The organism is Jatrophihabitans lederbergiae (assembly GCF_031845305.1).
GTDB classification, from domain to species: Bacteria; Actinomycetota; Actinomycetes; order Mycobacteriales; family Jatrophihabitantaceae; genus Jatrophihabitans_A; species Jatrophihabitans_A lederbergiae.
Window position 1 is genome coordinate 171,067 of record NZ_JAVREH010000005.1, and the last position, 56,515, is coordinate 227,581.

The 56,515-nt window shown below is 69.6% G+C and carries 54 protein-coding genes and 3 pseudogenes (2 of these 57 running past the window's edge); 17 read left to right on the plus strand and 40 right to left on the minus strand.

The genetic code is table 11. From position 1 onward, the window contains the following. The 6 genes from RM423_RS06065 to RM423_RS06090 form a co-directional block, all read right to left on the minus strand. A protein-coding gene (locus RM423_RS06065; protein WP_311422112.1) for a bifunctional uroporphyrinogen-III C-methyltransferase/uroporphyrinogen-III synthase crosses the window boundary here: on the minus strand, positions 1-841 show its 5' portion. 716 nt of this gene lie to the left of the window's left edge; only the first 841 of its 1,557 coding nucleotides appear in the window; the start codon lies at positions 839-841; its stop codon lies beyond the left edge, outside the window. Further along, complete coding sequence (hemC, locus tag RM423_RS06070) at positions 841-1,782, minus strand: hydroxymethylbilane synthase (RefSeq protein WP_311422113.1); 942 nt, start codon at positions 1,780-1,782, stop codon at positions 841-843. Before hemC ends, RM423_RS06065 begins: the two co-directional genes overlap by 1 nt. After that, positions 1,779-3,110 carry a glutamyl-tRNA reductase gene (locus RM423_RS06075; RefSeq protein ID WP_311422114.1) on the minus strand — a complete coding sequence of 444 codons (1,332 nt, stop codon included), beginning with the start codon at positions 3,108-3,110 and terminating at the stop codon, positions 1,779-1,781. The genes hemC and RM423_RS06075 overlap by 4 nt, the downstream gene beginning before the upstream one ends. Next, entirely contained in the window at positions 3,107-3,859 is a 753-nt protein-coding gene (locus tag RM423_RS06080; RefSeq protein ID WP_311422115.1) for a redox-sensing transcriptional repressor Rex, read from the minus strand. Before RM423_RS06080 ends, RM423_RS06075 begins: the two co-directional genes overlap by 4 nt. Positions 3,860-4,065: 206 nt before the next feature. Continuing rightward, positions 4,066-4,341 carry a glutaredoxin family protein gene (locus tag RM423_RS06085; protein ID WP_311422116.1) on the minus strand — a complete coding sequence of 92 codons (276 nt, stop codon included), beginning with the start codon at positions 4,339-4,341 and terminating at the stop codon, positions 4,066-4,068. Next, positions 4,328-5,929, minus strand: coding sequence for a class I adenylate-forming enzyme family protein (locus RM423_RS06090; RefSeq protein WP_311422117.1), 1,602 nt, complete (start codon positions 5,927-5,929; stop codon positions 4,328-4,330). The genes RM423_RS06085 and RM423_RS06090 overlap by 14 nt, the downstream gene beginning before the upstream one ends. Positions 5,930-6,351: 422 nt before the next feature. On the opposite strand from RM423_RS06090, the pseudogene RM423_RS06095 reads away from it, so the two are divergent. The 3 genes and pseudogenes from RM423_RS06095 to RM423_RS06105 form a co-directional block, all read left to right on the plus strand. Then, positions 6,352-6,879 (plus strand): annotated as a pseudogene (locus tag RM423_RS06095) (sigma-70 family RNA polymerase sigma factor); the annotation flags it as partial. A gap of 136 nt (positions 6,880-7,015) precedes the next feature. Then, complete coding sequence (locus tag RM423_RS06100) at positions 7,016-8,617, plus strand: DUF5667 domain-containing protein (protein WP_311422119.1); 1,602 nt, start codon at positions 7,016-7,018, stop codon at positions 8,615-8,617. 30 nt (positions 8,618-8,647) lie between these two features. Next, on the plus strand, positions 8,648-9,544 hold the full coding sequence (locus RM423_RS06105; RefSeq protein WP_396327618.1) for an HAD family hydrolase: 897 nt from the start codon (positions 8,648-8,650) through the stop codon (positions 9,542-9,544). Here the strand turns inward: RM423_RS06105 and RM423_RS06110 are convergent. The 5 genes from RM423_RS06110 to RM423_RS06130 all read right to left on the minus strand — a co-directional run bounded on the left by RM423_RS06110 (position 9,541) and on the right by RM423_RS06130 (position 12,957). Continuing rightward, the gene (locus RM423_RS06110) at positions 9,541-10,452 is read right to left on the minus strand and encodes a lysophospholipid acyltransferase family protein (protein ID WP_311422121.1); all 912 of its coding nucleotides are present in this window, start codon (positions 10,450-10,452) and stop codon (positions 9,541-9,543) included. The genes RM423_RS06105 and RM423_RS06110 overlap by 4 nt on opposite strands. Then, the gene (locus tag RM423_RS06115) at positions 10,445-11,542 is read right to left on the minus strand and encodes an NAD-dependent epimerase/dehydratase family protein (RefSeq protein WP_311422122.1); all 1,098 of its coding nucleotides are present in this window, start codon (positions 11,540-11,542) and stop codon (positions 10,445-10,447) included. The genes RM423_RS06110 and RM423_RS06115 overlap by 8 nt, the downstream gene beginning before the upstream one ends. A gap of 195 nt (positions 11,543-11,737) precedes the next feature. After that, positions 11,738-11,836 carry a 30S ribosomal protein bS22 gene (locus RM423_RS06120; RefSeq protein ID WP_012854759.1) on the minus strand — a complete coding sequence of 33 codons (99 nt, stop codon included), beginning with the start codon at positions 11,834-11,836 and terminating at the stop codon, positions 11,738-11,740. Between the two features lie 226 nt (positions 11,837-12,062). Next, positions 12,063-12,266, minus strand: coding sequence for a helix-turn-helix domain-containing protein (locus tag RM423_RS06125; RefSeq protein WP_311422123.1), 204 nt, complete (start codon positions 12,264-12,266; stop codon positions 12,063-12,065). A 112-nt stretch (positions 12,267-12,378) separates the two neighbouring features. Then, positions 12,379-12,957, minus strand: a complete 579-nt coding sequence (locus tag RM423_RS06130; RefSeq protein ID WP_311422124.1) for a TetR/AcrR family transcriptional regulator — start codon at positions 12,955-12,957, stop codon at positions 12,379-12,381. Between the two features lie 118 nt (positions 12,958-13,075). On the opposite strand from RM423_RS06130, the gene RM423_RS06135 reads away from it, so the two are divergent. Next, positions 13,076-14,041: an SDR family oxidoreductase gene (locus RM423_RS06135; protein WP_311422125.1), complete on the plus strand. Its 966-nt coding sequence runs from the start codon at positions 13,076-13,078 to the stop codon at positions 14,039-14,041. Positions 14,042-14,313: 272 nt separating this feature from the next. Here RM423_RS06135 and proC read toward each other — a convergent pair whose 3' ends face one another. Then, positions 14,314-15,135: a pyrroline-5-carboxylate reductase gene (proC, locus tag RM423_RS06140; protein ID WP_311422126.1), complete on the minus strand. Its 822-nt coding sequence runs from the start codon at positions 15,133-15,135 to the stop codon at positions 14,314-14,316. A gap of 76 nt (positions 15,136-15,211) precedes the next feature. Next, positions 15,212-16,138 (minus strand): Ppx/GppA phosphatase family protein, encoded by a 927-nt coding sequence (locus tag RM423_RS06145; RefSeq protein WP_311422127.1) that lies wholly within the window; start codon positions 16,136-16,138, stop codon positions 15,212-15,214. 24 nt (positions 16,139-16,162) lie between these two features. Here RM423_RS06145 and RM423_RS06150 point away from each other — a divergent pair. Next, a pseudogene (locus RM423_RS06150) lies at positions 16,163-16,975 on the plus strand (hypothetical protein); the annotation flags it as partial. Positions 16,976-17,082: 107 nt separating this feature from the next. Here RM423_RS06150 and RM423_RS06155 read toward each other — a convergent pair. The 3 genes from RM423_RS06155 to RM423_RS06165 all read right to left on the minus strand — a co-directional run bounded on the left by RM423_RS06155 (position 17,083) and on the right by RM423_RS06165 (position 19,871). Next, entirely contained in the window at positions 17,083-17,856 is a 774-nt protein-coding gene (locus RM423_RS06155; protein ID WP_311422129.1) for an ANTAR domain-containing protein, read from the minus strand. 70 nt (positions 17,857-17,926) lie between these two features. Continuing rightward, positions 17,927-18,607 (minus strand): response regulator transcription factor, encoded by a 681-nt coding sequence (locus RM423_RS06160; RefSeq protein WP_311422130.1) that lies wholly within the window; start codon positions 18,605-18,607, stop codon positions 17,927-17,929. A gap of 34 nt (positions 18,608-18,641) precedes the next feature. After that, complete coding sequence (locus tag RM423_RS06165) at positions 18,642-19,871, minus strand: sensor histidine kinase (protein WP_311422131.1); 1,230 nt, start codon at positions 19,869-19,871, stop codon at positions 18,642-18,644. A gap of 143 nt (positions 19,872-20,014) precedes the next feature. On the opposite strand from RM423_RS06165, the gene phoU reads away from it, so the two are divergent. Next, a complete protein-coding gene (gene phoU, locus RM423_RS06170; RefSeq protein WP_311422132.1) occupies positions 20,015-20,689 on the plus strand; it encodes a phosphate signaling complex protein PhoU in 675 nt (224 codons plus the stop codon). A gap of 19 nt (positions 20,690-20,708) precedes the next feature. Here the strand turns inward: phoU and RM423_RS06175 are convergent, their stop codons facing one another. From RM423_RS06175 to mshA, 3 genes are all read right to left on the minus strand, one after another. Further along, entirely contained in the window at positions 20,709-21,449 is a 741-nt protein-coding gene (locus RM423_RS06175) for a phosphoglyceromutase (protein WP_311422133.1), read from the minus strand. 212 nt (positions 21,450-21,661) lie between these two features. Next, positions 21,662-22,177: a type III secretion system chaperone family protein gene (locus tag RM423_RS06180; protein ID WP_311422134.1), complete on the minus strand. Its 516-nt coding sequence runs from the start codon at positions 22,175-22,177 to the stop codon at positions 21,662-21,664. Continuing rightward, positions 22,174-23,478, minus strand: a complete 1,305-nt coding sequence (gene mshA, locus RM423_RS06185; protein ID WP_311422135.1) for a D-inositol-3-phosphate glycosyltransferase — start codon at positions 23,476-23,478, stop codon at positions 22,174-22,176. The genes RM423_RS06180 and mshA overlap by 4 nt, the downstream gene beginning before the upstream one ends. 102 nt (positions 23,479-23,580) lie before the next feature. Between mshA and RM423_RS06190 the strand changes: the two genes are divergently transcribed. Next, positions 23,581-24,342, plus strand: coding sequence for an SDR family NAD(P)-dependent oxidoreductase (locus RM423_RS06190; RefSeq protein ID WP_311422136.1), 762 nt, complete (start codon positions 23,581-23,583; stop codon positions 24,340-24,342). A gap of 24 nt (positions 24,343-24,366) precedes the next feature. On the opposite strand, the gene RM423_RS06195 is transcribed toward RM423_RS06190, so the two are convergent. From RM423_RS06195 to RM423_RS06210, 4 genes are all read right to left on the minus strand, one after another. Beyond that, on the minus strand, positions 24,367-25,647 hold the full coding sequence (locus RM423_RS06195; RefSeq protein WP_311422137.1) for a GGDEF domain-containing protein: 1,281 nt from the start codon (positions 25,645-25,647) through the stop codon (positions 24,367-24,369). A gap of 647 nt (positions 25,648-26,294) precedes the next feature. Then, a complete protein-coding gene (locus RM423_RS06200; RefSeq protein ID WP_311422138.1) occupies positions 26,295-27,557 on the minus strand; it encodes an MFS transporter in 1,263 nt (420 codons plus the stop codon). Positions 27,558-27,724: 167 nt separating this feature from the next. Continuing rightward, complete coding sequence (locus RM423_RS06205; protein ID WP_311422139.1) at positions 27,725-28,918, minus strand: GGDEF domain-containing protein; 1,194 nt, start codon at positions 28,916-28,918, stop codon at positions 27,725-27,727. 386 nt (positions 28,919-29,304) lie between these two features. Next, the gene (locus RM423_RS06210; protein ID WP_311422140.1) at positions 29,305-30,570 is read right to left on the minus strand and encodes an MFS transporter; all 1,266 of its coding nucleotides are present in this window, start codon (positions 30,568-30,570) and stop codon (positions 29,305-29,307) included. A 103-nt stretch (positions 30,571-30,673) separates the two neighbouring features. Between RM423_RS06210 and RM423_RS06215 the strand changes: the two genes are divergently transcribed. Next, positions 30,674-31,480, plus strand: coding sequence for a class I SAM-dependent methyltransferase (locus RM423_RS06215; RefSeq protein ID WP_311422141.1), 807 nt, complete (start codon positions 30,674-30,676; stop codon positions 31,478-31,480). On the opposite strand, the gene tenA is transcribed toward RM423_RS06215, so the two are convergent. Then, entirely contained in the window at positions 31,477-32,154 is a 678-nt protein-coding gene (gene tenA / locus RM423_RS06220; protein ID WP_311422142.1) for a thiaminase II, read from the minus strand. The genes RM423_RS06215 and tenA overlap by 4 nt on opposite strands. 103 nt (positions 32,155-32,257) lie before the next feature. On the opposite strand from tenA, the pseudogene RM423_RS25435 reads away from it, so the two are divergent. Then, positions 32,258-32,923, plus strand: a pseudogene (locus RM423_RS25435) (NAD(P)-binding protein); the annotation flags it as partial. A 19-nt stretch (positions 32,924-32,942) separates the two neighbouring features. Here RM423_RS25435 and RM423_RS06230 read toward each other — a convergent pair. Genes RM423_RS06230 through RM423_RS06260 form a run of 7 tightly spaced genes read right to left on the minus strand, consistent with a single transcriptional unit; the run spans position 32,943 to position 39,720 of the window. Further along, positions 32,943-34,271 (minus strand): formimidoylglutamate deiminase, encoded by a 1,329-nt coding sequence (locus RM423_RS06230; protein WP_311422143.1) that lies wholly within the window; start codon positions 34,269-34,271, stop codon positions 32,943-32,945. Then, on the minus strand, positions 34,268-35,524 hold the full coding sequence (locus RM423_RS06235; protein WP_311422144.1) for an allantoate amidohydrolase: 1,257 nt from the start codon (positions 35,522-35,524) through the stop codon (positions 34,268-34,270). The genes RM423_RS06230 and RM423_RS06235 overlap by 4 nt, the downstream gene beginning before the upstream one ends. Continuing rightward, entirely contained in the window at positions 35,497-36,432 is a 936-nt protein-coding gene (locus RM423_RS06240; protein ID WP_311422145.1) for an ABC transporter substrate-binding protein, read from the minus strand. The genes RM423_RS06235 and RM423_RS06240 overlap by 28 nt, the downstream gene beginning before the upstream one ends. A gap of 57 nt (positions 36,433-36,489) precedes the next feature. Beyond that, positions 36,490-37,242 (minus strand): ABC transporter permease, encoded by a 753-nt coding sequence (locus RM423_RS06245; protein WP_311422146.1) that lies wholly within the window; start codon positions 37,240-37,242, stop codon positions 36,490-36,492. Continuing rightward, complete coding sequence (locus tag RM423_RS06250; RefSeq protein ID WP_311422147.1) at positions 37,239-37,886, minus strand: ABC transporter permease; 648 nt, start codon at positions 37,884-37,886, stop codon at positions 37,239-37,241. Before RM423_RS06250 ends, RM423_RS06245 begins: the two co-directional genes overlap by 4 nt. Continuing rightward, positions 37,883-39,010 (minus strand): ABC transporter ATP-binding protein, encoded by a 1,128-nt coding sequence (locus RM423_RS06255; protein WP_311422148.1) that lies wholly within the window; start codon positions 39,008-39,010, stop codon positions 37,883-37,885. Before RM423_RS06255 ends, RM423_RS06250 begins: the two co-directional genes overlap by 4 nt. Beyond that, positions 39,007-39,720 (minus strand): IclR family transcriptional regulator, encoded by a 714-nt coding sequence (locus RM423_RS06260; protein WP_311422149.1) that lies wholly within the window; start codon positions 39,718-39,720, stop codon positions 39,007-39,009. The genes RM423_RS06255 and RM423_RS06260 overlap by 4 nt, the downstream gene beginning before the upstream one ends. Before the next feature lie 177 nt (positions 39,721-39,897). On the opposite strand from RM423_RS06260, the gene RM423_RS06265 reads away from it, so the two are divergent. Beyond that, on the plus strand, positions 39,898-41,322 hold the full coding sequence (locus RM423_RS06265; RefSeq protein WP_311422150.1) for an aromatic amino acid ammonia-lyase: 1,425 nt from the start codon (positions 39,898-39,900) through the stop codon (positions 41,320-41,322). Here RM423_RS06265 and RM423_RS06270 read toward each other — a convergent pair. The 3 genes from RM423_RS06270 to RM423_RS06280 all read right to left on the minus strand — a co-directional run bounded on the left by RM423_RS06270 (position 41,275) and on the right by RM423_RS06280 (position 42,455). After that, positions 41,275-41,418 carry a hypothetical protein gene (locus tag RM423_RS06270; RefSeq protein WP_311422151.1) on the minus strand — a complete coding sequence of 48 codons (144 nt, stop codon included), beginning with the start codon at positions 41,416-41,418 and terminating at the stop codon, positions 41,275-41,277. The genes RM423_RS06265 and RM423_RS06270 overlap by 48 nt on opposite strands. An 11-nt stretch (positions 41,419-41,429) precedes the next feature. Beyond that, on the minus strand, positions 41,430-41,552 hold the full coding sequence (locus RM423_RS06275) for a hypothetical protein (protein ID WP_311422152.1): 123 nt from the start codon (positions 41,550-41,552) through the stop codon (positions 41,430-41,432). Between the two features lie 150 nt (positions 41,553-41,702). After that, positions 41,703-42,455 (minus strand): IclR family transcriptional regulator, encoded by a 753-nt coding sequence (locus RM423_RS06280; protein ID WP_311422153.1) that lies wholly within the window; start codon positions 42,453-42,455, stop codon positions 41,703-41,705. Positions 42,456-42,536: 81 nt separating this feature from the next. Between RM423_RS06280 and hutU the strand changes: the two genes are divergently transcribed. Next, positions 42,537-44,195 carry a urocanate hydratase gene (gene hutU / locus RM423_RS06285; RefSeq protein ID WP_311422154.1) on the plus strand — a complete coding sequence of 553 codons (1,659 nt, stop codon included), beginning with the start codon at positions 42,537-42,539 and terminating at the stop codon, positions 44,193-44,195. Between the two features lie 18 nt (positions 44,196-44,213). On the opposite strand, the gene RM423_RS06290 is transcribed toward hutU, so the two are convergent. Then, complete coding sequence (locus RM423_RS06290; protein WP_311422155.1) at positions 44,214-44,942, minus strand: alpha/beta hydrolase; 729 nt, start codon at positions 44,940-44,942, stop codon at positions 44,214-44,216. A 195-nt stretch (positions 44,943-45,137) separates the two neighbouring features. Between RM423_RS06290 and hutI the strand changes: the two genes are divergently transcribed. Then, positions 45,138-46,298, plus strand: a complete 1,161-nt coding sequence (hutI, locus tag RM423_RS06295; protein ID WP_311422156.1) for an imidazolonepropionase — start codon at positions 45,138-45,140, stop codon at positions 46,296-46,298. Between the two features lie 103 nt (positions 46,299-46,401). Here the strand turns inward: hutI and RM423_RS06300 are convergent, their stop codons facing one another. Then, complete coding sequence (locus tag RM423_RS06300) at positions 46,402-47,364, minus strand: LLM class F420-dependent oxidoreductase (protein ID WP_311422157.1); 963 nt, start codon at positions 47,362-47,364, stop codon at positions 46,402-46,404. A gap of 13 nt (positions 47,365-47,377) precedes the next feature. Beyond that, positions 47,378-47,866, minus strand: a complete 489-nt coding sequence (locus RM423_RS06305; RefSeq protein ID WP_311422158.1) for a metallophosphoesterase family protein — start codon at positions 47,864-47,866, stop codon at positions 47,378-47,380. A 174-nt stretch (positions 47,867-48,040) separates the two neighbouring features. Here RM423_RS06305 and RM423_RS06310 point away from each other — a divergent pair, with 174 nt between their 5' ends. The 4 genes from RM423_RS06310 (at position 48,041) to RM423_RS06325 (ending at position 53,622) form a co-directional block, all read left to right on the plus strand. Next, positions 48,041-48,871 (plus strand): alpha/beta hydrolase family protein, encoded by an 831-nt coding sequence (locus tag RM423_RS06310; RefSeq protein WP_311422159.1) that lies wholly within the window; start codon positions 48,041-48,043, stop codon positions 48,869-48,871. Positions 48,872-49,008: 137 nt separating this feature from the next. Beyond that, positions 49,009-50,223: an acetyl-CoA C-acetyltransferase gene (locus RM423_RS06315; protein ID WP_311422160.1), complete on the plus strand. Its 1,215-nt coding sequence runs from the start codon at positions 49,009-49,011 to the stop codon at positions 50,221-50,223. 67 nt (positions 50,224-50,290) lie between these two features. Continuing rightward, the gene (locus tag RM423_RS06320; RefSeq protein WP_311422161.1) at positions 50,291-52,456 is read left to right on the plus strand and encodes a 3-hydroxyacyl-CoA dehydrogenase NAD-binding domain-containing protein; all 2,166 of its coding nucleotides are present in this window, start codon (positions 50,291-50,293) and stop codon (positions 52,454-52,456) included. Next, positions 52,453-53,622 (plus strand): CaiB/BaiF CoA transferase family protein, encoded by a 1,170-nt coding sequence (locus RM423_RS06325; protein ID WP_311422162.1) that lies wholly within the window; start codon positions 52,453-52,455, stop codon positions 53,620-53,622. The genes RM423_RS06320 and RM423_RS06325 overlap by 4 nt, the downstream gene beginning before the upstream one ends. Before the next feature lie 247 nt (positions 53,623-53,869). Here RM423_RS06325 and RM423_RS06330 read toward each other — a convergent pair whose 3' ends face one another. Continuing rightward, on the minus strand, positions 53,870-54,082 hold the full coding sequence (locus tag RM423_RS06330) for a BldC family transcriptional regulator (RefSeq protein WP_311422163.1): 213 nt from the start codon (positions 54,080-54,082) through the stop codon (positions 53,870-53,872). 378 nt (positions 54,083-54,460) lie between these two features. On the opposite strand from RM423_RS06330, the gene RM423_RS06335 reads away from it, so the two are divergent. Beyond that, entirely contained in the window at positions 54,461-54,664 is a 204-nt protein-coding gene (locus RM423_RS06335; RefSeq protein WP_311422164.1) for a DUF3073 domain-containing protein, read from the plus strand. 105 nt (positions 54,665-54,769) lie between these two features. Here RM423_RS06335 and purM read toward each other — a convergent pair whose 3' ends face one another. After that, complete coding sequence (purM, locus tag RM423_RS06340) at positions 54,770-55,903, minus strand: phosphoribosylformylglycinamidine cyclo-ligase (protein ID WP_396327619.1); 1,134 nt, start codon at positions 55,901-55,903, stop codon at positions 54,770-54,772. Beyond that, positions 55,900-56,515: the final stretch of an amidophosphoribosyltransferase gene (gene purF / locus RM423_RS06345; protein WP_311422166.1), read on the minus strand. Its footprint extends 920 nt past the window's final position; the window shows 616 of its 1,536 coding nt (coding positions 921-1,536); the start codon falls outside the window, past its right edge; its stop codon occupies positions 55,900-55,902. The genes purM and purF overlap by 4 nt, the downstream gene beginning before the upstream one ends.

Consider the following 56,515-nt stretch of genomic DNA (forward strand, 5'->3'; position numbering starts at 1 on the left):
TCTGGGTCGGGGTGCGCGGCGGCTCGACCGCGATCGTCGGAACCTCGACCGGGACCGCCCCGTAGTCGCGCAGTCGCTCACTCATCGCGCCGGCCTGCTCCTTGGTTCGCGGCACCAGAATCTTCCAGCCGAACAGCGCCCGCGATTCCCACCAGGCCAGTTTCTCCCGAGACCCGGCCGCCTTGCCGATCGTGACGACGACCGGTCCGTACATCCCGGCAGCGGCCAGGTCGGCGTCGCCCAACGTGCCCGACACGGTGACCTGGCCGGTCGTCGTGCCGGCGCAGGTGACCGTCAGGCCGCTGTCGGGCTTGCGGCCAGAGGCGACCAACTGCTCGGAGACCGAGCCCACCTCGGCCGCGTCCAGCGTCAGGACCAGCGTGCCCGGCGCGGCGGCGAGCGACTCGAAGTCGATCGCCGCACCGGAACGCAGGTCGACGTCGGTGTGCACCGAGCCCACCGGCACGCCCGCGTACGTCGCGGTCGCCGATGCCTCGGACAACGCCGGGACGACCTCATACGGAAGCCCGGTCTTGGCGACGGCCAGCGCCTCACGGGTGACGGCGTCCGAACTGAACGGGTCCCCCGACACCACTCGGGCCACCAGCACACCGTTTCGGGCATCGGCAATGACTGCCTTGGCCGCGTCGGCCGGCACCGGATCGGCCAGGCGTATCTCGCCACGGATCAGCGCCTTGGTCGCGTCCGTCACGGTGGCGTCGAGGTAGGCGACCTCCGCCGAAGAGAGCACCTCGGTGGCACGGACGGTCAGCAATCCAGCGTCGCCGGTGCCGGTACCGACGAAGGACACGCGGCCAACGGACTTGCGCGCTCGGGTCATTACGAGCTCCCCATCATGGTGTTCGCGCCGAGATCGATCAGCTCAGCGGCTAGGCGCCGCCCGATCTCCTCGGCAGTGTTGAGCGGGCCGGACGCCGACAACCGGACGGCGTCGCTGCCGTCGATTGCGGTGACCGAACCGCGAAGGAAAATTTCGAGCAAGCCGTCGTCACCCTCGGTGACTTCAGCGAGCGCCCCCACCGGGGCAGTGCAGCCGGCCTCGAGGGCGGCGAGCAGCGACCGTTCCGCGGCGACAGCCGCCCGGGTCGAGTGGTCATCCAGCGGTGCCAGCAGCGACCGCGCGTCCTCGTCGGACTCCCGGCACTCGATCGCGAGAGCACCCTGCGCGGCGGCAGGCAGCACCTGGATCGGATCGAGCAGCTCGGTCACCACATGCGCCCTGCGCAGCCGCTGCAATCCGGCCACCGCAAGCACCACGGCGTCGAGATCCTTATCCAGCCGGGCCAGCCGGGTGTCGACGTTGCCGCGGATCGCGACGATGTCCAGCCCCAGGTCCAGCGCCCGCAACTGGGCCGTCCGCCGGGGCGAGCCGGTGCCGACCTTCGCGCCGCGGGGCAGTTCCAGCAGCGTCCGGCCGTCTCGGGCGCACAGCGCGTCCCGGGGGTCCTCTCGACGCGGCACCGCGGCGAGGGCGATGCCGGGCATCGCAGTGGTGGGCAGATCCTTGAACGAGTGCACGGCAACGTCGATGGTCCCGGCGAGCAGCGCGTCCCGCAACGCCGAGACGAACACCCCGGTGCCGCCGATCTGCGCCAGCGGTGCCGGCGACCGGTCGCCCGCGGTCGAGACCAGCACCGTCTCGACCGGCACTCCGGGGTTCACGCCGGTGAACGCGTCGATGACCAGCTGGGTCTGGGTCTGGGCCAGCAGGCTGGCTCGGGTGCCGACCCGGATGGTGCGGGTGGTGGTCCGGGTGGTCACTTCTCTGGCACCTCCGAAACCGGTTCTGGGCTGTCGGCACGCACCGCGGTCACCGATCCGGGCCGGGCCGGGTCGAGGTCGAACAGCGCGCGCAGCGCCGAGGCATAGGAGTTGCCCTCGGGCGTCGCCGCCAGTTCCTTCACCCGCACCGTCGGGGCGTGCAGCACCTTGTCGACGGCGCGGCGAACAGCGGTCGCGACCTCTTCGCGGACGGCGTTGTCCAGGCCGGGCAGCCGGCTGTCCAGCCGCAGCAGCTCGCCGTCGACGACCTGGGCGGCGCGGGCGCGCAGCGCGGTCACCGTCGGCGCGACGGCCAGGGCCTGCTGGTTGGTCAGGTAGCCCCGCAGCTCCGCGGCCACGATCGCGGTCGCGGCAGCCACCTCGGCATCGCTCACCATGGCGCCGGAGTCGCGCAGCACCTCGAGGTCGACGTAGTGCACGTCGGCGGTCAGGGACACCGCCGGGTCGACGTCGCGGGGCAGCGCCAGGTCGAGCACCACCAGCGGCCGGCCCGCGCGGGGACGGACATCGGGAACCTCGACGACCAGGCCGGTGGCGCCGGTGGACGAGATCAGGACGTCCGCGTCCGCCAGCTCGTCGGCAAGCGAGTCGAGCTCTGCCGCCCGTCCGCCCAGGTTCTCGGCGAGCCGCCGCGCGCGGGTGAGGCTGCGGTTGATCACCACGACATCGAGTTCAGCTCCGCCGGCCAGTCGCTGCAGCGTGGCCCCCGCCAGCGCGCCCATCGAACCGGCGCCGAGGATCACGATGCGCTTGCCGAGCAACTGGTCCTGGCCGCCGAAGACGGTGGACGCGTGCTGCAGCGCCACCGAGACGATCGAGGCGCCGGCGCGGTCGATGCCGGTCTCGCTGTGCACCCGCTTGCCGACCCGCAACGCGGTCTGGCTGGCCTCGTGCAGCACCTTGCCGACCGTGGCCGTTTCGGTGCCGATGGCGTACGCATTGCGCAGCTGCCCCAGGATCTGGGACTCGCCGACGACCATGGAGTCCAGCCCGGCCGCGACCCGCAGCATGTGGTCCGCCGCCGCCTCGTCGAAGTGCACGTAGAGGTTGTCGCCCAGCTCGGTGACGCCCATGCCGGCGTTGCGGGCCAGCACCGTGGACACGTCCACCACAGCGGGGTGGAAGCGGGCGACGTCGGCGTACACCTCGATGCGGTTGCACGTCGAGAGCACCATCACCTCGGAGATCGCCTCGCCGCGGTGCAGTTCGTCCAGCACCTTGGTCACGTCATCGGAGGAAATGCTGGCGCGCTCCAGCACCGGCACGGGCGCGGAGTGGTGGGACAGCCCGACAACCAGAAGCGTCACGGGCCTACCGCCATGGTGCTCGAACCGGACCGAGCCGGCTCGCAGTCGGCGCGGGCGGACTTGCGGTTGTCGTGGAACGACAGGATCTGCAGCTCCGCCGCGAGGTCCACCTTGCGGACGTCCACGTGCGCCGGAACGGCCAGCACGGTAGGCGCGAAGTTCAGGATGGAGGTCACACCGGCCACCACCAGCCGGTCGCACACCTCTTGCGCGACGCCCGCGGGAACCGTGAGCACGGCGATGGCGATGTTCTCTGTACGCACGATGGCGTCGAGGTCGTCGACGTGCTGGACGGGCAGCCCCCGCACCCGCGTGCCGACGATGGCCGGATCGGCGTCGACGATCGCCGAGATCCGGAAGCCACGGGAGGCGAAACCCGCATAGCCGGCCAGCGCTCGTCCGAGGTGGCCGAGGCCGATCAAGGCGACCGCGCGGTTTTGGTGCAGACCGAGGGTCTTGTGAATCTGGTCCGTGAGCAGGGACACGTCGTAACCGACCCCACGGATGCCGTACGACCCGAGGTAGGAGAGGTCCTTGCGGAGCTTGGCGGAGTTGACGCCGGCGGCGGTGGCCAGTGACCCGGACGACACCGTGGCGACGCCGACCTTGCCCATGCCGACGAGCGCGCGAAGATAAATAGCAAGTCGGGCAACGGTGGCTTCAGGAATGGACCGCTGGTCGGTGCCAGCGACCGAACGCTCATCAGCGTGGCCGCCGACCGCGTTCAGCTGATCTCGCTGGGCGATCATGCGCTCCTCGAAACGAACCGGTCGAGGCGGTGGTTGTGGCCCCTTGGACTGGGCAACGGACCGGTGTGGTAATGGGGGTTGACAACGATCAACGTACGCCCTTGTGAAGGTATTCACAAAATCGCGAACCGGTGTGATAAAGGGAGCTGGCCACACGCGAATCCCATCCTCAGAGCCCCGAGTTCAGGCAGCCGCAGGGGTCCGGATCAGCGGTTCAGAGCCGCCCGGAACCGGTCCTCTTCCAGGTACCAGTAGCCGTGCTCGGCACCGTCGATCAGGATCACCGGCACCCGGTCGGAGTACTCGTTCGCGCGTGCCCGGTCGGCGTCCACATCGAGCAGTTCGAGGGCGAACCCGAGCTCGTTCGCGAGTTCGGCGAGCCGGCCTTCCGCATTGGCGCAGAGGTGACAGCCGGCGCGGGTGATCAGCGTGACGCGGTGCTGACGGTCCGGAGGGTGCTCGCGGTGCTCAGCGGGGGGCACCGGTTCCACCTCCGGACAGACCCGCCGCGCGCAGCCGCCACTTCATGACCTTGCCGGTGGCCGTATGCGGCAGCTCCGGTACCACCGCAATCCGCTTCGGCAGCTTGAACCGGGCGAGCGAGTTACCGGCCTCGGCGATCAGCAGCCCCGGGTCGAGCGACGCGCCCACTTCGGGCACGACGTAGGCCACGATGACCTCGCCGGCCGCGACAACTCCGGTGTCAGGCTCGCCCAGCACCGCGACCTCCCGGACGCCGGCGAGCTTGCTGAACACCGCCTCGACCTCGGCCGGGTAGACGTTGAAGCCGTTGACGAGCACCAGGTCGCTGCGCCGGCCGACCAGGTAGTAGTCGCCGTCGTCGTCCGCGACGGCCAGGTCGCCGGTGGAGAACCAGCCGGCCGGGTCGGGGCCGTCCGCGCCGTCCGGCCAGTAGCCGGTGAACAGGTTGTCGCCGCGCACCTGCAGCAGGCCCAGGTCCCCGGCCTCCACCACCTCGTGGTCCTGGTCGAGCAGCCGCACCTCCACTCCGGGCAGCGGCCGCCCGACGGAGCCCGCCTTGGGCTCGACCCGGGCCGGTGCGGTGTCCGCTCCGGGAACCCGCTCCGGAACCGCACCGGGCACCAGGTTCAGCGTGATCACCGGAGCCGCCTCGGTCAGCCCGTACCCCTCGTACAGCGGGATGCCCGCCTCGGCGTAGCGCCCGACCAGCTCGGCCGGCAGCGGCGCCGAACCGGACAGCGCGAACCGGACGTGGGCGAAGCCGTCCGCGAAGGCTGGCTGACCGGCCCACAGCGCGAACTCCAGCGGCGCGCCGATGACCACGGTCACCGCCTCGTCCCGCATGGTCTGCAAGCCGGCGGCCGCGTCGAAGCGGGACGAGAGCACCATGGTCGCCCCGAAGTACAGGCCCAGCCCCAGCCCGGCGTTGAGCCCGAACACGTGGAACAGCGGTAGCGGCAGGAACAAGGTGTCAGCGGCGGTCACCGGCGCGGGCCGGAGCTCTCCGAGCTGAGCGAGGTTGGCCAGCAACGCGCGCACCGGCAGCATCGCGCCCTTGGGCCGTCCTGACGTCCCGGACGTATAGAGCAGCACTGCCAGGTCCTCACCCGTCCGGTCCCGGCTGACGCGCTCCGCGTTGCGTCCCGTGGCACGCAGCTCCATCACCGTCGGCAGCCCGTCGGCTCCGGAGCGGGCAGCGACGACGATGTGCTCCAGGGCCGGATGGTGCGCCCGCAGGCGCTCGGCGTCGGCCACCACGGCGACGGAGGAGGTGACCAGCATCCGCGCGCCCGAGTCGTCCAGGATGTGGCCGAGTTCGGCGACCGGGTACGAAGGATTGACCGGAACCACCACCAGGCCGGCCTGTAACGAGGCCAGGTAGCAGGCGAGGAACTCGGCCGACGTCGGTGCCTGGATCGCGATGCGATCGTCGGGACGCAGACCGCGACCGGCCAGGGCTGCCGCGAGGTCGGTGACGATCCCGTCGAGCTCGGCCCAGGTCCAGCGGAGTGCGGCATCCACCACGGCCACCGAGGCGCCCCGGGACGCGGCCGCCCGACGGACCAGCTCACCGAATGATGTGACCATCGAACCTCCTTCGGATGCGGACGCGGGCGCGGCAACAGCCGGGCTTTGACAGGTTATGGCACGCTACTGCCGAGTAATTCCAGCATGTTACCGATGGAGCTCGATTCCTCGGGTCATGATCCGTAATCTGGACGAGTCCGTCGGATGGGGGAAGCGGGCACCTTCCAGCACGCTGCATCGCAGAGTACGTTCCGTGCTGCGGAGTGCTGGCCAACCGGCGTCGACCATCAGGAAGCGGGCGAGGTGAGATGAGCGCCTCCGCCATGGGTCCGCTGGCAGCCGGGCCGTCGAATCCGGCCGTCCGGCGCGAACCCAGCGCCAACGCACAGCAAGACCCAGCCGCCGCCGACGATCCGGCCGTGCAGCAGGACGCCGGCAGCGAGACCGCGACGATGGAGGCGGAGCACGCCCCGAGCTGGACGCTGGTGCAGGCGGCGCAGCAGGGCGACGGCGAGGCGTTCGCGACGCTGTACGACCGCTACGTCGACTCGGTCTTCCGGTTCATCTACTACCGGGTCAACGATCGGGCACTCGCCGAGGACTTCACCTCCGAGACCTTCCTCAGGGCACTGCGGCGGATCTCGACGATCACCTACCAGGGACGCGACATCGGGGCCTGGTTCATGACCATCGCCAGGAACATCGTGTTCGACCACGTCAAGTCGGCCCGGTTCCGGCTGGAGCTGACGACCGGTGACGTGCTGGTGGGGAACGAGAGCGAGACGAGCCCCGAGGCGACCGTCCTGGCCCACCTCGGCAACGCCCGCTTGCTGCAGGCCGTGAACGACCTCGGGGACGAGCAGAAGGAATGCATCGTCCTGCGGTTCCTCAGCGGGCTCTCGGTGGCGGAGACCGCGTCGGCGATGGGCAAGAACGACGGCGCGATCAAAGCCCTGCAGCACCGGGCGGTGAAACGGCTGGCGGGCATCCTGGGCGATGAGCTCCAATGAGCGCGCAAGCTGCCGATGGATACCTCGTAACCCTGGCCGCGCGGGCGTCGTTGAACGCAGCGAACCACGTCCGGGGCGCCAGTTCCTGCCGGTCGCCCAGCCCGGACTGCACTTCTGATGGCGGACGGAGGGTCTGATGAGCGCCGGTAAGTTCGCTCCCAAACCCCTCGGCCGGCGCAGTGTCCGGGGTCCGTCCGGCGGTGACCCGGCCCGCGACTCCGTCGGGGTCGAGCACGACCTGACCTCGCGGCTCCGCCGACTTCCGGCAGCTGCCGCACCCGACCCCGAGTTCAAGGCCGACCTGCGCTCCCAGCTCGCGTCCATCACCGCCCGGGTCGTCGCGGAATCGGCCGCCGAGCCACCGTCCGGACGCGTGGAAACGCCTGCCGCCAGGCGGCGCCTGAGGGCGTTCGGGTTCCTCCGCCGGCCGATCCTGACCTTCGCCGTCGCATCGCTGGTGCTGGTGGTGCTGCTGGGGCTGACGGTGTGGATGTCGGGCGGGTCGCTGCCCGGGCAGTCGCTCTACCGGGTGAAGCGGGCCAGCGAGAACGTCCAGCTCTCGATGGTCAGCGGCGACGCGGCGAGGGGCCGGACGTATTTGTCCCTGGCCACGAAACGGATTCACGAGGCCACCGAACTGCTGGGCAAGCCTGACGCCCTGGCGTTCCCCGAACCCGGCCGGCACGGTCGCTCGCCCTCCGGGGGACGGGCGACGGGCATTCTCGCGGCGGGCGGCGGGGTAAGCGCGCATACGGCCGCTCTGGTGGACGACACCCTCACCAACGCCGACAGCGACACCCGAAGCGGCATGCAACTGCTGGGGCGCGCGGCGGTGTCGCAAGTGTCCGCCGATCCGCTGGCCGGGCTGGTGGCATGGTCGCCGGCGCAGCGGGCAGGACTCGATGCGTTGTGGACCCGCGCCCCGGCCGGCGGCCTGCGGAACCGGGTGCAGACCTCCATGGACGTGCTGCAGCGGATCGATGTCCGGACGGCTGAGCTGACGGCGAAGCTGGGATGCCTCTGCCTGTCGCTGGCCGTCGCCGATGAACTGGGGCCGCTGCCGTGCGGTCCGTGCAGCCAGGTGAAGGTGCCTGACTCGACCGGTACGCCGACCGCCCCTAACCTCTCCGGGCTGCTGTCCGCGATTCCGCCAGGCAGCACCGCGGTTCCCGGTACGGGGTTACCCGCGCCGGCCTCCTCCGGCCAGGGTGGCAGCTCGGCGGACTCCACCGGTGCGAACGGCTCCGGTACGAACAGCTCCGGTACGAACGGCTCCGGCGGAACACCGAGCTCGGGCGGCGGCGGTGGAACACCGAGCTCGGGCGGCGGCGCAAGCAGCTCGGGGCACCCAGGCGGCGCCGGCACCTCGGGTGGTAGCGGCAACTCAGGCGGCACCGGGAACTCGAGCGGCACCGGTGGCTCAGGGACTGGCGGCTCAGGGACTGGCGGCTCAGGGACTGGCGGCTCAGGGACTGGCGGCTCAGGGACTGGCGGCTCAGGCACCGGCGCCCCTGGCGGCATCGGCACCGTCAGCGCGCCGGTGTCCCTGCCGCCACTGCCGACAGCACCGCCGACAGCACTGCCGCCCGGCCCGCCGCTCCCCTCGGTCAGCCTCGGAACCGGCGGCGCGGGCGGCTCGGCCCCCGGCGTGAGCACCGGCATCGGTCCCAGTGGAGTCTCTGCCTCGGTGTCACCGCTGCCCGGAATCACAGTGCCGGGCGGCAAGGAACCGAACTGACGCATCGGCTGACTACGCTCGGGCCGGCCGATCCGGTTTCCACGCCGAGCGCCGAAGGAGGCCCGAGTGCCCAGCCGTTCCGCGGGCGCAGCCGCGCGCGAGGTCGAGGACGCCCTGCGGGTTCCCGCCCGAGCCGAGGCCGCCGCCTTCTTCGACGTGGACAACACCATGGTCGTCGGGGCGTCGATCTTCCACTTCGCCAAGGGGCTGGCCGCCCGCAAGCACTTCTCGACCAAGGACCTGCGCAGGTTCGTGTGGCAGCAGGTCAAGTTCCGGGCCGGTGGCGAGGGCGCCGAGGACATCGCCCGCGCCCGGGAGTCGGCACTCGCGTTCGTGGCGGGCAAGCCGGTGGCCGAGATCGTCGCCATGTCGGAGGAGATCTACGACGAGGTCATCGCGGCCAAGGTCTATTCGGGCACCAGGGCACTCGCCCAGCTCCACCTCGACGCCGGTGAGCGGGTCTGGCTGGTGACGGCCACGCCGGAGGACCTGGCCAAGATCATCGCGACCCGGCTGGGCGTGACCGGAGCCATCGGTACCCGGGCGGAGGAACGGGACGGCCTGTTCACCGGGCGGCTGATCGGGGAGCTGCTGCACGGCGAGGCGAAGGCCGCCGCGGTGCGCGACCTGGCCGTTCGGGAGTGCCTGGACCTGGCCCAGTGCGCGGCGTACTCCGACTCGATCAACGACCTTCCGATGCTGTCCCTGGTCGGGCGGCCGGTCGCGGTCAACCCGGACTCGGCGCTGCAGAACGAGGCGCGGCGGCGGGGATGGGAGATCCGCGACTTCCGAACCGGACGCAAGGCCGCCCGGATCGGCATTCCCACCGCGCTTGCGGTCAGCACGGCGGGTGGTGCGGTCGCCTCCGGCATCGCGATCCGCCGGCGGCAGGAACGGGCACGTCAGGCCGGACACCGCCGCCGCTAGTGCCAGACCGAGCGACGCTGCATGAGCAGCCGGTAGAGGCTGCTCTGGATCTGCTCCCGTACCCGGTCGGTCAGTTCGAACACCAGCATCGGGTCCTCGGCGGATTCCGGGCCGTACCCTGCCGTCTCGATCGGCTCCCCGAACTCGATGTGCCACTTGCTGGGCAGCGGGATGAGGCCGAGCGGGCCGAGCCATGGAAACGTCGGGGTGAGCGGGAAGTACGGCAGCCCGAGCACCCGGGCGATCGTCTTGGCGTTGCCCAGCATCGGGTGGATCTCTTCGGAGCCGACGATCGCGGTGGGAATGATCGGCGCCCCGGTACGCAGCGCCGCCGAGACGAACCCGCCGCGGCCGAAGCGCTGCAACTTGTACCGGTCCACGAACGGCTTGCCGATGCCCTTGAATCCCTCCGGCCACACCCCGACGAGCTCACCGGATCTCAGCAGCCGCTCGGCGTCCGGATTGCAGGCCAGCGTGCTGCCGGTCTTGCGAGCGAGCTGCCCGAGCACCGGGGTGGTGAACACCAGGTCAGCACCGAGCATCCGGAGGAAGCGGTGGTCGGGAGTCTCCTCGTGCACGGCCGTCGCCGTCATCACGCCGTCCAGCGCCCACAGGCCGCCGGCATGGTTGGCGACGATGAGCGCACCGGAGTCCGCCGGGAGGTGCTGGACTCCGGTCACCTCGGTGCGAAACCAGTTGCGGTAAAGCTGCCTGGCCGCCGGCAGCACTGTCGACTCGGTCAGCTCGGGATCGAAGCCGAACTCGTCCACGTCGTAGTCGCCGGTGATCCGCCGCCGCAGGAAGGCCAGGCCCGCGGCTGCCCGGCGTTCCCACTCAGACTCAACGCGGGCCGGCGGCTCGGCCGGCTGCTGATCCGGGTGTAGTGGGATGATCCGTGCCTCAGCCATGCCGCGCCACCTGGCCCCGCGGAGCACGCAGCGGGCTCGATGGTATCGGTTCCAGCTCCGGTTCGGTTCCGAGCAGCCGCGCGACCCGTGCCTCGCCGGCCCGGACGAGCTGGGGTGCCAGCACCGGCTCCACCGGACGTCCGGTGAGGAACGACTCGAACGCCGAAGCCGTGGTGTAGGCAGGGGTGTAACCGAAGTCGGATTTCAGCTTGGTGTTGTCGACGACGCGGCCGAAGTTCAGAAATTGCATCTGCTCGGGTGAGAAGTCCACCATCCCGCTGCGGCGGACCGCCCGTCCGACGAAGGCGACCGCAGGTGCGGGCACCGGCAGCGCGATCCGGCCGGCCCGGCGGATGGCCTGGCTGAGCATGAGAACGCCGTCCCCGGCCACGTTGAACGTGCCGGGACGGCTGGATGTGCTGGCGAGCCGCAGGATCTCGATGGCGTCGCTCTCGTGCAGCAGCTGCAGCCGCGGGTCGAAGCCGAACGCGGTGGGCACGACGGGCAGCTGGAAGTACCGGGTCAGCGGGGTGTCGATGAACGGCCCGACGAAGTTGGCGAACCGGAGCAGGGTGACGTCGATGTCGGGTCGGCGCCGCAGAAATCCTCGCACGTACCCCTCGACCTCGACGGCGTCCTTGGCGTAGCCGCTCCGTGGCAGTGACTTGGCCGCCATGTCCTCGCTGAAGATGGCCGGATCGCGCGGTGACGTGCCGTACACCGACGTGGTCGACTTCACCACCAGCCGCTGGACCGTCTCGGACTTCTGGCACGCCGCCAGCAGCTGCATCGTGCCGATGACGTTGAGCTCTTTCATCGGCGTCCGACCGCCGGCGCCGTGCGGGGTGGCCGTCACCGAGGCGTGCACCACGGTGTCGACGCGCGCTTGGCTGATGACCTTGGCGATCAACGGATTACGAATGTCGGCACGGACGAACTCGGTGCGGCCCAGCAGGTCCAGGTCGGCGCGGGACGGCGGTACCGTGTCGACCCCGATGATGCGGTCGATGGTCGGATCGGCGCCCAACCGCCCGGAAAGCCGGCTTCCGAGGTAACGGCTCACACCGGTGACAAGAACGACTCGGGTCACGCCAGCACCTCACCCCGCGTGGAACAGCACAACCACGACGTAAGCGGTCGCGCCTGCTTGAAATGCCGATAGTAGTTGTCGCGCGGTGGGTCCCGCGACGAACCGCAACCCCTCGATGGTCTTGAGCAGAAACAGAGGCAGAAACAGAGCTGGCCCCCCACGACGTGGGAGGCCAGCTCAAAAGAACGGGTGGTGTTACTTCTTGTTGCGGCGCTGCACGCGCGTCTTCTTCAGCAGCTTGCGGTGCTTCTTCTTCGCCATCCGCTTGCGGCGCTTCTTGATGACAGAACCCATTGCACTACCTCACTAGCATGATCGACTCGCGTCACTGGACCTGCGAAGTCGCGTGACCTTGGCTGACTGGAAGAGCTGGCTTGCTTTGCAGAACCTGCGAAACGTGGCTGGCACCGCTGAACTCCGTGCCACTGGGAGGCAGCTTACCGTGCGGTGTCGGCCGCGGATGACACCACTGCTGAGCACCGCGAGCGCACCGGCCGCCCTGGGCAGCTGAGCGGCTTGATCAGCCGGCCTCGAAGAAGGCGCCCTTCAGATAATCCTGGACGGCCTGCTCGGGCACCCGGAACGACCGACCGACCCGAACAGCAGGCAACTCGCCCGCGTGCACCATGCGGTACACCGTCATCTTGGACACGCGCATTACCGCGGCGACCTCGGCCACCGTCAGAAAACGCACCTCGCGCAGCCCCTCGGAGGAGATGCTCATGCTTCACCGGACCTTCGGCACGTGACAGTGAGCCGGCTTCCCGCCGGCAAGCTGACACGCACGTGCTCGCACGAGACTAGCGGTACCGCTGTGGCGGATGTGGCCGATGCGCTCACGAATCGGTGTCACAGCCGCAAAGCGCTACGCGCAACTGTTCGATTGCATCGTCCATGAGGGTGGGAAAGTCCTCCTGCTCCGACTGCCCGGCCCACCTGTCGAATGCGGTGGTGAACGCTGCGATGCCCGCGCGGGCGGTGAGGGTGGCGCTCACATCGTCGACGCCCCTGGTGCGCAGGGCGTCAGCGACCGCTGTCGTGAGTGCATCCATCTTGATGAGTTCGCGCTCGCGAAGTTCCAGAGAGGATGCGATGAGCTGTTGTCGCTGGCGGACAGGCTCACCCCACTTGACCAAGGCGGCGCCGCCGATGGCGAGCGCCGTCGTCACAGCCTCGACAGGCCGCGCTGATTCCGGAGCGCGACGCACCTCGTCAACGACTGCGCGCTGAAAATCGACCGACCCGGTGAACAACACCTCGCGTTTGTCGGTGTAGTGGCGGAAGAACGACCGTTTCTTCAAGCCGGCGCGCTCGGCGATCTCGGCCACCGTGACGTCGTCGTACCCGCGTTCGCTGAACAGCTCCATGGCGGCTGCTCGCAGCCTGCCCTGCGCGTCCGGATCCCAACGTGACATGACCCCATCCTAGACGCGTAGCGACACTGAGTGTCATCACGTGCTAGCTTCAATGAAGACACCTGGTGTCATCGCTGGTGCACCGCACCGGGGCCCAGGTCCGACAGAGGTAGGGATCATGCGTGTTTTCGTCACCGGTGCGACCGGTTTCATCGGTTCAGCAATCGTGAAAGAGCTCGTCGAACACGGCCACGACGTGATCGGTCTCGCCCGTTCCGATGCGTCCGCCAAGTCGCTCGTCGCGGCGGGGGCGACGCCCCACCTCGGTTCGGTGCAGGACCTCGACAGCCTTCGCGCCGGCGCGGCGAAGGCGGATGGCGCGATCCACACCGCGTTCTTCCACGAGTTCTCCCACGCCAGCCTCGGCACACGGATGCGCGTGATCCTCGGCGGCAACCCCCGCAACATCGTGCCCAGGTTCCTGGCCGCGACCTTGGCCGCCGACCGCAGCGCCATCGAAGCGATCGGCACCTCGCTGAAGGGTTCCGACCGCCCTCTCGTGGCGACGTTCGCCACCATGGCGCTGACACCGGGGCGCGTCGGAACAGAGGACGACGCAGTCGACTCCAACGCCGTCGGCGGCCCTCGGGGAGCCACCGAACGCACCATGCTCGAGCTGGCCTCGCGAGGTGTGCGGACCTCCGTCGTGCGCTTGCCGCCGGTCGTGCACGGCGACGGCGACCGCGGCGGGTTCATCCCCCAGATGATCAGCACCGCGCGCAAGAGCAACGTGTCCAACTACGGCGCCGACGGACGCAACCGGTGGGCCGCCGTGCATCGCCTCGACGCGGCACACCTGTTCGTGCAGGCGTTGGAGAACGGCGAGGCAGGCTCGGTATACCACGGGGTCGCGGAAGAGGGCATCCCGGTGATCGACATCGCGACCGCGATCGGCCGGCGCCTGGACCTGCCCGTGACCGCCGCAACACCGAAGGAGATCAAGGACCGGTTCAGCTTTATCGCGCCCTTCATCGAAGTCGACAACCCCGTGACCAGCGCGTCGACCAGGACCCGACTGACCTGGGAACCCACCCACCGCCCACTGCTCGACGACCTCGCGCGCGGCACCTACTTCACGAACTAGACCCATGACCGCCGCCGAATCACGTCCGCAGGTGCGGGTCTCCGACGACCTTGAATGGAACCTCCCATGCCGAGCATGCCCTGGACACCGCTCGCCGACGTAGCACCAGACCGGAAGTACGTCGTGATGGCGACGCGGTTTCTTCTCTCTCGCCACCGCCACATACCTGCACTCGTTCGGTCTACCGAACGCTTCCGCGCCGCTACCAGCGCGTGTCGCCCGCGAGAAGGCGTGGCGAAGGCGCCGGCGGACGCCGTCCTGCATGAGATGGCCTAGCCGCCGGAGGCCCGTCCGAGCTCGGCGGAACGGTTGCTCGCGGCCTCGATGGCGGCCAGGAACGCCGCCCGCACCCCGTGGTTCTCCAGCTCACGGATCGCCGAGATGGTGGTGCCGCCCGGGCTGGTCACCGCCTCGCGCAGCCGGACCGGGTGCTCGCCGGAATCCCGCAGCATCACGGCCGAGCCGAACAGGGTCTGCACGATCAGCTCCGCCGCCAGCGCGCGCGGCAGGCCCAGCAGGATGCCGGCGTCGATCATCGCCTCGACCAGGAAGAAGAAGTACGCCGGACCGCTGCCGGACAGCGCCGTGACGGCGTCCAGCTGTGACTCAGGCACCCGGACCACCCGCCCGACGGCGGACAGCAGCGTGTCGGCGAGGCCCAGGTGCTCGTCGGTGGCCAACGAGCCGGCCGAGATGGCGGTCATCGCCTCGTCGACCACCGCCGGGGTGTTGGACATACAGCGCACCACCGGCACCCCGGCGGGCAGCGCGGCCTCGATATGCGACGTCGGGATGCCGGCCGCGATCGAGACGATCAGGTGCTCGGTGGTCACCGATCCGGCCAGCTCGTCGAGCAGCGGATCGATGTCCTGCGGCTTGACCGCGATCAGGACGGTGCGCGAGGACCGGACCGCCTCGTCGACGTCCACCACCCGCACGCCGTACCGCGTGGTCAGATAGGTGACGCGCTCCGGGTACTTCTCGACCACCACGATGTCCTGGGGCTTGGCGTGCCCACGCAACAGCCCGGACAGCAGGGCCTCGCCGATCTTGCCGCCGCCGATGATCGCGAGCCCACCCTGGATGCCGGTCATGGGCGCCATCATTCCAGCATCCGGCCGGACGCGAGCCGGAACACCCCGCCAGCTCCGGACGGGACCTGCCGCACCCTCAGCCGATGTGGTCGAGTCGGCGCAGGATCAACCCCTCGCGCAGCGCCCACGGGCACAGCTGCAGCTCGGTAACGCCGAGCGCCAGCATCGCCTGCTCCGCGACGACGGCACCGGCCAGCGTCTGGTGGGCCCGGGCCGGTGACACCCCGTCCAGTTCGGCCAGGTCGGCGGCGTCCATCCGCGAGATGAAACCGATGACCTGCCGCAGGCCGTTGATCTGCAGCACCCGCCGGGTCCAGGGACCGGCGCTGGACGGCGCCGCGCCCGCCAGTCGCGCGAGCGTCCGGAACGTCTTGCTGGTAGCCACCACCCGGTCGGGCAGGCCGGCGGCGAGCAGCTCCTTGGCGGGACCGTTCAGCTGCTCGGCGACGTACGTCCGAAGCTTGTCGACCGTCTGCTTGGGCGGGCGGTCGCCGTCGAACCACTCCCGCGTCAGCCGGCCCGCGCCCACCGGAACCGACAGCGCCACCTCCGGCACCTCGTCGTTGCCGACCCCGAGCTCCAGCGACCCGCCACCGATGTCCAGGCACAGCAGCCGGCCGGCGCTCCAGCCGAACCACCGCCGCACCGCGAGGAACGTCAGCACGGCCTCGTCCTCACCGCTCAACACCTTCAGCTCGACACCGGCCTCGTCCTGGACCCGGGTCAGCACCTCGGCGGAGTTCCGCGCGTCCCGGACGGCCGAGGTCGCGAAGGCCAGCAGCTCGTCGCAGTGCAGCTCCGCCGCCTGCCGCCGCGCGCCCAGGGTCGCGCCGACCAGCGCGTCCGCACCCTCGATATCGAGGTTTCCGCGCTTGTCGATGTGCTCGGCCAGGCGGAGCACGCTCTTGCGCGACAGCTGCGGCGTGGGCTGCGCGCCCAGATGGGCGTCCACCACGATCAGGTGGACGGTGTTCGATCCGACGTCCAGAACTCCGAGGCGCATGGCTCAACGCTAGTGCCCCGCCGAATGCCGACTACAGTCGCGGCTGTGTCCGCCAGCGCTCGCGACCTGCCCGTACTCCAGCCCGCGTCGCCCCGCGACCGGGAGGTGGGCCTCGACTTTCCGCGGGAGTGGATCGAGTACACCGACCCCACCGATTCCGAGCACCACATCCGCGTCGACCTGACCTGGCTCTGCTCGCGGTGGACGTGCATCTTCGGCCGCGGCTGCCACGGCGTGATCTCCGGACGCGCCGCCGACGGCTGTTGCAGCCACGGCGCCTTCTTCTCCGACGACGACGACCTCAAGCGCGTGCGCAAGTACGCCAAGCAGCTGACGCCCGAGACCTGGGAATACCACACGGTCGGCAAGAAGCGCGGCATCACCGAGAAGGACTCTGTCGGCGACGACGAGGACCGAGTGCGTACCCGGACGGTGGACGGCGCCTGCGTGTTCCTGAACCGTCCCGGATTCGCCGGCGGTGAGGGCTGCGCGCTGCACGCGCTGGCGCTGCGCACCGGCCTGCATCCCCTCGACACCAAGCCCGAGGTGTGCTGGCAGCTGCCGGTGCGACGGGAGCAGGAGTGGGTGACCCGTCCGGACGACACCCGGATCCTGGTGTCCACGGTCACCGAGTTCAACCGCCGGGGCTGGGGCGAGGGCGGCCACGACCTGCACTGGTGGTGCACGTCCTCGCCGGAGGCCCATGTCGGAGCGGAGCCGCTGTACGTGAGCTACGCCCCCGAAATCACGGCCCTGATCGGCCAGGCCGCCTACGCCGAGCTGGCCCGACTGTGCCAGCAGCGCCTGGAGCAGGGGCTGCTCGCCCCGCATCCGGCCACGGTGGCCGCGCGGAACGCCGACCGGGGCGTCCTCGATAACGCCGAGACAAGGGGACGGCTCAGCCGGCGAGGGCCGTCTTCGGACAGTGACTTCCAGCGCCGTGCTCAGGCGGTGCCGGCAGAGCCCGAACGCCGTGGCGGTCGCGGGGCCTGACCGAGCAGACCGACGCCCGGCGGCAGGTCGAGCACCCCGGTTTCGGCGACCTCGGCCGCCAGTGCCGCCAGTTTTCGGTGACTGTGCTGGCTGGCGCGGCGCAGCAGGTCGAAAGCCTGATCGCCGGTCAGCTTGTGTTCGATCATCAGGATGCCCATCGCCGCGCCGATCTCGCGGTTGCTGGCCAGCGCCCGCTGCAGGTGCTCGTTCTTGGCCTGTAACCGCTCGCGCTGGACGACGGCCATCGCCCGCTCGGCCAGCAGCCGGCCGATCAGCGCCTGCGTGGACGTCGGGCGATAGCCGGAGTAGCTCAGAGCCAACACGCCGCGGTAACCCTTCTCGCCCTCGATCGGAGGCGGGCTGAACGGGGTGAGCACGGTGTCCTCGGTGACCCGGGCAACGGAGGCGGGGTTGACGGCGCCGAACAGCATCGCGCTCGAGGATTGCGCCGCGGCGGCGGCGCTCGATCCAGCCAGCGGATCCGCCGTTTCGGGCACCGGGTAGGTCACCTGGTACGGCGCCTCGCCATCCCGGTCGAGAGCAACCGTGCACACGTCGCAGAGCAGCGGAACGGCTGCCCGCGCCACGCTGGCGAAGGTTTCAGCCGGGTCGGACGACGCCGACATCGCCGCCATCACCTGCCCGATCGCGGCGAGCGAGCAATCCGCCGAGACGTCGCCGTCCGGCCGGACGAGGGCAATGGCGCGGTGGGTTACCGGGTTCACACCGTCCGCCGAAGGCTACGCACGATTGGTGAGCTGACCGTCAAGTCCGAGGAGCGCGGCCCGAGCGGCCTCAGCCCTCGAATTTGTAGCCCAACCCGCGCACGGTCAGCAGGAATTTCGGGTTCGCCGGCTCCGGTTCGATTTTGGAACGGAGCCGCTTGATGTGCACGTCCAGGGTCTTGGTGTCCCCGACGTAATCGGCGCCCCACACCCGGTCGATGAGCTGGCCGCGGGTGAGCACTCGGCCGGAGTTGCGCAGCAGCAGTTCCAGCAGGTCGAACTCCTTCAGGGGCAGCGAGACCGGTTCGCCCCCGACCACCACGGTGTGCCGGTCCACGTCCAGGCGCACCGGACCGGCCTCGATGGTCGCCGAGACCAGCTCGTCGGGTTCCACACCCCGACGCAGCACGGCCCTGATCCGGGCGATCAGTTCCCGGTGCGAGAACGGCTTGGTGACGTAGTCGTCCGCGCCCAGCTCAAGGCCCACCACCTTGTCGACCTCGGAGTCCCGGGCGGTGAGAATGATGATCGGCACCGCGGACTTCTGGCGCAGTGCCCGGCACACCTCGGTTCCGGACAGGCCCGGCAGCATCAGGTCGAGCAGGACGATGTCGGCGCCGGTCCGGTCGAAGGAGTTGAGCGCGTCCGGCCCGGTGGCCGCGACGGACACTTCGAAACCCTCCTTGCGCAGCATGTACGACAGTGGGTCCGAGATCGATTCCTCGTCCTCGACTACGAGTACCCGGGTCACGGGCGAGTCCTTTCCGTGCGTTCGTCGATCGTGGTCATCGGGTGGCGGTGTCGATCACCGAAGCGGGCAGCGCTGGTGCGGCGACCTCGGCCGCAACGTCACCAGCCTCGGCGTCCCGGCCGGCCAGCGGCAGCCGGATCGTGAAGGTGGAGCCCGAACCGACCACGCTCCACACCGAAACCCCGCCGCCGTGGTTGGTGGCGATGTGCTTGACGATGGCGAGGCCGAGCCCGGTGCCCCCGGTGGCTCGGGACCGAGCCGGATCGATCCGGTAGAAGCGCTCGAAGACCCGGTCCAGCTCGGGCTCGGCAATGCCGATGCCCTGGTCGGTGACGGCGAGCTCGACCCACTCCGTGCCGTCTGCATCGGTGGTGACCCGGCTGGTGACGCCGACTCGGGTGCGCTCCGGGCTGTAGGCGATCGCGTTGTCGACCAGGTTTCCCACCGCGGTCGTCAGCTGGATCTCGTTGCCGCACACCAGCAAGCCGGGCTCGGGTCGCGCGAGCACCGTGATGCCGGTCTGCTCGGCGAGCAGCCGGCTGCGGTCGACCGCCTCCGACAGGACGTGCTCCACGCTGACCGGCGTGGTCCCCGGCAGCGCCTCGGCACCCTGCAGCCGGGACAGCTCGATCAGCTCCTGCACCAGCCGCCCCAGCCTGGACCCCTCGCGCTGCATCCTGCTGGCAAAGCGCTGGACGGCCTCCGGGTCATCGGCCGCCTCCTGCACTGCCTCCGCGAGCAGGGTCAGCGCGCTGACCGGAGTCTTGAGCTCGTGCGAGACGTTGGCGACGAAGTCCCGCCGCACCAGTTCCAGCCGGCGTGCGTCGGTGATGTCGGAGAAGCGCAGGACGACGGAGGTGACCCGGTCCCCGGTCCGCAGCGGCATCGCCCGGACCAGGAAGGTCTGGAACTCCGGTCCTCGTCCGACGGGTGCCAGATCCAGCGAGGCGCTGTCCGGCTCGCCGCTGTCGGTCACCGACCGGACCAGCTCCGAGAGCACCGGAAGGGCCAGCCGGTCCGCGTCCACCACCCGCATATTGCGCGCGACCGGATTGGCGAGGATGGCGGTCTCGTCCCGGTCGACCACCACCACGCCGACGTCCAGCGCGCCGAGCACCCGCGGCGCCAGTGCCGCCCCCGGTTCCGGCCGTCCGGACGGCGTCGGCAGGACCCCGGCCGTCGAGCGGCGGACGAAGAGCGCCGCGAGAAACGCCGATACCGCGGCTCCGACGAGGAACGCCGCGATGGCCACTGCGAGGGTCACAGCCGCATCGTACGACCGTCCGGCCGCGGCCTCCTGCCAGCTTCGCGGCGGCGAAGGCGGCGTCACGCACTGTTCACCCCGCGTCTGTGCCGCATTCATCGCGGAGCGTCCGGCTGACCACCGCAGGCTTTACGCTGGTCGGCATGCGCGACCTGTATCACGACGAACTCGACGACATCGGCAACTCCCTGGTGGCCATGACCTACCTGGCCGGCACCGCGATGGAGCGCGCGACCAACGCGTTGCTGGACGGCGACCTCAACGGCGCCGAGCGGGTGGTCAGCGACGACACCGCCATCGACGCGCTGCGCGCCGACCTCGAGGCCCGGACGTTCCTGCTGCTGTCACTGCAGCAGCCGGTCGCCACCGACCTGCGGGTACTGGTCACCACCCTGCACCTGGTCGCCGACCTGGAGCGGATGGGCGACCTCGCACTGCACGTGGCCAAGGTCGCCCGGATGCGCTACCCCGACGTCGCCGTTCCCACCGAGCTGCGCGACGTCATCTCCCAGATGGGCAAGGTGGCGCTGTCGCTGGTGGACAAGGTCGCCGAGGTGATCAAGGGCCGGGACGTCCAGCTCGCCGCCGCCATCGAGGCCGAGGACGACTCGATGGACGCGCTGCACCGCAAGCTGTTCACCCAGTTGCTCGCCGACAACTGGTCGCACGGCACCGAGGCCGCCATCGACATGACGCTGCTGGGCCGCTACTACGAGCGCTACGCCGACCACGCTGTCGGCGTTGCCCGGCGGATCGTCTTCATCGCGACCGGTTCGATGCCGGCCGGCTCGGCCGCCGTGAAGCCGCCGAAGAACTGAGGCAGCCTTCTGATCGGCGTCACTTGCCCTGGTTCGCGACGGCGTGGATGGCCGCCTCGGCCGCGTCCGGGTCGAGGTACTCGGCGGCCTTGACCGGCAGCAAGGTCGTCTCGTCCAGCTCATAGCGCAGCGGGATGCCGGTGGGGACGTTGAGCGAGACGACGGCGGCGTCACTCAGGCCGTCGAGGTACTTGATCAGCGCGCGCAGGGAGTTGCCGTGCGCGGCGATCAGCACGGTGCCGTTGCGCAGGTCGGGCACGATCGAGTCGTAGAAGTAGGGCAGCAGCCGCGCCACCACGTCGGCGAGGCACTCCGTCCGCGGCACGCTGGTCAGCAGGTTGGCGTAGCGGACGTCGCGCGCCTGGCTGAACTCGTCGTCGTCGGCGAGCGGCGGTGGCGGGATGTCGTAGGAGCGGCGCCAGAGCATGAACTGCCCGTCGCCGAACTCCGCGCGGACGGCGGCCTTGTCCTTGCCCTGCAGCGCACCGTAGTGGCGCTCGTTCAGCCGCCAGCTGCGCTTGACCGGAATCCAGTGCCGGTCGGCCGCGTCCAGGGACAGCTGCGCGGTACGAATGGCCCGGCGCAGCAGCGAAGTGTGCACGACCTCGGGCAGCAGGCCGTGCTCGCGCAGCAGCTCGCCGCCCCGCTTGCCTTCCGCCTCGCCGGTTTCGGTCAGGTCGACGTCGACCCAGCCGGTGAAGAGGTTCTTGCGATTCCAGTCGCTCTCACCATGGCGGAGCAGCACGAGGTTTGCGGTCATGGCGCCAATCCTGCCATTCGCGATCTACCGCCCGGCGCGCTCACCCACCTCGGCGATGCGTGCCACCTGAGCGGTCAGCCGGCCCAGCACCGCCCGGCGGCCGGCAGCAGCTCGGCCAGCTCACCGGCGGTGATGCCGCCGTTGGCCGACTCCGCCGTTGGCCGACTCCGCCGGTCCGTTGAACCGGGCCGGAATGCGGAGTGTCGGGACGCTCACCGGCTGACCGCTCCGCCCCGGCGCTTCACGAAGCCCTCGAACGCCGCCAGGTTGGCCAGCGACTCGCCGCGGCTCTCCCGCCACGCCCACTCCCTGCGGATGGACGAGCCGAAGCCCAGTTCGAGCAGCGTGTTGAAGGCCGAGTCGGCGTAGTCGAGCACCACGCCCAGCAGCTTGTCGACGGTGTCGGCGGTGATGGCCGGCAGCGGCAGCCGCCCGGTCAGGTAGATGTCGCCGGAGTCGTCGATCGACCAGGACACCGCGAACATCCGCGCGTTGTGCGAGAGCAGCCACCGGTACACCTGCTCGTGGTTCTCGTCGGGAGCGCGGGCGACGAAGGCCTCGACGCTCAGCCCCTGGCCGCCGACGATCAGCCAGCAGGCGGTCTTGAGCCGCTTCTGGCCCGGCAGGTTCGCGACGAACCCGCCGGGCCGCGGCTCGGAGAACTCCACGCCGGCGTCGATCAGGGCAGCGCGGACGATCTCGGCCGCCGCGGTGACGTCGGCGGTCACGGCCGGCCCGATCCGGTCAGCGCCACTGTGGTGAAGTCGCTCAGGGCATCACGGTAGGCGCGCAGCAGGCCGTCGGCGGTGTGCCGCCACGAGAACTGCTCGGCGTTCGCGCGGGCGGCGACCGACAGCTCGGCGCGATGGGCCGGGGCATGCAGCAGGCAGGCGAGCGCAGCCGCCCAGTCCTCCGTCCGATGGCTGCCGACCAGCCGTCCGGTACGGCCGTCGGCGACCGCGGTCGGCAGACCACCCACCGCCGCGGCGACCACCGGGGTGCCGCACGCCTGGGACTCCAGAGCCACCAGGCCGAAGGACTCGTTGTGGCTCGGGACGACCGTGAGATCCGTGGCCGTGTAGAAATCCGCGAGCTTGTCGCGGGAAGCAGGCGGCTCGAACCGGACCTGGCCGGCGATGCCGAGTTCGGCCGCAAGCTCGGGCATGGCGTCCGGGTTGTCCAGGCCGGAGCCGCTGGGCGCTCCCACCACGATGACCTGCAGCCGGCGGGCCAGCGACGGATCGGTCGCAACCAGCCGAGCCGCCGCCCGCAGCAGTACGTCCGGCGCCTTCAGCGGCTGCAGCCGTCCGACGAAGAGCAGCACCAGGGCGTCCGGCGCGACGGCCAACCGGCGCCGGGCAGCGGCCTGGTCCCGGACGCTGAACGTGCCCAGGTCGACGCCGGGTGGAATGGTCACCACCTGCTCGGCGTCCGCGCCGTACCAGTCGATGAGTTGCCGCGCCTCGTCGTCGGTGTTGGCGATCAGCCGGTCGGCCTCGGCGACAACCTGCTGCTCACCGACGATCCGGGCCAGCGGCTCGGGTGTGTCACCAGCGGCCAGGCTGGCGTTCTTGGCCTTGCCCAGGGTGTGCGCGGTGTGCACCAGCGGCACCCCCCAGCGCTCGCGCGCCAGCCAGCCGACCTGGCCGGACAGCCAGTAGTGGGAGTGCACCAGGTCATACCAACCGGGCTCGTGCTGCGCCTCGGCCCGCAGCACCGCGGAGGTGAAGGCGCACAGCTGCGCGGGCAGGTCGCTCTTGGAGAGCCCCTCGAACGGGCCGGCGATGACATGGCGGACGGTGACGCCCGGCTCGACCTCGACGATCCAGGGCAGGTCCGAGGACGTGGCGCGGGTGAAGATCTCGACCGCGATGCCCGAGGCCGCGAGCCGCCGGGCGGTTTCGAGCACGTAGACGTTCATTCCGCCGGCGTCCCCGCCACCCGGCTGCTCCAGGGGAGAGGTGTGCACACTGATCGTCGCCACCCGCTGGGGCAGCACCCCGTGTGGGCTGATCCGGCCGTGTCGCACGGCGCCTCCTCGTTTCGGTGCGCGGACTGGTGCCTCCGCAGCACTGAACGCACAAACGCCCCTGATCATGCCGCACGTCGACGCGAAGGCAGAATCGTTGCCATGAGTGCTTCTCGCGGGCTTGCTGTGGTGACCGGGGCGTCGAGCGGGATCGGTGCGGCGACCGCACGCCGCCTGGTGGCCGAAGGATTCGAGGTCTGGGCCGCGGCCCGGAGAGTGCGGCGGTTGGACGAGCTCGCGGCCGAGGTGCCGGCCATCACAGCCGTACCCCTGGACGTCACCGATCAGGCGTCCGTTGCCGAGCTGGCTGACCGGGTCGCGGAACGGCCGGACGGGGTCGCCCTGCTGGTCAACAATGCCGGCGGCGCGGTCGGCCTCGATCCCATCGAGTCGGCGGATCCGGCGGACTGGCTGACGATGTACGAGACCAACGTGCTCGGCGCCATGCGGGTCACCCAGGCGCTGCTGCCGGCCCTCGAGGTCGGTGCCGGCGGCCACGTGCTGGTGACCGGCTCGATCGCGGGCTACGGCGTGTACGAGGGCGGCGCCGGTTACTCGGCGGCGAAGTTCGGCGCCCGCGCGTTGGCCGAGACACTACGGCTGGAGCTCAACGGCCGGCCGGTCCGGGTCTCGGAGGTGGCGCCCGGCATGGTGGCGACAGCGGAGTTCTCGCTGGTCCGCTTCCGTGGCGACGCCGAGCGGGCCGAAGCCGTCTACGACGGCGTGGCGGAACCGCTCACCGCCGACGACATCGCCGACGTGATCGCGTTCGTGGCGACCCGGCCGCCGCACGTCAACATCGACCTGACGGTCGTCAAGCCGCTGGCCCAGGCAGCGTCGTACAAGGTGGATCGGCGACGCTAGTCCGCGCAACGCGAATCGGCACCGCTAGTCCGCGAGTCCGACGAACTCGACCCGGTCCCGGCCCGCGCTCTTGGCCGCGTAGAGCGCGGAGTCGGCGACGTGCAGCAGGGCCTCGACGTCGCCGCCGTTCGCGGGGTACAGGGCGACTCCGATCGACGCCGAGAAGCCGGAGACCGCAACCGTGTTGCCCTCCGGGGTCTGCACCTCCAGGATGCGCACGCTGCTGAGCACCCGATCGGTGATCGCGCGGGCCATCTCGAGATCCACCTCGGGCAGGATGGCGACGAACTCCTCGCCGCCGAACCGGCCGACGCTGTCGTAGTCGCGGAGCTGGTCGACCAGGCAGTCGGCCACTGCCTGCAACACGGCGTCGCCGACCAGATGACCGTGGGTGTCGTTGACGGACTTGAAGTTGTCCATATCCATGATCAGGATCGCTGAGGCGCGCCGGTCACGCTCCGCCCGGGACAGCTCCTTCTGCGCGATATGGCGCCAGGCGACAGCGTTCAGCAGTCCGGTCTTCGGATCTGTGGTCGCCGCGATCTCCAGCTGCTTGATCAGCGCCCCGCGCTGCAGCAACACCAGCGGCACGATGACGAGGAAGCTCAGCCACGGTTTGTACATGAGGGCCAGGGCCGTCATTCCGCCCAGGCAGAGCGTCGCCAGCTCCAGGGCGTTCTCTTCGCCGGTGCCGAACAGCGCCCGTACCGGCAGCGGCCTGGCCGCCAGGTACATCGCTCCGGCCACCATCGAGGTGTTGAGGACGGTGTACGCGGCCAGGGCGAGCGCCACGGCCACCGCTTCGAGCGCGCCGTCTGCCAGGTACGGGATGTGCGGCCGCGGGGCATGGAACAGCATCGAGCCGGCCAAGGCCCCGAGCATCATGCTCGCCGCGCTGAAGACCTGCCGGTGCGGACGCTTGCCGCCCCGCAACCGGGCGCGGCTGGTCACCAGACAGATGAGGATGACCAAGGTCGAGGACAGCGCCGCGGGCAGCGCGATGACGCCCGCGAAGGTCCACACCGACGTCATGTCGATGGTGTGACTGTCCGTCATCCGGATGCGCAGGCGCTCTATTCGCGGAGAGATCTGCTCGAAGACGGCGAAGAAGGCCGCCAGGATGACGAAGCTGGTCAACTCGGCTCGGTGCAGGTGGCTGCTGCGGAAGGCCAGGACCGTCCATCCGATCGCGGCGATCTCGGCGACCAGTAGATAGCCGAGCAGGTCGCGGGGCAGCCGGGAAAACTCGAGCGAGCGCCATCGGCCGGGCAGGCAGGCACGTGACATCGACGCGACCGACACCATGCCTGCTCCAGAGATAGGGGTTTCGAGTCCTCACAGTAACCGGTTGATAGCCACCTGTCATCAGCCAGTTGACCATAGTTTGCCGGGAGATCCGACCTCCGACGGCAACGTGGCATCACCGTGAGTAATGCGTACGAAGCCAGGGAAATGCCGGTTCACCAGGGTATTGGACACACTAGCGAGTAACGCGCTCAATAGTCGCGGGAATCCGAAAAGTTAGTCACATAGCGTAACCAAACACAGATTAGACGTACCAGCGGGCAGTATCCCGCTAGGCACCCGCCGCTACGGAGGGGCGGAACGCCGAAAAGATACCGGGACCGTTCAAAAATTTGCCGAGAGGTGACCCATGCGTAACCACCAGTGGTGAACTCGCCCCCGACGCCATGATCGACACGCCACCAGCTAGAAGCGGAGAAGCCGATGACCAATCACCAGTGGTAACCAGCTGACCGAGCCACCACCCCAGGGTGCACAGCGATACCCGGGAGGAGCGAGACCCATGACCAACCACCAGTGGTAGTCGGTCGGAGCCATCAGGGCTCCCGTCCATGATCGTCAACTCGACGCCCACAAGCTGAGATGCACACAAGCTGACAGGAGCAGGACCCATGACCAACCACCAGTGGTAGTTCCGTCCGGATCTCTCAGTTGCTGAGCGACCGGGAACCGTCGTCAGCCTTGGCACGCCGGTCCATCCGGCACCAGGCAACCGTCAGCCAGCCGGCCAGCATCGCGGCCACCCCGCCGGCCCAGGCGACCGCGGGTGCGGGTCCCAGCCCGGCGGCAATGAAGCCGCCCAGCAGGATCCCGATTCCCTGTGAGGCCAGTAGGCCGGACGCGGCCACCCCGATCGCCTGAGCCCGCCGTTCGTCCGGCACCGCCCGGACGTAATCCGGGGCCACCTGCACCTGATAGGCGGCCCCGGCTCCGCTGATCGCCCAGAGGACGATCGAGAGGACCAGGCCGGGCCGGAAGGCACAGAGCGCCAGCGGAATACCGCCGGCTATCGCGATCGGACCGATCCACCGACTGCGCACGGCCGCGGGGACGAGTCGTACGAACAGGTACGTGCCCAGGGCGGTTCCCGCCGGACCGGCCGCCATCAACAGTCCCATTCCGACCGCGCCTGCACCGACCGAGCTGGCGTAGGCAGGTGCGATGCCCTCGGGGACGACGTACAGGCCGAGCAGCCAGGAGAAGGCCAGCAAGGTGCGCAGCTTGGGCTGCCGCGCCACCAGCCGGATGGCCGCCGCGATGGAGGCGAGGTAGCTCTGCTCCGGCTCCCCCGTCGCGGTGCCGAGCCGGGGAACGGGCCGGGGCCTGACCCCGACAGTGATCAGCAGCGCCGACACGGCAAAGGTCACCGCATCGACACCCAGGCCCGCGTGCGGTCCGATGATGGCCACGGCGACGCCGCCACCGGCGAAACCCGCCAGCTGGGCCATCTGATTGGTGATTGTCCGCAGGCCGGTCGCGACGACATAGCGTTCGCCGTCCAGCAGATCCGGCAGCAGCGCCGACTCCGCCGCGCTGAACGGCGAGCCCGCGAGCACGGCCAGCACCAGCAGCACAGAAACCGCCCACACAGGCAGCGCCGGAATGGCCATCAAACCGAGCAACCCGGCACGCAGGACGTCGCAGCCGATCATGACGCGCCGGCGCGGCATTCGGTCGGCGATGCCTGCCAGCATCGCTCCGCCCACCAGCGCCGGTAGGAATGTCAGGGCGTAGGTCAGGGCGGTCAGTACCGAGGAGGACGTCCGCTCGAAGACCAGCACCGACAGCGCCACCCGGGCGAGTTGGTCCCCGGCCATCGACTGGGCATCAGCGATCCACAGCGACCGGTACTCCCGGTTCCGGAGCACGTCGCGGAAGGACACCCGCCCGCTGGTGATGACGTCAGCCATGTGAGCGCAGACCTCACTTCCGATGTGTGGTGGCCACCGTCCGGCGGCCTACTTCCGGCCATAGCGCGGCCGGGCACGAGTGGGTAGTGGACGTGGCCGGGTACCGGTGTCGGGTCGCAAACCCGACAGCAGCGCGCCGGCGAAGGAACGTAGAGCGGAGGTACGGGCTACCGAGCAGACACCTCGACGCGGTTGCGGCCGCAGTGCTTGGCGGCGTACATGGCTGAGTCGGCCGCGTGCAGCAGATCCTCGACGGTGCTCCCGTGCGCCGGGTAGCAGGCGATGCCAATTGAGCCGGACAGCTCGGTGATCGGCGGCTCACCGTCGTGACGTGGCACTTCCAGCGCGCCGATTCGCTCACGGATGCGCTCGGAGATCGCCACCGCGGCCGCCTGGTCGACGTCGGAGAGAACCGCCACGAACTCCTCGCCACCGAAGCGGCCGATCGCGTCGTAGCGGCGCATCTCTTCGGCGAGGCAGCCGGCTACCGCCCGCAGCACGGCGTCGCCGGCGATGTGACCGTAGGTGTCGTTCACGCGCTTGAAGTTATCCATGTCGATGATCAGCACCGCCGCGGACTGGTGTTCGCGCTCAGCCCTGGCCAGCTCGCGCTGAGCCAGGTGCTGCCACGTCGCCGCGTTCAGCAGACCGGTCTTCCCGTCCGTCGTGGCGGCGATCTCGAGCTGCTTGGTGAGCACGCTGCGCTGCAGCACGAACATCGGCGGGACGACCAGGATCGTCAGCAGCGGTTCGCTCAAGAGAGCGGCGGCGGTGAGACCGCCCAGGCAGAGGGTCGCCGCCTCGAGTGACAGGTCCTGCCAGTTGTCCGACAGCTCGCGCAGGCGCTGCGGTCGGACCGCCAGGTAGATAGCGGCGAACAGCACGCCGGTGTTCACCACCGCGTACGCCAGCATCGCCGTGGCAACGCTCGCCAGCATGATCAGCGCGGGGCTCAGCACGCCACCGTGTGCGTTCCACAGCATGAGGGCTGCCCGGGCGGCGAAGCAGGAGCCGATGACAACCGCGGCGCCGAACACCTGCCGGTACGCGCGCATGCCGATGTCGCGATCGCGGCGCGCCCAGGAGTAGCCCAGGACGGCCACGCACAACAAGGCGGCCTCAGCGGGCGGCAGCACCACCGCGCCGGCGAAGGTCCAGACCGAGGTCATGTCGACGTGGCCGTAGCCGGCCAACCGAACCCGCAGCCGGGACACCCGGGTAGAGATCTCTTCGAATACGACGCACAGGCCCAGCAACAGCGCGAGCCTGGAGTAGTCGAACCATCTCGGCTGCGTGGTGGCGACCAGAGTCACCATCGTGGTGAGCACCAGCACGTCGACGGACAGAACGAACGCCTGCATGGCCCGTGGAGTGGACCAGAGATCCCACGAACCTATCCTTGCTGCCGGCGAAAGCTTTGCGCCGCGTGCTGTGCGAGACATACTGACACTCCTACGTATTCAGCCGAAGGTAGTGGATAGACGGCACATTGTCATCGGCCTGCGGCAAACCAACGAACTTGGACGGCGCAGCACGTAGCGGTTGCACGCTGAAGCCCATTTCCGGAAGGCAACCGCACAAGTCCGCACATGATCCAAATGCACACGAACAGGGAGGTGCGCCATGCTCGGCAACGTCCGCTGGCCGTAAGTCATCGCTCGAACACTAACCGGAAACCGCCGGAGAGGAGGAAGTCGATGCTCAGCAACGTCCGCTGGCCGTAGGCCACCACGTCCACCCCACGCGCTCAACTCTCGGCCGAAGTCACCGGTGCCGGATCAGCGAGTTCGACATCCCGGCTCGCCCGCGCCCACGACGACGTCAGACCGAGCGCGAACACCGCACCCAGTGCCCCCGCGCCGGCTACGGCCCACTCGGTTCCCCACCTCCCCGCGACAAAGCCGCCCAGCAGTACCCCCAGTCCCTGGACGGCCAGCAGTCCGGATGAGGCGATGCCCACTGCCTGACCGCGTTGGGAGTCGGGAACCGTCCGCATGAACTCGGCGATGACCTGTACCTGGTAGGCGAAGCAGAGCCCGCTCACGGCCCACAGCACCACCGACGCCGTGATACCCGGCGTCCCCGCGCACAGCACCAGCGGGACGCCCGCGACGGCCGCCAAGGGGCCCATCCAGCGCGGGCGTGCCTGCGCCCGCACGCAGCGCAGGAAGAGGTAGGTGCCTAGCGCTGTGCCCGCGGGCATTGCGGCCATCAGCAGGCCGACCGCCGTCGCTCCACCGCCGAGCACGTCGGCGTACGGCGCGGCGACGCCCTCCGGAACGACGTACAACCCGGCCAGCCACGCCATGGCCAGCAGCGTGCGCAGCTTGCGATTGCGCCAGATGAGCCGGACGCCTCCGGTGAACGAGGACAGCATTCCGGTGTTCGGGGGATGCTCATGGCCTTCGGTGGCCACCGAGTACGGCGCCGGCCGCGCGTGCACGCCGGCCATGATCAGCAGGGCCGAGAGCGCGAAGGTGGCGGCATCCACAGCCAGTCCGGCGCGCGCTCCGATCGCGGCGATCACGATCCCGCCACCGGCGAACCCCGCCAACTGCGACAGCTGGTTGGTGATGGTGCGCAGCCCGGTCGCCACCACGTAGTGCTCGCCGTCGAGGATGTCGGGCACCAGGGCGGAATCGGCGGCACTGAACGGGGCGTCGACCAGGACCACGAGGATGAGCAGGCCACCCAACAGCCACAGCGACATCCCGGGTAGCGCCATCAATCCGACCAGGACCACCCGGACCAGGTCGCAGCCGACCAGAACGCGCCGGCGCGGCAGCCGGTCGGCCAGGCCGGAGAGCAGCACCCCGCCGATCAGGGCCGGCAGGAACGTCAGCGCGTAGGCCAGCGCGGTGAGCACGGCCGAGGCGGTTCGCTCGAACACCAGGACGGACAGGGCCACCCGGGCCAGCTGGTCACCGGCGGCGGACTGTGCGTCGGCCAGCCACAGCACCCGGAACTCACGCACCCGGAGCACGTCAGCGAAGGTGATCCGATCGCTGGCCACGCCTACCACACTTCCTGCCACACTTCCTGATGCCCGATATGACCTCCTACGGTAGCTGGCTGCACTCCGCTTTGGGGCATCGGCACCGATAACGTGGCCATCTGTGAAGAGACAACCCCGGCTGGCTGCCGGGCGGGCGCGGGCACTCGGCCTGCCCACCCGAGGAACTACCAACCCGAACCGACTTCGCCGGATGGACAACTGGATGGCGTTCGCGCTGCGCGATCGGCTGCGGCTCGCCGGGGACCCGCTGGTCATAGACCTCGGTTACGGCGACAGCCCGATCACCGCGGTCGAGTTGCTGACCCGGTTGCAGCCGGTCCGATCCGACGTGACGGTGCTCGGTCTGGAGATCGATCCGGATCGGGTGGCCGCGGCACTGCCCGCGACCCGTCCCGGCCTCAGCTTCGAGCGGGGTGGCTTCGAGCTCGCCGGCCGGCGCCCGGTGATCGTCCGCGCGGCCAATGTGCTGCGCCAGTACCCCGAGCCCTCGGTTGCCGGGTACTGGCAGACGATGCAGGTGGCACTGGAGCCGGGTGGCGTGATCGTCGAGGGAACCTGTGACGAGGTCGGACGGCGTGCCAGCTGGGTGCTGCTGGACGCGACCGGCCCCCTGACGCTGACACTGTGCTGCAAGGTGGACGCCATCGAGCGGCCGTCGGACCTGGCCGAGCGGCTGGTCAAGGCCCTGATCCACCGCAACGTCGCCGGCGAGCCGATCCACGCGCTGCTGCGCGCCATGGACGCGGCCTGGGACCTGCACGCACCGCTGGCAGCCTTCGGCGCTCGGCAGCGCTGGCAGGCCATGTGCGTCGAGGTCGCCGGCCGGTGGCCGGTGCTCAGCCCGCCGGCGCGGCACCGCCTCGGCGAGCTGACCGTCGCCTGGACCGCGGTGGCGCCGGGAAGCTAGCGGGCGAGTTCGGCGGGCCAGCTTTCCTGCCGCCAGGCCGCGTCCCAGAACAGCCACTCGTACGTCGAGGTGGTGACGACATGCTCGGTGCAGCGGGCCCGCTCCGAGTCCGAGAGTCGCTCACCCAGCCGGTCCACGATCCGCAGCACGCGCTCGACGGTGAGCTGGAACTCCTCGCCGCCGTAGGTGGCGATCCAGCGCTGGAAGAGCGGCTCGGGCGACCCCTCGGCCAGCAGCGCCTCGCCGACCCGGGCGTAGATCCAGTAGCAGGGCAGCACCACGGCGACGGCCTCGGCGAACGAGCCCTGGTGCGCGGTCCGCAGCAGGTACGAGGTGTAGGCCAGCGTGGTCGGCAGCACCGGAGTGGCCGCCACCTGCTCCGGGCTCAGGCCGAAGTCCGCGACGAAACCCGCGTGCAGGCTGCGCTCGACGGTGATGGCACCAGCCGCGTCGGCGCTGAACAGCACGATCGCGTCCTCGTCGTCGCCCTTCGCGCCGGTGATCGCCAGTGCCCGGGCGTAGTCGCGCAGGTAGTGGGCATCCTGCAGGACGTAGTGCTGGAACACCGGGGCCGGCAGCGACCCGTCGGTGAGGCCCGTGACGAACGGATGCTCCAGGATCGCCGCGTAGATATGCTCGATCTCGTTCCACAACTGGTCCCGGTAACGGCTCACCGGGCTACCCTATTCGGTGGCGTGATTCGGTGACGTGGACATCGCACCCGCGCTGCTGCATGGTGTGGCCACCGGAACACCATCAGTCAGTCGGGAGTGCGGTTTGCCAGCACAGCGGGAGCGGCCGGACGGGTTCGACTACGCCGTCGTGGTCATCGGCTCCGGCTTCGGCGGCAGCGTCACCGCGCTGCGGCTGACCGAGAAGGGCTACCAGGTCGGCGTCCTGGAGGCGGGCCAGCGCTTCGGCCCGCACAACCTGCCCTCGAACTCCTGGGATCTGCGCAACTTCCTGTGGGCACCCAAGCTCGGGCTCAAGGGCATGCAGCGCATCCACCTGCTGAAGAACGTCGTCATCCTGGCAGGCGCGGGGGTCGGCGGCGGTTCGCTCAACTACGCCAACACGCTGTACGAACCGGCCCTGCCGTTCTTCGCCGATCCGCAGTGGGCTCACATCACCGACTGGCACGCCGAGCTGGCGCCGTTCTACGCCCAGGCCAAGCGGATGCTGGGCGTCGTTCCCAATCCGACGATGACCCCGGCCGACATCGAGATGAAGCGGCTGGCCGAGCAGTTCGGCAGGGGGCACACCTTCGGTCTCGCGCCGGTCGGGGTGTCCTTCGGCCGGGACGGTGTCAAGGAGCCGGGCAGGACGGTCCCCGACCCGTTCTTCGGCGGCGCCGGTCCCGAGCGCACCGGATGCATCGAGTGCGGCGAGTGCATGACCGGCTGTCGGCACGGCGCCAAGAACACCCTCAACACGAACTACCTGAGCCGCATCATCGAACCGGCTAGCGCCAGAGCGGTTCGATGGCCTCGCGCAACAGGGCGCCGATGTCGCCGAGGACGTGCCGACCGCCCGAGACCACGACACGGCCGTCCACCAGCACGGTATCCACATCGGTCGCTCCGGCGGCCAGGATCGCCTGCTCGGGCAAGGCACCTGCCGTCCGGACGGTGTCGAGCCTGAGCGCCACCAGGTCCGCGCGCTGCCCGACCGCCAACCTGCCGGTGTCGGACCAGCCGAGACTTGCGTGCCCGGCCGCCGTGAGCGAGTCCACCAGCGCGGGCAGCGGAAACCGGCCGCGCCGCAACGAGGCCAGCCGATCGTTCATCTCCAGTGCCCGGACCTCTTCGAGCAGGTCCACCATCGCGTTCTGGTCGCTGCCCAGGGTGAGCCGCGCCCCGGCTGCGGAAAGCTCGGAGGCCGGCCCGATGCCGTCGGCGAGGTCGCGCTCGGTGGTCGGGCAGAAGCTGATGTTGGTGGCGGTGTCGCCATAGCGGCGGATGTCCGAGGCGCTCAGATGGGTGGCGTGCACGGCGGTGTGCAGCGGCCCCAGAAAGCCGGATCGCGCCAGCAGCTCGGTAGGCGTGCAGCCGTGCGCGGCGAGGGTCGCCTCGTTCTCGGCCGGTTGCTCGGAGACGTGGGCGTGCAGCGGTCTTTGCCGAGCCCAGCTCACCACCTCGGCAAGCTGGTCGGCCGGCACCGCGCGCACCGAGTGGATCGCCGCGCCGATCCGCGCGGTATCCGACTCCGCAATGGTGAGCGCGCTGACGCGCTGTCGCCAGCGCGCCGCCGACCCGTCGCTGAACCGTCGCTGCACGTCGTCCAGGCCCAGGTAGCCCGCCGCGCCGAGGCCGCCGCTCAGATAGCACGCGTCCAGCAGGGTGATCCTGATTCCGGCCGCTCCGGCCGCGGCGATCAGGGCGCGGCCGAAGGCATTCTCGTCGGCGTAACCGCTGCCGTCGAGGCGATGGTGCAGGTAATGGAACTCCCCCACGCTCGTGACGCCGGCCAGCGCCATCTCGGCGTACACCGCGGTGGCCAGCCGCTGGTAGGACTCCGGCTCCAGCATCCGCGCCAGGGCGTACATCCGCTCGCGCCAGGTCCAGAAGGTGCCGCCACCGTCGTGCGTGCGGCCCCGCAGCGCCCGGTGGAACGCGTGTGAATGGGTATTGGCGAATCCGGGCAGCACGAGGCCCGGCAAGCGCTGATCACCTTCGACGACAGGGGCATCGCGTTCCACGCGGACCCACCGGCCGCCGCCGGCAACCAGCCGCACGCGCTCGGCGACGCCACCGTCCAGCCAGGCGTGGCCGGCCCAGTAGGCGGTGGTCACCGCACGGTCGCCGGTGGCCCGGCCAGCTCGGCGACCACTGCCGCGAGCGCGTCCACACCACGGTGGCAGTCGTCGGTCTCGGCGTGTTCCACCGGGGAGTGCGAGACACCAGTGGGGTTGCGGACGAACAGCATGGTGGTCGGCACGCCGGCGTTGGCGAGGATGCCGGCGTCATGGCCCGCCCCGGTGCTCAGTACGGGGGCATCGGGCAGCACCGCACGCACCCGGTCGCTCAGGCCGGCGTCGAAGACGGTGCTGTCGGTCCAGGACTCCAGCTCCAGCGATCCATCCGCAGCCGTCGCGAGACCGGCCAGCTCGTCGACGACCGCGCGCACCGCGTCCGGGTCGGCACCCCGGGCGTCCAGCCAGGCTGTGACGTGCGAGGCGATCGCGTTCACCCCGTTCGGCTGGATCGAAACCTTGCCCATGGTGGCCACCGAACCGTGCCGCTGCGCTGCCTGCCGGGCGGCCAGGATCAGCTCGGCGCAGGCCAGCATCGGATCGTGGCGATCAACCAGCCGAGTCGTGCCCGCGTGGTTCGCCTCCCCGGGCAACTCGATCCGCCACCGGCCGTGCGGCCAGATCTGCGACGACACCGCGACGGGTTGGCCGAGGTCGATCAGGCCCCGGCCCTGCTCCACGTGCAGTTCCACGAAACAGCCGATGCGGCCGAGGGTTTCGTCATCGGCGCCGACCTGCGTCGGGTCGAAGCCGGCACCGGACATCGCGTCCGCCAGGCTCGTTCCGTCCGCGTCGCGCAGCGCTCGTGCCCGGTCCGCGGACAGCGCACCGGTGATCAGGCGCGAGCCGGCGCAGGCAATGCCGAACCGGGCGCCCTCCTCGTCGCCGAAGTTGACGACCGCGATCGGCCGGGACGGCGCGAAGCCCTGTGCGCGCAACGAGTCCAGTGCCGCGAAGGATGACACCACGCCGAGCGGGCCGTCGAAGGCGCCACCATCGGGAACGGAGTCCAGGTGGCTGCCGATCACCACGCCACCACCGGGCACGCTGGCGGGGTTCCCCCACCACGCCCACTGGTTGCCTGCCCGGTCCCGCACCACGTCCAGACCGCGGCGGCCGGCTTCGGCGGTGAACCACTCGCGCAGCGTGGAATCCACCGTGGTCCAGGCGAAGCGCCGGTAGCCACCGGTGGCGGCCGCCCGTCCGACCGGCGTGAGCTCGGCCCACATCCGATCGAACGACGCCGCACCGGCCACCGGCTGGCTCAGCTGAGGCCCGCCGTCGAGAGCCACGCCTTGGCCACGGTGACCGGGTTCTGCTTGTTCAGCGCCACCTTCTCGTTCAGCTGCACCAGGTCATCGGTGGTCAGCTTGGCCGATACCGCATCCAGCGCCGACTTCACGGTGTCCGACGCCTTCTTGCTGTTGATCAGCGGCACCACGTTCTGCGCGGTGTACAGGTTCTTCGGGTCGGCCAGCGCAACCCACTGGTTCTTGGCGATCAGCGGGTCGGTGGTGAAGACGTCACCGGCGTCGATCTGGCCGTTCTTGAGGGCGTTCTGGGTCAGCGGGCCACCGGCGTCGAGCTTCTTGAAGGACTTGAAGGTCACGCCGTAGGTCTTCTGCAGCCCGGGAATCCCGTCTGCGCGGGTCTGGAACTCCGGCGGCGCGCCGAGGGTGAGCTTGTTCGCCACCGCCGCCAGGTCCGCGATCGACTTCAGGTTGTACTTGCCGGCCGTGTCCTTGGTGACGACGATCGCGTCCTTGTCCTCGGCCGGGGACTGGGTGAGGACGGTGAGCGGTGCGGTGGTCGCCTTCTGCAGCGCGCTGTACACCTCGTCCGAGCTGACCGCGGTGGCCTTCTTGTCGAAGTACTGCAGCAGGACGCCGGAGTATTCCGGAATGAGGTCGATGGAACCGTCCTTGAGCGCCGGGATGTAGGTCTCCCGGCTTCCGATATTGAGCTTGGTGGTGACCTTGACGCCCTTGGCCTTCAACGCCTCGGCGTAGATGTCGGCAAGCACGACGTTCTCCTGGAAGTTGGCGGAGCCGACCACGATCGTGTCGGTGGGAGCGGCCGAACCGGCGCCCGCGCCGGCAGATGTTCCGGTCGAGGTCGGGTCGGAGCTGCCGCCGCAGGCGGCCAGCGCCAGCAGGCTCGCGCCGACCACGGCCGTGGCCAGGGTGCGTAGAGGGTTCATCTTCCAGCTCTCCTATCGATTTTATGGAGATCCTACCGATCATGCCGGTAGTCCGGTTCAGGTTGTGGGCGACGCCGCGATCAGCGCCTTCTGCGCGGAGGAGTCCACGACGACCTTGCGCGAGTAACGGCCCGTGATGCCGCGCGAAACGGCGTATCGCTGAATCAGCGCAAGAAGGAAGTCGATCGCCAGGGCCAGCACGGCGACGAGTACCGCGCCGGAGGCCATCTGCGGATAGTCCTGCTGCGCCAGCCCGTCGATCAGGTAGCGCCCCAGACCGCCGAGCGCGACGTAGGCGGTGACGGTCGCGGTCGCGATCACCTGCAGGAAGGAGCTGCGGATTCCGGAGAAGATCAGCGGCAGCGCGTTGGGCAGCTCGACCCGCCAGAGGACCTCTGAACCGCGCATCCCCATCCCCCGGGCCGCATCGCGCACGGCCGGATCGACGGCGTCCACTCCGGCGTAGGTGTTGGTGAGCATCGACGGGATGGCCAGCAGAATAAGTACGATCTCGCTCGGGAGAAGATACGGGGCCTGACCCGTGCTGTGGATATGCGGCGAGATGAGGATGACGAAGAAGGTCAGCAAGCCGACCGTCGGCAGCGCCCGGAACGAGTTCGCGATCGCCACCACGATGAAGCTGCCCCGGCCGGTGTGCCCGATGAGCAGGCCGAGCGGCACCGCGATGGCGGCAGCGATGATCAGCGCGATCAGTGAATACTGCAGATGCTCCTTGAGATGGGTGGGAACGCCGTCCGCACCGTGCCAATGTGCCGAAGCAGAAAGCCACTTCGCGATGTCGTTGATCACGAGGCACCCACCGCCCGACGCCAAGGGGTGAGCAGCCGGGCGAGAAGCTGGATCACCGTGTCGAAGATGAGGGCGAGGGCGACCGACAGGATGATGCCGAGCACGATCGGCGTCTGGTACGACAGCTGGAACCCGTTGGTGAAGAGCTGGCCGAGTTCCGGCACGCCGATCAGCGCGGACACCGACACCAGGCTGACGTTGGACACCGCGGCCACCCGCAGGCCCGCCGCGATCACCGGCACCGCGATCGGCAGCTCGACCCGCATCAGCCGGCCCACCCGGCGGTAGCCCATGGCTGTGGCCGCCTGCAGCACCTCGCCCGGAACGGCCGCCAGACCATCGGCGACCACCCGCACCATCAGCGCGACGGTGTAGATCGTCAGCGCCACCACGACGTTGCTGGGATCGAGGATCTTGGTCTTGAGCAGTCCGGGAAGCAGGATGAACAGCGCCAGGGACGGGATCGTGTAGAGCAGACCGGCGACGGTGACCAGCGGCGGATAGGCCCACCGGTAGCGCCGGGCCAGCCAGCCGAGCGGCAGGGCGATGATCAGCCCGAACACCAGCGGCAGCGCGGACAGCCGGGCATGCCAGCCCAACCAGCTCACGATCTCACCCTGATTGTCACGGAAATACTGGATCATTGGGCGCCACCGACCGGCTCTTGGGTGCGGCCGGATTCGTCGCGGTGCTCGATCAGGACGAGCACCTCGGCCGCGGTGACGGTGCCCAGCAGCCGCCCGCTCTCGTCGGCGATCACGCCGCGGCCGGTCGGTGAGGACAGGCAGGCGTCCAGCGCCGAGCGAAGAGAGCCGCCCTGCTGAGCCACAGTTCCGCCGCGGTGCAGCAGATTCTCGGTGACGGTGCCCTCGCCGGGCTTGAGATCGCTCAGCCGCAGCCAGCCCTGTGGCGCTCCCCGGTCGTCCACGGCGAGCAGCCAGCCGTCGCGTGAGTCGCTTCCGGTTACCGGCCCGTTCATCGCGATCGTCGGCTCGGGGTGAGTGGCGAGCTGCCCGGCGCTGGTGAATCCCAAGGCCCGGTAACCGCGATCGCGACCGACGAAGCCGGCGACGAAGGCGTCCACCGGGCGGTTGAGCAGGTCCGCTGGAGCCGCCACCTGCGCGAGCTGGCCACCGACCCGCATCACCGCGACCTGGTCGCCCAGTTTGATGGCCTCGTCGATGTCGTGCGTGACGAACACGATGGTCTTGCCCAGCTCGCCCTGCAGCCGGAGGAACTCGTCCTGCAGCTGATCGCGTACGACTGGATCGACCGCGCTGAACGGCTCATCCATCAACATCACCGGGGGATCCGCCGCCAACGCCCGAGCCACTCCGACCCGCTGCTGCTGACCACCGGACAGCTGCGCGGGATAGCGGTCGGCGAAGTGCGCGGGCAGGCCGACCCGCTCCAGCAGTTCCCGGGCGCGGGAGCGGGCCTTCTTGCGGTCCCAGCCGAGCAGGTACGGCACCGTGGCGACGTTGTCGAGAACGGTGCGGTGCGGGAACAGGCCGGCATGCTGGATGACGTAGCCGATTCCGCGGCGCAGCTCGTGGGTCGGCACGGTGGCGGTGTCGCGGTCGTCCAGCCAGATGGTGCCCGAGGTCGGGTCGATCATCCGGTTGATCATCCGCAGCGAGGTGGTCTTTCCGCAGCCGGACGGCCCGACGAATACGGTGATCTGGCCGGACGGCGCCACCAGGTCCAGGGTGTCGACGGCGACCGTGCCATCCGGGTACTGCTTGGATACCGAGTCGAATCGGATCACGCGCGGGTCACTCCTCTGCCGGTCGAGGACAACGCCTCGAAGTGAGCGGACAGGCCTGCTGCCTCATCATGGAGCATCGCACCGTAGTGCCGCATTGTTTCATCGCTTATCCGGTAGGTCGGCCCGACCAGGCTCACGGCGCCGGCGACTCCGTCGGGTCGCCGGATCGGGGCGGCGATCGAGGTGACGTCCGGTTCCACCGCCGAGCGAAGGGCGACGTAGCCGAGGTCCCCGACGTCCCCGCGCAGCGCGGCACCGACGGCGCTGGCCCGCAGCGGCACCGTGCGCCCCACCCAGCTGGTGTGCCGGATGGCGTGGGTTCCCTCGACGACCGCCAGGTACAGCGCCGTGTCCCCCGGACCGCGGACCGCGAGATAAGCCGACTCTCCGGTCGCGAGTACCACCCGCTCGAGACAGGGCTGCGCGATCTTGCTGAGGTGGTTCCTGCCCAGGGCGGCCGCACCGAGCTGCAGCAGCCGCGGGCCGGCGCCGAACAGGCCGTCCGCGTCCCGGGTGACGAAGTCGGAGTTCTCCAGCGTGCGCAGCAGCCGTAGCGCCGTGCTGGTCGGGATCTCGGCGCGCCGGGCGCAATCCGACAGCGCGATGGATCCCTGCGCGCAGACCTCGGCGAGCAGGTCCAGCGCCCGCTCCACAGCTCGGGTGGAGGACAGCGTCGGCACGGAGGGAGCGTGCTCCACCGAATTGGCCATCCGCCCTCCCCGATGTGTTGACTTTCCCGAGATCTTGCTACTGAATGGCACTAGCTTTTCATCTGTTGGATGGTGCCGCACCGCGCAGTTCCGCGGAAGACCGCTGCGGTCCCCGTCCGGGCGCGTTTATCGGATCGTTACTCCGGCTCGCTGGGGTGGGCTGAATGGCAGGATTGTGTGATCGACATAGATGGCCAGCACCTCACGTCGGATCAGATCGCCGCGGCCGCGGAGGGGCCGCTGAACGTCAAGGTTACCCACGACGCTCTCGAAGCGGTGCGGCGATCGCATGCCGAAGCGGTTCGGGCCGCCCGGCAACGTCCCATCTACGGCCTCACGACCGGGGTCGGCGCGAACCGGCTGATCGACGTGGAACCGGACACCGAAGGCGCGCAGGCGCTGCTGCGCAGCCACGCGACCTCGGCCGGTCCGCCGCGTTCGGCCGCCCGGGTCCGGGCCATGCTGCTGATCCGGCTCAACCAGCTGTGCGCCGGCGGTGCCGGGCTGCGGCCGGTGATCGTCGAGGCCCTGGAACGCATGGTCAACACCGACACCCTGCCGACGATCCGGGAGTTCGTCGGGATCGGGACGGCGGAGCTGTCGGCCCTCGCCACCACGGCACTCGCACTGCAGGGCCGCTCGCTGCTGTCCGAGCATCCCGAGCTGGTGTTCGGGCCGCACGACGCGCTGCCGTTCATCTCCAGCAATGCGGCGGCGCTGGCGGACGCGGCACTGGCGGCCCGCTGCTTCGACACGACGGCCCGGGCCGCGCTGATCGTCGCCGCCCTGAGCTTCGCCGCCGTCCGCGGCAACTCCGAGGCGTACGCGCCGCCGGTCGAGCGCGCCACCCCGATGCCAGGGGCCCGGACGACCTGCCGGGTGATGCGCTACCTGGTCGGCTCGCCGGAGCCCGCCCGCATCCAGGACCCGTACGGCCTGCGGGCACTTCCCCAGGGACACGGCATCCTGCTCGATGCCCTGTCGACGTTGCGAAGCACCATCGAGGCCTACGCCAACGCACCGTCGGAGAACCCGTCGATCCTGGCCGACGGCTCTGTCGCGCATCACGGCGGCTTCCACGCCGGCTACCTCGCGCTGACGTGTGACACCGCCGCCATCGCCGCCGTCCAGTCCGGGCAGCTTGCCCTGAACCGGCTGACCTATGTCAGCGAGCCGAATCACACCGGCCTGGAGCCCTTTCTCGGTGACGGCACCCCGGGGGCGTCCGGGGTGATGGTGGTCGAGTACGTGGCGGCGACGGCGCTGGGTGACCTGCGTGCCGCGGCGGCCCCGGCCTCGACGCAGAGCATCACCCTCTCGCGCGGCATCGAGGACACCGCCAGCTTCGCCTCGCTGGCGGCGCGGCAGCTGTTCACGGCCTCGGACCGGTACCAACTGCTGGTCGCCTGTGAGCTGGTGGCGGCCCTGCGTGCGGTCCGGATGAGCGCCCCGGTGCTGACCGGCCCGCAGCAGCAGGCGGTGGACGCGTGCGCCGAACTCTCAGCCGTGCTGGATGACCGAGACCTCACCGGCGACCTGGAAGTGGCGCAGCGACTACTGCCCTCGCTCGCCGAACTCGTCGACGATCGGGTGCTCGGCTGACGCGCCCTCGCGGACGGACACGGCCAGCGCCAGACAGATCACGCCGACAACGCACAGCAGCGCCGCCCACCACGGCATCCGTCGCATCCATCCCATGAACCGGCTCCCTAACTCGCTTGGTAGCAGGCGTGCAGCCGGTCACGGTGCATGCGCTCGTCCACCAGCGTGAAGGCCGCCTTCTCCGGCACCCGCCTACTCGCGGCGTTCTCGGCGAAGGCTAATGCGAACACTTCAAGCTCGAATCGCGGGTCGGGATGTTCGTGCCTGGGTCTGGTCGAGTTGCTCGACACCGGAGTTCATGGTGCGCATGGGGTGCAGCTGCGCACATATCTCGGTCTCTGAACGCCGGCGTGCCGGACCAGATCATGTCGTCCCTCGTGTCAGCCGAGCCGGCGGCTGAGCAGCGCCGCCGCCCGGCTCGTCACCTCGACGAGTTGCTCGCGACGTCCGGCCAGATCGCGACTGCGCAGGGACACGCTGATAGCGGCCACCGGACGGCCGGTGCGATCGCGCGCGGCGACCGCGATCGAGGCGATGCCCGCGCTGACATGGCCGTCCTCTTCACTGACTCCCGCTGCCCGCTCGACCTCGATCAGCCGCCGCAAGTGGGCAACGGTGTGCGGCCCGACGTCGGTACGCGCGGTGAGCCGAGCCGAGCCCGGATAGATGGCGCGGAACTCGTTGTCGGGCAGCGCGGCCAGCACGGCCCGTCCGGACGCGGTGAGGTGTGCCGGCAGCCGCACCCCGACGTCGGTCACCAGGCCGGGTGAGTTCCGGGGCTGCTCCTTCAGCAGGTACAGCAGCTCCTGGCCGAGCAGGATGCCCAGGTGCGCGGTGGCTCGCGTCGTGCGTACCAGGGAGGTCAGCACCGGGCGGCCGAGGCGCTCCAGCCGCTCCTGCCGCAGGTAGCCGGTGCCGATCTCGAAGGCGCCGACGCCCAGTCCGTACGCCCGGTCTTCGGCAAAGTGCACCACGAAGCCTGCATTGACCAGCACCCCCAGCAGGTGGTAGACGCTGGAGCGGGGCAGGCCGAGCCGGCTGGCGAGGGCCGAGGCGGGCAGCGGCTCGGTGGACTGCGCCAGCTGCCGAAGCAGGCCGAGCCCGGCGGCCAAGGCGGGTGCGCGGTCGGTCATCGCCACAACTATCTCAGATCCGAGACAGATCAACACTCCCCCGGCTGGTCATCAAGGCGTACGGCTTGCAGGATTGGGCCTATGACTACTCCCTCCCGGGTGATCCGCGCCGCCCGTGGCACGCAACTGACCGCGCAGGGCTGGCAGACCGAGGCCCCGCTGCGGATGCTGATGAACAACCTCGATCCGGAGGTCGCCGAGCACCCCGAGGACCTGGTGGTCTACGGCGGTACCGGCAAGGCGGCTCGCGACTGGAACAGCTATGACGCCATCGTCCGGACGCTGACCACACTGAAGCTGGACGAGACGCTGCTCGTGCAGTCCGGCCGTCCGGTCGGCGTTCTGCAGACGCACGAGTGGGCGCCCCGGGTGCTGATCGCGAACTCCAACCTGGTCGGCGACTGGGCCAACTGGGAGGAGTTCCGCCGGCTGGAGCAGCTCGGGCTCACCATGTACGGTCAGATGACCGCCGGCTCGTGGATCTACATCGGCACCCAGGGCATCCTGCAAGGCACGTACGAAACGTTCTCCGCCGTCGCCGCCAAGAGGTTCGGCGGCACCCTGGCCGGAACCATCACCCTCACCGCCGGGCTCGGCGGGATGGGTGGCGCCCAGCCGCTGGCCGTCACCATGAACGACGGCGTCGCGATCTGCATCGAGGCCGACCCCTCGCGCATCGCCCGGCGCATCGAGCACGGCTACCTCGACGTCCAGGCGACGAGCGTGCAGCACGCGCTCGACCTTGCCGTCGAGGCCCGGGACACCCGCAAGCCGCTGTCCATCGGGCTGCTCGGCAACGCCGCGTCGCTGGTGCCGCAACTGCTGGCCAACAGCGCGCCGATCGACATCGTCACCGACCAGACCTCGGCGCACGACCCGCTGGCCTACCTGCCGATCGGTGTCGAGTTCGACGAGATGAAGGATTACGCCGCCCGAAAGCCGGAGGAGTTCACCGGACGGGCGCGCGCCTCGATGGCCCGCCACGTCGAGGCGATGGTCGGGTTCGCCGACGCCGGTGCCGAGGTGTTCGACTACGGCAACTCCATCCGTGGCGAGGCCCAGCTGGCGGGTTACTCCCGCGCGTTCGCGTTTCCCGGCTTCGTCCCTGCCTACATCCGACCGTTGTTCGCCGAGGGCAGGGGCCCGTTCCGGTGGGCGGCACTGTCCGGTGACGCCAAGGACATCGCCCGTACGGACAAGGCGGTTCTCGAGCTGTTCCCCGAGAACGAGTCCCTGCACCGGTGGATCACCATGGCGCAGGAGCGGGTGCACTTTCAGGGCCTGCCGGCCCGGATCTGCTGGCTCGGGTACGGCGAGCGTGACAAGGCCGGTCTGGTGTTCAACGACCTGGTCGCCCGCGGTGAGGTGTCCGCCCCGATCGTCATCGGCCGCGATCACCTGGACGCGGGATCGGTGGCCTCGCCCTACCGGGAGACCGAGGCGATGGCCGATGGCTCCGACGCGATCGCGGACTGGCCGCTGCTCAACGCGATGGTGAACGTTGCCAGCGGCGCCTCGTGGGTGTCGATCCACCACGGCGGCGGTGTCGGCATGGGGCGCTCCATTCACGCCGGCCAGGTGTGCGTCGCCGACGGCACGCCGCTGGCCGCGCAGAAACTGGAGCGGGTGCTCACGAACGACCCGGGCATGGGCGTCATCCGGCACGTCGACGCCGGGTATCCGCGCGCCGACGAGGTGGCCGCCGAGCGTGGCGTCCGGGTGCCCATGCGCGAAAGCTGAGTTCTTTCACCGGCGGCCCTACGACGTCAGAGGGCCGGTCGCTGCGGTAACGAGGTCCGGCGGTACCTCATGGCCGCCTGCGAACTCGCGGTAGTCGACGTCGTAGCCCTCGGACCGCAGCGTCGCGACGATGCGCCTGCCACAGCGGTCGATCGGCAGGACGGTGTCGGCGCGGCCGTGCGAGAGAAACACCCTGGGGCGGCCTCGTCGTTCCCCGGGCACGACGAAGCCGGGCGAGAAGGCGAACACCCGGCTGAACAGATCGCCGTTCATCAAGCCCAGGGTTAGGGCGTACGAGGCGCCGTCGGAGAAGCCGGCGCTCGCCACCCGGTCGGCGTCGACGCCGAACCGCTCGAAGACCGTGCCCAGCGCGATGTCGAGCGCACCGACGTCCGGGCCGAGCCCGCCGCTGATCACGTCCCAGGTGGCGAAGCGGGATTTCGGCGCGAGCACCAGAAACTTGCGCCGCTCCGCCTCCTTTTGGAACAGCTGCACCGTGCGGGTCGGCTCGCCGCCGGCGCCGTGGAACGCGACCACGAGCGGAACCGGGCTCGCGGGCAGTTCGGACGGCGAGAAGAGCAGCGCCGCGCGCGGACCATCCCCCAGCCTGGTCAGGACGGCCCGCGCCGACGGGGTTATCAGCTCTGCGGCCTGTGCGGGTCCGGGACGACGCGAGAGCCTGCCGCCATGCCAACCGCTGAGCACCTCGTCGGAGATCCCGGGATCTGTTCCATCAGCAGTCGCCATACCTCAATTGTCACCTCGTCGCCGCGCGGCACGATCCAGCAGCCTGCGGCATTTCACACGCCGCTCCGCAGACGCTGGAGACGAAGGCGCACAGCGCCGGACGGACTCGCTGGCTCATCCGACTTGACCTGAACTGAAGCGCTGCCTCGCCGCCGGTCCGGCGAACCCACCGGCGAAGAGACCTATGCTCCATCGGTGACATCCCCTCCGGCGAGAACAACTCTGCTCACCGGCATCGGCCTGCTCGCCACCCAGTACGACGCCCTCGGTGAGATCGAGAATGCGGCACTGGTGATCGAGGACGAGCGCATCGCATGGATCGGCTCCACCGCTGACGCTCCGGCCGCCGACAGCTGCGTCGACCTGGCCGGCCGTTGCGTCCTACCGGGCTTCGTCGACTCGCACGCCCACCTGGTGTTCGCCGGTGACCGGGCGGCCGAGTTCGCGGCCCGGATGACCGGAACCGCCTATTCCGCAGGGGGAATCCGCTCCACTGTTGCCGCGACCCGCGAAGCGTCTGACGAGGCCCTGCGTGCCAATCTCGCCCGGCTCGCGGCCGAATTGCGGGCGGCAGGCGTGACCACCTTCGAGTGCAAGTCCGGCTACGGTCTGGACACCGCCACCGAGGAGCGTTCGGTACGCCTGGCCGCGGAGCAGACCTCCGAGGTCACCTATCTGGGTGCGCATGTGGTGCCCGCCGGAATCGACCGGGGCGAGTACGTCGACCTGGTCTGCGGCGAGATGCTCGCTACCTGCGCGCCACACGCCCGGTGGGTGGATGCCTTTTGCGAACAGGGTGCGTTCGACGTGGACGAGAGCCGCGCGGTACTGACGGCGGGCAAGGCGGCCGGGCTCTTGCCCCGCCTGCACGCCAACCAACTCACGGCCGGCGGCGGTGTGCGGCTGGCCGTGGAACTCGACGCGGCGAGCGCGGATCACTGCACCCATCTGCGTCCGTCCGACATCGATGCCCTGGCCAATTCGTCGACCGTCGCGACCTTGCTGCCGCTGGTGGAGTTCTCGACCCGCTCGCCCTATCCAGATGCGCGCGGGCTGCTGGACGCCGGCGCCACCGTCGCCCTTGCCACCGACTGCAACCCCGGCTCAGGCTTCTCGACCTCGATGCCGCTGGCTATCGCACTGGCGGTGCGCGAGATGCGGATGACGCCGGCCGAGGCGGTACATGCCGCGACAGCGGGTGGAGCCGATGCGCTGCGGCGCAACGACATCGGACGGTTGGCGGTCGGCCAGCGGGCGGACCTGGTCGTCCTCGACGCGCCCAGTTACGTCCACCTGGCCTACCGCCCCGGGGTGCCGTTGATCCACCAGACGTGGATCAACGGCAAGCCGGCCTGATCAGCAACGATTTCTTGCAGACCAGTGGCCCAGCAGCGCGGCGACTGTTCCGCGACGCAGAGTGGACCACAACGCAGAGTGGACCGAGCAGAATTCCCCGAACTCAGGCGAAGCGACGGGCCACCGATTCGGCGCGGGCAACCAGGTTCAGGTCGTGCGCGACACCGGGAACGTAGAACAGGATGTAGTCGGCCCCCGCCTCGAGGACGGCGTCCACCTTCGCGGCGATCTCGTCCTCGGTGCCGATGACGGTCTGCGCCGCGAACTGCTCGAAGTCGATGCCGCCGCGGGCCTTCTCGGTGGCAGCCTTCGGGTCCTCACCCGCGTCGAGCGGGAAGACGTTCAGACTGGTGGACTTGATGATCTCGTTGTAGTCGCGTCCGACCGTCTCGCAGTGGCCCTTGAGAATCGCGAGCTTGTCGCGCACGACAGCGGGGTCGCCGCCACCGACGTTCGCCGCGTCGCCGTACTTCGCCACCAGCTTGAGGGTCACCTTCTCACCGCCGCCGCCGATCCACAGCGACGGGTGCGGCTTGCGGACGCCCTTCGGCTCGTTGATCGGCTTGTCGACCGAGTAATACTTGCCCTGGAACTGGAATTCGTCCTGCGTCCACATGCCGAACACGATCTCGACGGCCTCCCGGAAGGCGCCCATCCGATCCTTGAGTTCCGGCCACTCATAGCCGTAGGCCTTCCATTCCTGCTCGTACCAACCGGCCCCGATGCCCGCGTAGAGCCGGCCGTGGCTGGCCACGTCCACCGTGGACGAGATCTTGGCGTACAGCGCGGGGTTGCGGTAGCCGTTGCAGCCGACCATCTGGCCGATGTTCACGCGCTTGGTGTCGCGCGCGAGCGCCGTCGTGGCCGTCCAGCACTCGAACGTCGTCTCGGTCGTCGGCTCCGGAACGGTGTGGAAGTGGTCGTAGAGCCAGATCGAGTCCCAGGACCCCTCGTCCGCGGCCTTGGCGACCGCGGTCATCGCCTCCCACTGCTCGATCGGGTCACCGATGCCGACCAGGTCCATTCGCCAGCCCTGCGGAACAAACATTCCAAAGCGTGTAGTCATGCGACTCAGTGTGCTACATCCGGAGAAGGTCAGCGGATACCAACGTGCCGTCGGAAATTTCCAGCAGTCCCATCGTGCCGCGCGGCTGCCGGCGCTTGTCGGTGGGCGAGCCAGGGTTGAAGATCCGCTGCCCGTCGTGGAACTCGTCGAACGGTATGTGGGAATGGCCGAAGACGACCAGCCGGGCGTCCGGAAAGCGGCGTCGCAGCCTCGCCGGGCGGCCCTTGGCGGGGCCACTGTCGTGGAGCATCGCGACGGGCAGGCCGTCCAGATCGAGGCTGAGTGTCTCCGGAGTACCCCATGCCGCCACGTCCGGACCGTCGTTGTTGCCGAGCACCGCGTGCACCGGAGCCCAGGTCGACAGCTCCTCCAGCACCGCCGCCGTGCAGACGTCGCCGGCGTGCAGGATGAGTTCGACGTGCTCCAGCACGGCCGCGACACCGCGCGGGCAGCCCTTCCAGAAGCGCGGCGCGTGGGTGTCCGACAGGACGGCGACCTTCACGACAACCAGCGTGACACAGCGGCCCATCCGCCGAGCCGCTCGCGCCGAACAGCTGGAGTGACCCTCATTCCGCCGCCCGCACACGTCAGCCGGCGCGGGGTGCTGGCGGGACTGGCAGCCATGGGCTTGACGCTGATCACCGGATGCGGTTCCGGGAGGCGGCAGACTGACGCGGTGACATCTCTTTCTCACTCCCCCGACAGCGGCAGCGACCCCGACAGCGGGAGCGGCAGCGGCAGCCCGGTGAGGCATGCCTACGGCAGCGATCCGGCCCAGTACGGGGAGCTGTACCTGCCCACCTCAGGGCGTAAGCCGGGCACCGTGGTCGTCCTGCACGGTGGCTTCTGGCGCGCGATGTACGGCGTGGAGCTCGGTGCTCCGCTGGCGGCAGACCTGGCCCGGCGCGGCTGGGTGGTGTGGAACCTGGAGTACCGGCGCGTCGGCGCGGGCGGCGGGTGGCCCAACACCCTGGCCGACGTGGCCACCGGCATCGACCACCTGGCCACGTTGAAGGCCGACGGTACGGAGCTGGACCTGACCGACGTGGTGGCGATCGGGCACTCCGCGGGCGGGCACCTGGCCACCTGGGCGGCGGGCCGCGCTGAGCTTCCGGCTGCCGCCCCTGGCGCGCAGCCGGTAGTGCGGCTCACCGGCGTAGTGGCGCAGGCCGGTGTGCTCGATCTCGAACGAGCCGCCCGCGAGGAGGTCGGCGGAACCGCGGTGCCGGACCTGCTCGGTGGCCCGATAACCGAATTCGCCCAGCGCTACCGCGAGGCCAGCCCGCAGGCGCAGCTTCCGATCACCGTCCCGGTGCGGTGCGTGCACAGCCCGGACGATCAGAACGTGCCGTTCGACCAGAGCGTCGACTACGTCAAGGCCGCTAAGGCAGCGGGCGACGACGCGGAGCTGTTGCAGGTGCCAGGCGATCACTTCGCCCTCATCGACACCGGCTCGGAGGCCTGGGCGACGGTGCTGCGGCTGCTGCCCGGCCTGCTCCGGAACTGACTCCCGCCACCAGCGCCGGCACCGGCTGGTACCGGGTGAGCAACGTCGCTTAACAGGTCATTCGTCCTGTCGGAGGCTGCGGTTAGGGTGAACGGCATTGCACTGGACAGCCCTCCCGCCCGAGAATGGTCAAGCCGATGAGCACCGAAGCATTCGTCTACGACGCGATCCGGACGCCGCGCGGCCGCGGCAAGAAGAACGGCTCGCTGCACGAGGCCAAGCCGGTCACCCTGCTCACCGGGCTCATCCACGAGATCCAGCGCCGCAATCCGAGCCTCGACCCCGCCCGGATCGAGGACGTCCTGATCGGCGTGGTGTCGCCGGTCGGCGACCAGGGCGCGGTCATCGCCCGTACTGCGGCCGTTGCCGCCGGCCTGGTGAACTCCGGTCCCGGCGTGCAGCTGAACCGGTTCTGCGCCTCCGGCCTCGAGGCCGTCAACATGGCGGCGCAGAAGGTCCGCTCGGGGTGGGAGGAGCTGCTGCTGGCCGGTGGAGTCGAGTCGATGTCACGGGTGCCGATGGGCTCCGACGGCGGCGCGTGGGCCATGGACCCGCAAACCTCGTACCAGACCAGTTTCGTGCCGCAGGGCATCAGCGCGGACCTCATCGCCACCATCGAGGGCTTCAGCCGGGACGACGTGGACGTGTTCGCAGCCGACTCCCAGACGAAGGCCGCCAAGGCGCAGGCGGACGGCGTATTCACCCGCTCGCTGATACCGGTGCGCGACAGCAACGGCATCGCGCTGCTCGAACGCGACGAGTTTCCCCGGGCCGGCACCACTCCCGAGTCGCTGGGCAAGCTGCCGCCCTCGTTCGACGCGGTCGGCGCGATGGGCGGCTTCGACGCCGTCGCCCAGCAGAAGTACCACTGGGTCGAGCGGATCAACCACGTCCACACCGCCGGCAACTCCTCCGGCATCGTCGACGGCGCGGCGCTGATGCTGATCGGCAGCGAGCAGGCCGGCGCGGAGTTGGGCCTCACCCCGCGGGCACGGATCGTCTCCACCGGCGTGGTCGCCGAGGAGCCGACCATCATGCTGACCGGTCCCGCCCCGGCCGCCCGCAAGGCGCTCGCCAAGGCCGGCCTCACCGCCGACCAGATCGATCTGTACGAGGTGAACGAGGCGTTCGCCGCGGTCGTGCTGAAGTTCATCCGCGACATGGACGTGCCGAGCGAGAAGGTCAACGTCAACGGCGGCGCGATCTCGTTCGGGCACCCACTGGGCGCCACCGGAGCCATGATCCTGGGCACCGTGATCGACGAGCTGGAGCGTCGCGATCAGCGGTACGGCCTCGCGACCCTGTGCGTCGGTGGCGGCATGGGCGTGGCCACGGTCGTCGAGCGTGTCTGAGTCCGGTTCCCGTGCCTCAAATCCCATGGTCGCTGCACCATCCACCAGAGATGCTTCCGGAGCAGACATGAGCAACATGATCAGCTGGGCGCAAGACGCCGACGGCATAGTGACCCTGACGATGGACGACCCGGACCAGCGCGCCAACACGATGAACGAGACGTTCCAGACCTCGTTCGGTCCGATCGTCGACCGCCTCTATGCCGAACGGGAGTCGATCACCGGCGTCATCCTCACGTCCGCGAAGGAGACCTTTTTCGCCGGCGGTGACTTACGGCTGCTGAGCAAGGTCACCGACGACACGGCTGAGCAGTTCTTTCTCCAGGCGGAGCGGCTCAAGTCGCACCTGCGCCGCCTGGAAAAGCTGGAACGCCCCGTGGTCGCGGCGCTGAACGGCACCGCACTCGGTGGCGGCTTCGAACTGGCGCTCGCCTGCCACCACCGCATTGCCGTGGACAACCCCAGGAGCCGGTTCGGCTTTCCCGAGGTGACTCTCGGCCTGCTGCCCGGTGGCGGTGGCGTGGCCCGCACCGTCCGCATGCTCGGCATCCAGGACGCGCTGATGAAGGCGCTGCTGCAAGGCCAGCGACTCAAGCCCGCCGCAGCCCTCGACCTCGGCCTGATCGACGAGCTCGCACCGGCCGCCGAGGCCATGCTCGAAACCGCCCGCAGCTGGATCAAGGCCAATCCGGACGCCGTCCAGCCCTGGGACGTCCAAGGCCACAAGATCCCCGGTGGCACGCCCGCCGATCCCAAGCTCGCGGCGATGCTGCCGGCCTTCCCCGCGAACTTGCGCAAGCAGCTCAAGGGCGCGCCGATGCCCGCACCACGCCACATCATGGCGGCGGCGGTCGAAGGCAGCCAGGTCGACATCGACACCGCCCTGCGCATCGAGACCCGCTACCTCACCGACCTGGTTCGCGGGCAGGTCAGCAAGAACATGATCCAGGCGTTCTGGTTCGACCTGAACTCCATCAACGCCGGCGGCAGCCGCCCGGCCGGTTTTCCCAAGCGCCCGGCCACGAAGGTGGCGGTTCTCGGCGCCGGGATGATGGGCGCCGGAATCGCCTACGAAACCGCCCGCAACGGCATCGAGGTGGTCCTCAAGGACGTGTCGCTGGAGGCTGCCGAGAGCGGCAAGGACTACTCACGCAAGCTGCTCGACAACGCGGTGTCCCGGGGCACAGTCACCGAGTCGGTGCGCGACGAGGTGCTTGCCCGGATCACGCCGACAGCCTCGGCCAAGGACCTCGCCGGCTGCGACTTGGTCGTCGAGGCCGTGTTCGAGAACGTCGGGCTGAAGCACCAGGTGTTCGGTGAGATCGAGTCCATCGTCGCGCCGGACGCCCTGCTCGGCTCCAACACCTCGACGCTGCCGATCAGCTCGCTGGCCGAGGGAGTGCGCCGCAAGCAGGACTTCATCGGCCTGCACTTCTTCTCACCCGTCGACAAGCTGCCGCTGCTGGAGATCATCCGGGGCGAGCAGACCTCGGACGAGGCGCTGGCCCGGGCGCTGGATTACGCACAGCAGATCAAGAAGACGCCGATCGTGGTCAACGACAGCCGCGGGTTCTTCACCAGCCGGGTGATCGGCACCTTCGTCAACGAGGCACTGGCCATGCTGGGCGAGGGCGTGCAACCGGCGACGATCGACCAGGCCACCACCCAGGCAGGCTACCCGGTCGGTGCGCTGCAGCTGACCGACGAGCTGAACATGGGGCTGTTCGTCAAGATCCGCAACGAGACCCGGACCGCAGTTGCTGCGGCGGGCGGAACTCTGCCCACGCATCCCGGTGAGGTCGTGGTGGATCGAATGGTCGAGCTCTGCCGCCCCGGCCGCCTACGCGGTGCCGGCTTCTTCGACTACGACGAGAGTGGCAAGCGGATCGGCCTGTGGCCGGGGCTGGCAACGGAGTTCCCGGTCCGGGGCAATCCAGCGGACGTGGACCTGCACGAGCTGCAGGAGCGGATGCTCTTCATCGAGGCGATCGAGTCCGTTCGGTGCCTGGAAGAGGGTGTGCTCAACACGGTCGCCGACGCCAATATCGGCTCGGTCATGGGCATCGGGTTTCCGCCGTGGACGGGTGGAGTGCTGCAGTACATCAACGGCTATCCCGGTGGCCTGCCCGCGTTCGTGGCCAGGGCGGAGCAGCTTGCCCAGCGCCACGGCGACCGCTTTGCCCCCAGCCCGCTGCTGCGCAAGAAGGCCGAGAACGGTGAGACCTTCGCATGACGCCGAACCCCGGCCCGTTGAGCGGTATCCGGGTGCTCGAACTGCCCGCGCTCGGGCCGGTGCCCTTCCTGGGAATGCTGCTGGCCGATCTGGGGGCCGAGGTGGTCCGCATCGACCGGACTCCCGCCAGCACGGATGGCAGCGACCCGCTGACCGCACTCCCGGTCGGGGCCACCGGTCCACTGGGTCGCGGACGCCGCTCGATCACCCTGGACCTGCGCCAGCCGGCGGCCGCCGCTGTAGCCCTGGACCTGGCCGCCACATCCGACGTGCTGATCGAGGGGTTCCGGCCCGGCGTCGCCGAACGGCTGGGCGTCGGACCGGAGCAGGCGCTCGCCCGCAACCCCACCCTGGTGTACGGGCGGATGACCGGCTGGGGCCAGGACGGGCCGTTGGCGCCGACCGCCGGACACGACATCACGTACCTGGCGATCTCAGGGCTGCTCCACGGCATCGGCCCGGCGGCTGGGCCGCCGACCCCACCGGCGAACTACCTCGGTGATTTCGGCGGCGGTGCGATGTCCTTGGCCGTGGGCGTGCTGGCCGCGGTGCTCAGCGCCAGGTCGACCGGCGTCGGCCAGGTCGTGGATGCCGCCATGATCGACGGAGCCGCCTACCTGGCGACAATGGTGCGCGCGCTGCACGGCAACGGCCTGTGGCGTGACGACCGCACGGCGAACATCTTCGACGGCGGCATGCCGCATTACCGCTGCTACGAGTGCTCGGATGGCCGCTATGTCGCCGTGGGGGCACTGGAGCCGAAATTCTGGGCCATCCTGCTGACCGCCCTGGGGCTCGATCCAGTCACCACCCCGTCGCCGTATCAGCCCGGGACTTCGGCCGGACTGACCGAACTGCTCAGCGGCGTGTTCGCCGGCCGCAGCCGCGACGAGTGGGCCGCGCTGTTCGCACCACTGGACGCGTGCGTCGCCCCGGTGCTCACCCTCGCCGAGGCGCCTGAGCATCCGCACAACAAGGGCCGCGGCAGCTACGTCGAGGTCGCCGGCGTTCGGGTCGCCGCACCCACGCCCCGGTTCAGCGCCACGCCCTGCCAGGCCGCACCCACTCCACCGGCGATCGGGGCCGACACCGAGTCGCTGCTCACTGAACTGGGCTACGACCCGCCGACCCGAACGGCGTTACGCGACAGCGGTGCCGCCGGCTGAGCCGGCGCCCGGTGGCGAATTCCACGGCGACCTCGCGATCCGGAAAGTGCGCGGCGCTTCGGGCCAGGTTGCCGGCAACCGGGTAACCGAGCAGCGGTACGTCGGAGGTGACGTTCAAATACGAGAGGGTCGGCTGGGCAGGACCCCGCGCTCGCCGGTGCGGCCTGGGGCGACGGGAGTTGCCCTCGGAAAACAACGAACGCCGCAGCCCCCGGCGGGGGCTGCGGCGTCGTGGCGCCGCTGTGTTTTACACCTCGGCAGGAGTGTTCGTGTTGCCTTCGAGCAGCGAGCGGACCTCGGACTCGCGGTACCGGCGGTGCCCGCCGAGAGTGCGAATCGAGGTGAGCTTGCCAGCCTTCGCCCACCGAGTGACCGTCTTGGGGTCAACTCGGAAAAGCGTTGCCACCTCTGACGGCGTCAGCAGCGGCTCGGACTCTGTACGTTGACGAGGATTGGTCATTGACCCTCGCCCCCTTCCTGATATATATAACGCGCATCCCGTTGCGACGTCCTAGGAAGTATGCACCATTTTCTATGCAACTTCTTGTCGGCTCACTGTGAAGTTTGCCTCATTCGGTAACAATATGGTTACGAAGGCACTTCGCGGGTATTAAATCGACTGCCCGTAATCACCGAAATACCTGGCGTGAGCGGCGCGGAGCTGCGGGAGGCCGTAGCCACTCCGGCGCCGCGCGAGCCGCCGCTGCTACGACCGGGCGACGTGCGAGAGGTTCGACGCGGGATGTACTCTCGGCAGTACGAATTGATAACCCATTCCCGGGGCGGACCTTCCTAGCGACTCCGTCCCGGATGACCGTGCGAGCGAGGGGGTCGAGCCATGGGGCGCGGCCGTGCTAAGGCAAAGCAGCAAAAAGTAGCTCGGGAGCTGAAGTACAACACCCAGAGCACCGACTTCACTGCTCTTCAACGGGAACTTGGCCATCCAGCCGAACCCGGCTACCACGAGGCCGGATCGAGCGGTGACCCATATGCCGACGACGATCTCGAAGATGAAGAGACCTGGGCCAGCGGTACTCGCTGAGCCGGGCACGTCACAGCTCTCCTTCCCGCCTCAGCGCGAGGAGAGCTGTTCGGCGTGTCTGGCGCCCTGTCCGACCAGATACGTCTACTCAGAACCCGCTCGTTCTCAGAACGCGCACGCCGCGTAGTCGCCGGTCATTTGCACTTGGCCGCTGCCGGCACGCACTTCACCGAGCCGCCAGCTCGGGACGTCGCGACGAGCCAGTTCTGCCAGCGCGCTGTCGGCGTGCGTGGCCGGCAACACCGCGATCATGCCGACGCCGAGATTGAACGCGGGCTCCAGCTGGTCGCGCGCCACCCCGCCCGCCCGGGCCAGTAGCTGGAACACCGGCTGGGGCGTCCAGGTCGACCGATCCACCACCGCGTCCAGCCCTGCGGGCAGCACCCGGGTCAGGTTGCCGGCCAGGCCCCCGCCCGTGATGTGGGAAAAGGCGTGCACGCCCCGCACGCCGTCTTCGGCGAGCAGTGCGAGGCAGTCCTGGGCATAGATCCGGGTCGGGGTGAGTAGCTCGTCGCCGAGCGTCCGTCCGGACAGCTCGTCCGGCGTGTCGGAGAGCGCGAGTCCAGCGGTCGCGAGCACGTGGCGCACCAGCGAGTAACCGTTGGAGTGCACGCCCGACGATCCGAGAGCGAGCAGCACGTCGCCGGCCTCGATGCGGTCCGCACCCAGCATGGCGTCAGCGTTGACCACGCCGGTACCTGCACCTGAGATGTCGTAGGCGTCCCGGCCCATTACTCCGGGATGCTCGGCAGTCTCGCCGCCCACCAAGGCGCAACCCGCCTGCACGCATCCCTCGGCGATTCCACCGACGATCTGCGCGATCTTCTCGGGAACGACCTTGCCGGTGGCGATGTAGTCGGTCATGAACAGCGGTTCCGCCCCGACCACGACGAGGTCATCGATGACCATGGCGACGAGGTCGATGCCGATGGTGTCGTGCCGGTCCAACTGCTGTGCGAGCACCAGCTTCGTACCCACCCCGTCCGTTGAGGTTGCCAGGACCGGTTGGGGGTATCGGCTGAGGTCCAGCTGGAACAGCCCTGCGAAACCTCCTAGACCACCGAGCACCTCGCTGCGTGAAGTGCGTTTGACCGAGGTCTTCATCAGCTCGACCGCACGGTCACCAGCCTCGATGTCGACGCCGGCACTGGCATAGGAGAGTGGTTCACTCACAGGTCGCTGCTCCAGCTGGACGATCGCGGATTGCGCGAGAGGACGATGCTGGCCGGCCGCGCTCAGCGAGACTCGCTGACCCGCCCTGCCGAGTGGTCGACCAGCTCGGGCTCCGGCATCGGCGCGGAGCCGTTGACCGCCCGTCCGATGCCCTCGAGCACGTGCTTGCCGACCATCTTCGGCAGCGCGATCGGGTACTCACCGTCGAAGCAGGCGGTGCAGAGCCGTGTCTTCGGCTGCTCACTGGCCGAGATCAGGCCTTCGAGTGAGACGTAGCCGAGCGAATCAGCACCGATGGAAGCCCGCACGCCCTCGACGTCGAGACCGCTGGCCACCAGTTCGGCGCGGGTGGCGAAGTCGATTCCGTAGAAGCACGGCCACTTGATCGGCGGCGAGGCGACCCGGACGTGGACCTCGAGCGCGCCTGCCTCGCGGAGCATCCGGACGACCGCGCGCTGGGTGTTGCCGCGCACGATCGAGTCGTCGACCACGACCAGCCGCTTACCCCGGATGACGTCGCGTAGCGGGTTCAGCTTCAGCCGGATGCCGAGCTGCCGGATCGTCTGGGACGGCTGTATGAAGGTGCGTCCGACATAGGCGTTCTTGACCAGGCCCATGCCGTACGGAATCCCCGATTCTTCGGCATAGCCGATCGCGGCAGGCGTTCCGGACTCCGGC

Excerpts from the sequence above, each read along its gene's own strand:
- RM423_RS06080 (WP_311422115.1), bottom strand. The coding sequence starts at position 3,859 with ATGATCGCCCAGCGAGATCAGCTGAACGCGGTCGGCGGCCACGCTGAT.
- RM423_RS06090 (WP_311422117.1), bottom strand. The coding sequence starts at position 5,929 with ATGGTCACATCATTCGGTGAGCTGGTCCGTCGGGCGGCCGCGTCCCGG.
- RM423_RS06100 (WP_311422119.1), top strand. The coding sequence starts at position 7,016 with ATGAGCGCCGGTAAGTTCGCTCCCAAACCCCTCGGCCGGCGCAGTGTC.
- RM423_RS06110 (WP_311422121.1), bottom strand. The coding sequence starts at position 10,452 with ATGGCTGAGGCACGGATCATCCCACTACACCCGGATCAGCAGCCGGCC.
- RM423_RS06120 (WP_012854759.1), bottom strand. The coding sequence starts at position 11,836 with ATGGGTTCTGTCATCAAGAAGCGCCGCAAGCGGATGGCGAAGAAGAAG.
- RM423_RS06125 (WP_311422123.1), bottom strand. The coding sequence starts at position 12,266 with ATGAGCATCTCCTCCGAGGGGCTGCGCGAGGTGCGTTTTCTGACGGTG.
- RM423_RS06130 (WP_311422124.1), bottom strand. The coding sequence starts at position 12,957 with ATGTCACGTTGGGATCCGGACGCGCAGGGCAGGCTGCGAGCAGCCGCC.
- RM423_RS06135 (WP_311422125.1), top strand. The coding sequence starts at position 13,076 with ATGCGTGTTTTCGTCACCGGTGCGACCGGTTTCATCGGTTCAGCAATC.
- proC (WP_311422126.1), bottom strand. The coding sequence starts at position 15,135 with ATGACCGGCATCCAGGGTGGGCTCGCGATCATCGGCGGCGGCAAGATC.
- RM423_RS06145 (WP_311422127.1), bottom strand. The coding sequence starts at position 16,138 with ATGCGCCTCGGAGTTCTGGACGTCGGATCGAACACCGTCCACCTGATC.
- phoU (WP_311422132.1), top strand. The coding sequence starts at position 20,015 with ATGCGCGACCTGTATCACGACGAACTCGACGACATCGGCAACTCCCTG.
- RM423_RS06175 (WP_311422133.1), bottom strand. The coding sequence starts at position 21,449 with ATGACCGCAAACCTCGTGCTGCTCCGCCATGGTGAGAGCGACTGGAAT.
- RM423_RS06190 (WP_311422136.1), top strand. The coding sequence starts at position 23,581 with ATGAGTGCTTCTCGCGGGCTTGCTGTGGTGACCGGGGCGTCGAGCGGG.
- RM423_RS06195 (WP_311422137.1), bottom strand. The coding sequence starts at position 25,647 with ATGGTGTCGGTCGCGTCGATGTCACGTGCCTGCCTGCCCGGCCGATGG.
- RM423_RS06200 (WP_311422138.1), bottom strand. The coding sequence starts at position 27,557 with ATGGCTGACGTCATCACCAGCGGGCGGGTGTCCTTCCGCGACGTGCTC.
- RM423_RS06205 (WP_311422139.1), bottom strand. The coding sequence starts at position 28,918 with ATGCAGGCGTTCGTTCTGTCCGTCGACGTGCTGGTGCTCACCACGATG.
- RM423_RS06240 (WP_311422145.1), bottom strand. The coding sequence starts at position 36,432 with ATGAACCCTCTACGCACCCTGGCCACGGCCGTGGTCGGCGCGAGCCTG.
- RM423_RS06250 (WP_311422147.1), bottom strand. The coding sequence starts at position 37,886 with ATGATCCAGTATTTCCGTGACAATCAGGGTGAGATCGTGAGCTGGTTG.
- RM423_RS06260 (WP_311422149.1), bottom strand. The coding sequence starts at position 39,720 with ATGGCCAATTCGGTGGAGCACGCTCCCTCCGTGCCGACGCTGTCCTCC.
- RM423_RS06270 (WP_311422151.1), bottom strand. The coding sequence starts at position 41,418 with ATGGGATGGATGCGACGGATGCCGTGGTGGGCGGCGCTGCTGTGCGTT.
- RM423_RS06280 (WP_311422153.1), bottom strand. The coding sequence starts at position 42,455 with ATGACCGACCGCGCACCCGCCTTGGCCGCCGGGCTCGGCCTGCTTCGG.
- hutU (WP_311422154.1), top strand. The coding sequence starts at position 42,537 with ATGACTACTCCCTCCCGGGTGATCCGCGCCGCCCGTGGCACGCAACTG.
- RM423_RS06290 (WP_311422155.1), bottom strand. The coding sequence starts at position 44,942 with ATGGCGACTGCTGATGGAACAGATCCCGGGATCTCCGACGAGGTGCTC.
- RM423_RS06300 (WP_311422157.1), bottom strand. The coding sequence starts at position 47,364 with ATGACTACACGCTTTGGAATGTTTGTTCCGCAGGGCTGGCGAATGGAC.
- RM423_RS06315 (WP_311422160.1), top strand. The coding sequence starts at position 49,009 with ATGAGCACCGAAGCATTCGTCTACGACGCGATCCGGACGCCGCGCGGC.
- RM423_RS06320 (WP_311422161.1), top strand. The coding sequence starts at position 50,291 with ATGAGCAACATGATCAGCTGGGCGCAAGACGCCGACGGCATAGTGACC.
- RM423_RS06325 (WP_311422162.1), top strand. The coding sequence starts at position 52,453 with ATGACGCCGAACCCCGGCCCGTTGAGCGGTATCCGGGTGCTCGAACTG.
- RM423_RS06330 (WP_311422163.1), bottom strand. The coding sequence starts at position 54,082 with ATGACCAATCCTCGTCAACGTACAGAGTCCGAGCCGCTGCTGACGCCG.
- RM423_RS06335 (WP_311422164.1), top strand. The coding sequence starts at position 54,461 with ATGGGGCGCGGCCGTGCTAAGGCAAAGCAGCAAAAAGTAGCTCGGGAG.